Consider the following 49,066-nt stretch of genomic DNA (forward strand, 5'->3'; position numbering starts at 1 on the left):
GTAAGCTGGGGTTAACCCTTCGTCCCTAAACAGGAGGGGTGACATATGGATGTGTGTCACACCTCCCTAAACGGCTTCATGCCGACCTGGGCCGTATCGCGAAAGCCGTGCGGCCCGTTTCTTTGGTGCGCTGCAACAAGCCGCCTCTTGCGCGGTCATTGGAGCAGGCGTATCGGGCGCCGATGCAAGATATTTCCGGAAAAACCCTGATCGTTCTTTTGTCGGGCGGGCTCGATTCGATGGTGTGCGCGGGGCTCGCGCGCGAAGCGGGTGCGCGGATCGTCGCGCTGACGATCGACTATAACCAGCGCCACCGCGTCGAGCTGGAATCGGCGGCGCGCATTGCTGAAAGCATCGGCGCGGCCGAACATATCGTCCTACCGCTCGATCTGCGCCGTTTCGGCGGCTCGGCGCTGACCGCCGATATCGACGTGCCGAAGGATGGCATGAGCAGCGATGTTCCCATCACCTATGTCCCGGCGCGCAACCTGATCTTTCTGTCGCTGACGCTGGGGCTGGCCGAAGCGCGGCAGGCGCAGGACATTGTCATCGGCGTCAACGCGCTCGACTATTCGGGCTATCCCGACTGCCGTCCCGACTTCATCGCGGGTTTCGAGGACCTGGCACGGCTCGCGACGCGCGACGGCGACATTGGCGTCGCCTTCCGCATCCACGCGCCGCTGCAATATATGACCAAGGCCGACATCGCGGCCGAAGCGACGCGGCTGGGAATGGACGCGGGGATGAGCTGGTCCTGTTACGATCCGACCCCCGAGGGGCTGCATTGCGGCCTGTGCGACAGCTGCCGTTTGCGGAGCAAGGGCTTCGCTGACGCCGGGCTGGCAGACCCGACCCGTTACGCCGTGACGGCCTGATCGATGGCCTATGCCGTCAAAGAGATTTTCCTGACCCTGCAAGGCGAGGGCGCGCAGGCGGGTCGCCGCGCAGTCTTCTGCCGCTTCGCCGGGTGCAATTTGTGGACCGGGCGCGAGGTCGATCGCGCCAAGGCGGTGTGCAAATTCTGCGACACCGATTTCGTCGGCACCGACGGCACGCTCGGCGGCAAATATGCCGATGCCGCGGCACTGGCAGCGGTGATCGCCGAAAATTGGGGCGAGGGTTTCGACGACCGTTATGTCGTTCTGACCGGGGGCGAGCCGATGCTCCAGGTCGACGATGCGCTGATCGAGGCACTCCATCGCGAGGGCTTTACCGTCGCGATCGAATCCAACGGCACGCTCGCGGTCCCGCGCAGCATCGACTGGATCTGTATCAGTCCGAAGGCCGGAAGCGAGCTCGTGCAGTTGAGCGGCGACGAATTGAAGCTTGTTTGGCCGCAGCCCGGCAGCGACGTCGAACGGCTCGCGGGGCTCGATTTCGAGCATCGGCTGGTTCAGCCGCTCGACGATCCGAATGCCGCAGACAATGTTCAGCGCTGCATCGATCTCGTGATGGACGACCCGCGCTGGCGGCTGTCGTTACAGGCGCACAAGAGCCTAGGGTTGCGCTAGGCGCTATTCGGCCTTCTTGGCGGCAGGCTCGGTGACGGTTTTTGGGACGGCGGGGACTGCGACCGCATCGACGGTTGCGGTGTCAGCCACATTGTCGCCTTCCTCGGCGGTGGCATCCTTGGATTTCGTCGCGTCCTTTTTCGTTCCATCGTCGGGAACGCTGTTATCGACCGCAGTGCCGTCGCTTGCGGCGTTGTCGAGAATGATCATCGAATCGCTGATCGAGCCGGGCTGAACCTCGACAGCGTCGAGCTTGGCTGTCGACTTGCCAGCGGGTTCGCCGCCTCCGCAGGCCGCGAGCGAGAGAAGGAGGAGTGAAGAGAAAAGGGTGCGCGTCATGCGCCGTTCCTAATCCTTCGCTTGAAGCTTGTCGAGGAAGGCGGGCAGGGCATCCGTCAATGCGGCATCGACGTCGGCAAAACTTGCGGTTTTGCCTAACGCGGCAAGGCTGGTGACGGGGAATTCGGCGATTCCGCACGGAACAATGCCACCGAAATGCGCCATGTCGGGCGCGATGTTGAGCGAAAAGCCGTGCATCGTGACCCAGCGCTTCACGCGCACACCGATCGCACCGATCTTGGCCTCGCGACCGTACAGATCGTCGGTCCAGATGCCGATGCGGCCATCTGCGCGGCGGGCCGCGACTCCGAGCTGGGCCAGCGCGTCGATCACCCAGCCTTCGAGCGCGGAGACATAGGCACGCACGTCGCGGCCGCGTTTCGTGAGGTCGAACTGGACATAGCCGACCCGCTGGCCCGGGCCATGATAGGTATAACGCCCGCCGCGTCCCGCGTCATAAACGGGAAAGCGCGGATCGAGCAGTTCGGCGGGATCCGAACTCGTGCCCGCCGTATATAGCGGGGGGTGTTCGAGCAGCCAGATGCGTTCGCTGGCCTCGCCGGCGTAGATCGCGGCCGCGCGCGCTTCCATATCGGCGAGCGCGGCGGGGTAATCGGTCAGGCCCGGCGAAACGGTCCATTCGGGTTGCTGCAAACGGCTCATCGCGCCGCGTCCTGCCCGCCTGCGCGAACGAGTGCAAGAGGCGGGGCCTGAATCGACCCACAAGGCTGGACAACGGGGATCAAGCGCGTCAGGCTCCCGGGCACAACAATCAGGTGGAAATGGAGTATTGATGCCGAAATTCGATATGGGTGCAGCTTGGGACGACAGCAAGGTCTTGCTGCGTTCGCATAGCGCACTGACCGGCGCCATCGCCGCTGTTTTCCTGTTCCTGCCGACATTGGCAGTCGGCTGGTTCGGCCCGACGCCGATTGCCCCCGCCGACGGTGCGAGTTTGGAGCAGGTCATGGCGGCGTTTCGTGAAAATGCCGGACAGGCGGTCCCCTATCAGCTTCTGGTCAGCATTGTTTCCGCGATTGGTGGTGTAGGTATCCTGCGGTTATGGTTGTCGCGATCGGGCACCAGCGTCGGCGACGCGCTGCTCTTTGCGATCAAGATGATCCCGACGATGATCGCCGTCCAGCTGATCATGGGTGTTGCGCTGGGGCTTGGCGCATTGCTGCTCCTTGTGCCGGGCATCGCTGCGGGCGGCGGGGCGGTGTCCATGCTGCTCGTGCTGATCGGTCTGATCCTGCTTCTTGGTCTTAGCGCCTATTTCTGGGGCAGGCTTGCGGTGGTGTCGCCGGTGATCGCCGACCGCGAGGTGCGCAACCCGATCACCGCGCTTCAGACGGGCTGGGCGCTGACCAGGGACAATGGCTGGCGGATTTTCCTGTTCATGTTTCTGGTTGCTCTGGTGATCGTGGTTGTTGCGACGCTGGTCGGTGGGCTTGTCGGCGCTGTGGCGGGAACGGGCGACGGGATCGGACGCATGCTGACCGGGTTTGTCCAGGGCGTCGTCGCGGCCATCGGCGGCCTCATATCGGTGGCGATTGCCGCCGCGACCTATCGCCAACTGGCGGTCCGCGATGCCGAGAATGTTTTTGCATGAGTGCGGTGCAAACGCAGTCGGGCTGCTTCACAAGGGGGAAGTGACGATGAATCGGATTAGCATTGGTCAGGCGTGGTCCTGTGCGACCAGCTTTTTCGCGGGGCAGGGCCTCAATCATGCCATTGCCCTGATCGGAGTGGGGATCGTTATCCCCCTGATACTGCAATTCGCGCTTGGCGGCGGGGCGGCGATGACCGATCCGATGAGCTTTGTTACTGGTGGCGGAATGATGGCGATGGGCGCGATCGCGATCCTGATGAGCCTGGCCAACTATGTTCTCCAGACGGGCAGTTATTTCGCGTCGTGGCGGATCGGACTGGCCCAGGGCGCCGAACCACTCGGTTCAGCGTTGGGTTATGGTCTGATCGCCGCACTGCCGGTGCTGTTGCTCAGCGCCGTTGTGGTGATCATCTTCGCTGCGGTTGCGTTCCTGGTCTTTGGCAGCGCGCTCATGCCGATGATGATGGGCGAGCAGCCCAGCCAGGCCGCGATCGCTGGCACCGGCATGCTTCTTTTGCTCCTGATGCCGCTGTTCTTTCTGTTCATGATCTGGATTGCGGCGCGCTTCTGCTGCACGGGGCCGGTCATGGCCGATCAGCGGACATTCAACGTGTTGACCGGGCTCGGCGAATCATGGCGTATGACCGCGGCGTCGCAGTGGAAGATTGTCGGCTATTTCGTTTTGCTGGGTATCGCGCTCTTCGTCCTTGCCATGATCCTGATGATGATCGTCGGAGTGTCGATGTTCGCGGGCGGCGGTGTCCCCAGCGGCGGATCGATCATCGGCCTTGTCGTTGGCGCGTTGCTTCTGACCGTCCCGATGGCCTATTTGCAGGTCGGCGTGCCCGCGGGCATCTATCGCGCTTTGGGGCAAGGCAGCCAGGGCGATGTCTTCGCCTGATCCTGGTGTGTCGGAAAGAAAATAGGGCGCTCCGGCAACGGGGCGCCCTATTGCTGTCTCAGCTCCATTTGGCGAGCGGCGGCAAGCTCATCAGGATCGCGTCGATATTGCCGCCGGTCTTGAGTCCGAACAGCGTTCCGCGATCATAGACGAGGTTGAATTCGGCGTAGCGTCCGCGCCAGATGAGCTGTTCTTCGCGCTCCGCCCCGGTGAAGGGATGGTTCATCCTTCGCCGGACGATTTGCGGGAAAATGTCCAGAAATGCCTCGCCGACCCCCTGGGTGAACTGGAAACTGCGGTCGAACTCGGCGTCGTCGCCGGCTTCGAGATGGTCGTAGAAAATCCCGCCAACGCCCCGGTGAACCCCGCGATGCGGGATATAGAAATAGTCATCGGCCCATTTTGCATAGCGTTCATACACGTCGGGACCAAAGGGTGCGCAGGCCGCGCGCAGCCGCGCATGAAAGGCGTCCGTATCCTCGGCATAAGGAATCGGCGGGTTGAGATCGGCGCCGCCGCCGAACCAGCGCCTGGTCGTGACCAGGAAGCGCGTGTTCATATGCACCGCGGGCACATGCGGGTTCTTCATATGCGCGACGAGGCTGATGCCCGTCGCGAAAAAGCTGGGGTCATCGGCCGCGCCGTGAATCGATTGAGCGAAGTCGGGCGCGAACTGACCGCCGACGGTCGACACATTAACGCCGACCTTTTCAAAAACCTCTCCGGTCATCACGCCGCGTACGCCGCCGCCGCCCGCGCCGGGATCAAGCCCGTCGGCCTCGCGGTCCCACGGCGTATAGGCGAAGCGTGCATCGCTGCCGGCTTCGGTCTCGATCGCTTCGAATTCGGCGCAGATTCGGTCGCGCAGCGATTCGAACCAGGTGCGCGCCGTCTGTTGCTGGGAATCGAGCGAGATCATGCCGGAAAGCCTTTCGTCTGTCTGAGAGCTTCGGCGAGCGCGATGCCAGCCGCCACCGCGACATTCAAGGAGCGAAAGCCCGCCTGCATCGGAATTGCGACCCGCGCTGCCGCCGTATCATGGACATAAGGCGGGACGCCCGAGGATTCGGCACCGAGCAAAAGGACATCATGAGGCGTGAATACAAAGTCGGGCAGGGGAGTCGCGCCTGCGGTGGTCAACAGCACCGGGCGCAGATCTTCCGCCGTGATCGATGCATGAAAGCTGCGCCAGTCGGGGTGGCGGCGAACATTGGCGCGAACCGCATAGTCCATGCCCGCGCGCTTAAGGGCATGGTCGGAAAAGGGAAAGCCACAGGGCTCGATAATATGCGCGGGCACGCCGAAGCAGGCGGCGGTGCGCAATGTCGTGCCGACATTTCCTGCAATATCCGGCTGAAACAGGGCAATTTCCATGGAGATGCCATAGCCGTTGGGTTGGAAGGACGCGAGGGGTATCGCGGTCGTGTCGGCGTGCGGCGAAAAGAAGGGAAATTGCCTGTTGGCAAGCCCCGGATGTGCGGCTATCAGGCCCGCAATTCCCGGAGGGGCCGCCGGGACGCGTCGCTTTTGTGCGTGCGCAACACAGGCGGTCCGACTTTCCGAGAACTTTGTCAGTTCACCCATGCAAGGGCAGTCGAATGGCTAGTGAAACCGAACTCAATGCCGGCATCGAAGATGGCGTGCGGCGCCGGGACTTCATCAATATTGCGGCAGTGAGTTTCGCAGGTGTCGGTGCGGCGGCGGTTGTCCTGCCGCTCGTCAACCAGATGAACCCGTCGGCCGACGTGCTCGCGCTGTCGTCGACCGAAATCGACATTTCGGCGATCCAGCCGGGGCAGGCTATCAAGACCAGCTGGCGCAAGCAGCCGGTGTTCGTCCGCAACCTGGTGGCCAAGGAAATTGCCGAAGCCAAAGCTGTGGCGCTCGGCGATCTGCGCGATCCCGAAACGATCGATCAGCGCACCAAGCCGGGCAAGGAAAACTGGCTGATCACGCTGGGCGTTTGCACCCATTTGGGTTGCGTTCCCCTCGGTGCTGCCGAAGGTGAGAACCGCGGCGATTTCGGCGGTTATTTCTGCCCGTGCCACGGGTCGCACTATGACACCGCGGCCCGCATCCGTAAGGGGCCGGCGCCCAAGAATCTGGTCGTGCCGCCCTATGAATTTACCAGCGACACCGTCGTGACGATCGGCTGAGGAGCGAGATAAGATGAGCTTTCCCTGGGCCAAGCAATATCAGCCCCAGCATCCTTTGATGCAGTGGATTGACGAGAAGCTGCCAATGCCGCGTCTCGTCTACAACGCGATCGGTGCGGGCTACCCCGTTCCGCGCAACCTGAACTATTTCTGGAACTTCGGCGTTCTCGCCGGTGCCGCACTGGCGATCCAGATCATCACCGGTATCGTCCTGGCGATGCATTATGCCGCCAATGCGGGCGTCGCCTTCAATTCGGTCGAGCATATCATGCGCGACGTGAATGCCGGCTGGTTCATCCGCTATGCGCATATGAACGGCGCGAGCATGTTCTTCATCGTGGTCTATCTCCACATTTTCCGCGGCCTTTATTACGGTTCGTACAAGGCGCCGCGCGAAATGGTGTGGCTGCTCGGGGTGGTAATCTTCCTCCTCATGATGGCGACCGGTTTCATGGGCTATGTGCTTCCGTGGGGCCAGATGAGCTTCTGGGGCGCGCAGGTGATTACCGGCTTCTTCTCGGCGATTCCTGTCGTCGGCGAACCGATCCGCGAATGGCTTCTCGGCGGCTTCGTCCCCGATAATGCGACGCTCAACCGTTTCTTCTCGCTGCACTATTTGCTGCCGTTCGTGATCCTGGGTGTCGTCATCCTGCATATCTGGGCGCTGCACATTCCGGGCTCGAGCAATCCGACCGGTATCGAGGTGAAGGATGAGCAGGATACCGTCCCGTTCCATCCCTATTACACCGCGAAGGATGGTTTCGGACTGGGCATCTTCCTGCTGGTCTTCGTCGCGCTGACTTTCTTCAGCCCGAACATGCTGGGTCATGCCGACAACTATATTCCGGCGAACTCGCTGTCGACGCCGGCGCATATCGTTCCCGAATGGTATTTCCTGCCCTTCTACGCGATCCTGAAGGCCTTCACCTTCAACTTCCTGTGGATTGACGCGAAGCTGTGGGGCGTCATTGCGATGTTCGCTTCGATCGCCGTGCTGTTCTTCCTGCCCTGGCTTGACAGCTCGCCGATCAAGTCGTCGACCTATCGTCCGCTGTATCGCTGGTTCTTCTGGGCCCTCGTCGTCGACGTGCTGATCCTCGGGTTCTGTGGTATGCAGCCGGCCGAGCAGCCGTATGTGATCCTTAGCCAGCTCGGCGCGATCTACTATTTCGCTCACTTCCTGGTGATCCTTCCCATCGTTTCGCGGATCGAACGTCCGCTCCCGATGCCGAACTCGATCACCGAAGCGGTTCTCGCCAAACACGCCACCGACACCTCGTCGGCTTCGGCAACGGCCTGAGCGCCGGACTTTAATAGGAGCTGATACAGCCATGGTTCGTCCGCTCGGATTTCTCGTCGGTCTTGGTTTCATCACGGCACTGGTGTTCGCGATTTTCACGACGCCGTTGTCCAATGAACACAATGTCGCGCACGACTTTCACAAAGAGCCCAAGCCGCTGAAGCTTGCCAGTGACGGCCTCGCGCCGCACTGGGACAAGCAGCAGCTTCAGCGCGGGATGCAGGTGTACAAGGAAGTCTGCTCGGCCTGCCACAGCCTGCACCTCGTCGCTTTTCGCGATATCAAGGATCTGGGTTATACCGATGGTCAGGTGAAGACCTTTGCCAAGGGCTTCCAGGTTCCGTCGATCAACCCCGACACGGGTGAGCCGGCAACGCGTGATGGCCTGTCGTCGGATTATTTCCCGTCGCCCTATGCGAATGAAACTGCGGCGCGCGCTGCGAACAACAATGCGCTTCCGCCGGATCTTTCGCTGATCACCAAGGCGCGTGAAGGCGGCAAGGATTACATCTATTCGCTGCTGACCGGATTCCAGAATCCGCCAGCCAAGCTTCCGGCTGAACTCAAGCCGGGCACGGGGCTGCACTACAACCCCTATTTCGCCAACCTCAACCTCGCGATGGCGCCGCCGCTGACCAATGGTCAGGTGACCTACGCCGACGGTACGAAGGCGACTGTCGATCAGATGGCGAAGGATGTAACCGCATTTCTCGTCTGGACCGCAGAACCCAAGCTGGTGAAGCGTGTGCAGGTGGGTTGGGCAGCCTTCTTCTTCCTGCTGATCTTCACCGTGCTGACCTATTTGTCCTATCGGAACATCTGGGCTGACAAGAAGCATTGAGGCCCGGGAAGGGCGATTGTTCCAGATGATCGCCCTTCCGCCTCAACCGGACCTTGACCTCGCGTCGCTGGTCCGCACGATCCCGGACTTTCCCAAGCCGGGCATCCGGTTTCGCGATATCACCACATTGATCGGCGACGCGGTCGGCTTTGCCGAAAGCGTGCGCCGATTAAGTGCGTTGGCGGCAGTTCACCGCCCTGATGCCATCGTCGCGGTTGAGGCGCGCGGCTTTCTGTTCGGCGCCGCGATGGCGACCGCGATGGGGCTCGGCCTTGTTCCGGTCCGCAAGGCGGGCAAACTGCCCGGCGTTACGATTGGCGTGGACTATGAACTCGAATATGGCGTTGACCGGCTCGAACTGCACGAAGGTGCGATTCTGCCCGGTCACCGCGTCGTTCTCGTCGATGATCTGCTTGCAACCGGCGGGACGATCCTGGCGACGGCAGCGCTGATGCAGAGCGTCGGCGTGGAAGTCGCTGCAGCGCTGTTCGTCATCGACCTGCCCGATCTGGGCGGATCGCAGCGACTGGAGGCTGCGGGCCTCGTGTGTGAGACGCTGATTGCCTTTGAGGGCGACTAGCTGGCGGTGTCGACGGCTGGTGCGGGTGGTTTGGCACCCTTTATCAGCAACCAGAATCCCAATGTGACCTCGTAAATCAGCATCGGTAGCCACGCGATCCAGGTTGCTGCCGAAGACCAGTTCATCGGTCCGCCAAAAAGCCCGAATTGCTGAAGCGGGATCAATATCATCAGCAGAAGCGATGTGGCGAGACCGAGCCATGCGAGTGGCGCCGGCACCATCTGCCCGCGCAGGAGCAGCCAGGCGAAGGCCGTGCTGCCGACCGCGAAGAAGAAGATGCCCTCTCCGGCGCCTGCTTCGACAATACGACAAGCAAGGCCAAGCAGGGCGATTTCACGCCCGGCGCCGCGCGTTATGGCGTAGAGGGTTACTCCCAGAACTACGGCGGACAAGGCGGTGAACAAGCCGAGGGTTTCGGCGGCATGTGGCACCCGCGTCATCGCCATGCTGGCGATCCCCGCTGCGATATAGAAAAGGAACGCAAAGCCAGCGATCCGCGCATTTGTCATGAAAGCCACGCGCCATCCCCTTTGAGGCCGACGGTCGATGGCTCAAAGCGTACAGCAATCGGGAATGGCTCGCAATCGGAGCCCGGCGCGGGTGACGGGCAAAGAAAAAGCCCGCGCCGAAGCGCGGGCTATCGCCCCCGTGGCGAGCGGCTACTTCTTAGAAGGGGACCCAGTTCTGCTTCTTGCGGAACTTCATATAGCCGACGTTTGCGCCAAGGCGCGCGCCAACGCCGACGCGGATGGGGATCAGCACGACATCGCCACGGCGCAGGTAGCTCGCGTTGAAGCCGCCGATCAGATAGGCGGCGCCTTCGCCCGCCGGATAGCGCTTGTACAGATCCTCGCTGTCGAACAGATTATAGACGAGAACGAAGGTATTGCCGGCATTGGCTCCGGCGTCGAAGCCGATCGACGGTCCCGTCCAATAGGCGGGTAGATCGCCCTCGACCTTGTGGTGGAGCGTGCCCGAGCCATAGCGGACACCGACAACCAGTGCGCCGCCAGCCTCGCGCCCGACGATATAGGCGTTGGGTTCGCCCTGCTTCTTCAGAATATCTTCAATCAGGCCCGCGAGGCCCTGTGCACCCTTGCCGAACACGCCCTCGGCGGCGCCGATCAGATCGTCTTTTTTGTACGTCGTGCCCGGGGGAGCGGTGTTGGTCACGGCGGCGGAGTTCGTTCCCGAAACCGTAGCTGTATCGTTGGTGCCCACCACCTGACCATATTGTTCGTCGCCAGTGGCGAGGTCGCTGTTGATATCGCTCCCCGTCGAATCACCGCTTGCAGGTGGCGGGGCGGGCCTGTCGAGATCGGCGTCGATCGCCGCATTGGGGTCGACTTCCTGCATCTGCGCAGCGGCAGGCATCGGCGCCAGGGCAAGGCCGATTGCCGCAAAAGCCGTGATCGCAAAACTGCTGATCGTGTTCCGCATAATACCCCCAAAAATCGTACGGCGCGCGGCGCCGAAACCTGATCCAATCATGGCCTGATTTGGCGCTCGAGCAATGAACCGGCGATGACCCGAGTCGAAATTGCGCCGGAATGAATCATTTTCGCCGCCAAAGCGTCGATGGATGCAAAAAGGGCAATGTTTGGCGTTGCGGGGCGATGAAGTGCTGGCTATAGCGCCCGCCTAGGCCAGACTGTTGCTAGCGCGACAGGCCATGCGGAGGCGTGGGTGAGTGGCTGAAACCAACGGTTTGCTAAACCGTCGTACTGGTAAATCCGGTACCGAGGGTTCGAATCCCTCCGCCTCCGCCACTTTTCAATTCACACCAGTGCATAGCGGGCCACTGGCCTTGCCTTGCGCTGTTTTTGACCTCCCGACATCAATTGGCACTCATCCCGATCCTCATCGTTCATCACTGGCGTGTTGACAAAACATAGTTATCACTATGATATGTCGCTGTCGCAAAGATGTTCAGGGGGTGAGGACAGGGCGCGCGGGCAGGGCGCCGCGCATTGTTCTCGGCGGCCCTTCTCCATATGTCCAATTGGGTAGGTATCATGGCCAAGCCAGCACAGCCAAATTTTCCGCCGCATTTTCGCTGGGGGGTTTCGACGTCGGCCTATCAGATTGAAGGCGCCGTAGCCGAAGGGGGGCGAGGTCCATCGACTTGGGATGTCTTCTGCAATCAAGCGGGCCGAATCGCAGATGGATCGACCGGCGCGATCGCGACCGACCATTATCACCGCTATCCGGAAGATGTGGCGCTGATGAAGGCGCTTGGCGTAACCCACTACCGGTTTTCGATCGCCTGGCCGCGGATACAGCCCGGCGGACGCGGTGATCCCAATCCGGCGGGGCTCGAATTCTACGACCGGCTGGTTGATGAACTGTGCGCGGCGGGCATTGTCCCCGTTCCGACGCTTTTTCACTGGGACACGCCGCAGGCACTCGAAGATGAGGGCGGTTGGCTCAATCGCGATACGGCGTATCGATTTGCCGACTATGCGGCGATCGCCGGGGCCCGGCTGGCCGATCGCGTGGGCATGTGGATCACCATGAACGAACCGACAGTGGTGACGAGTTTCGCCTATGGCGTGGGCGCGCATGCCCCGGGGCGTACGCTGGGGTTGGGGGCGATGCCCGTGGCCCATCATCAATTGCTGGCGCACGGGCTTGCCTTGCAGGCGCTCCGCGCCGCCGGTGGGCGCGAGATCGGTATTGCGAACAACCAGGCGCCCGCCTGGCCGGCAAGCGGTGCCGCCGAAGACCAGGGCGCCGCTGCGCTTTATGAGACGATCTTCAACTGGCTGTTCTCGGACCCGCTGTTGCTGGGGCGTTATCCGGAAGGTTTTGAGGCCATGATGCCGGGGCCGGTCGAAGAGGATCTCAAGATCATCTCGGCACCGCTCGACTGGTATGGGCTCAACTACTATAATCCGGTGCGTGTCGGTGCGCCAACGGGCAAGGTTCGTTACGTCGACGGGGTGGAGATGCCATCCGACCTTCCGTTCGACTTGCCGGAAATCGACGGCTATCCGCGTACCGATTTCGACTGGCCCGTCGTACCGGACGGTTTGGGCGAAATCATCGGTTCGCTGCGCAGCCGCTATGGTGCGGCCCTGCCGCCGATTTACATCACCGAAAATGGCTGTTCCTACGCGGATGGTCCGAACGTGGCAGGGTGCGTGGAGGACCACCGCCGGATCGCCTATCTCGACGGGCATTTGCGCGCGTTGGGCAAGGCGATCGACGATGGCGCCGACGTGCGCGGCTATTTCGTCTGGTCGCTGCTCGACAATTTCGAATGGGCGGCGGGTTATGAGCAGCGTTTCGGGTTGGTCCATGTCGATTTTGACACCTTGATGCGGACCCCGAAGGATTCCTATTTCTGGTATCGGGATCTGATTCTTGCGCATTCGACCGCGCCCAGGTGATATCGGACCGTCAATCCGCTCCAGCGCCGGAGAAAAAGGGGCGAGTTGGATGGCCGTGGATTGGCGCGCTGTCGGGTGCCAATTTCGGGCTGTGGGTTGCCCTGTTCGGCCCCATTCAGCTTCTTCTCGGCCTGCAGGCCCAAGCGATCGCACCGGAAAACAAGGTGGCGGTCCTTGGAATTGTTTCGGCTGCGGGCGCGGCCTGTTCCATGATCTCGAATCCGCTTTTCGGGGCGCTGTCCGACCGGACCGTCTCGCGTTTCGGACGTCGGCTGCCCTGGGTGTTGTTTGGCGTCGTGGGAGGCGCGCTGAGCCTGGCCCTCCTCGCTACGGCGGATAGTCTCGCGGCTATGATCCTGGGGTGGTGCCTCGCCCAGATCGCGCTCAATGCGATGTTCGCGGCCCTGGTAGCCGCCGTGCCCGACCAGGTTCCCGTCGCCCAGCGCGGTGCCGTGGGAGCGTGGCTGGGTTTTGCGCAAATCGGGGGTGTCGTTGGCGGCGTTGCGGTTGCCGAGGCGGTGCTCCCGAGCATCGCTCTGGGCTATCTGGCCTGTGCCGCGGTTCTGGTCGTGACCGCTGCTCCCTATTTGCTGTTTCGCCGCGATATCATACTCGATCGCCGCCATCGCCCCGCTTTTTCCTGGCGGAGCTTTCTCTCGGGCTTCTGGATCGATCCGCGCAAACATCCCGATCTGGGATGGGCGTGGATTGCGCGTTTCACGTTCAACCTCGCCTATGCCGTCGGCACGCTCTATCTGCTCTATTATCTGGGCGACATCGTCCATCGTCCCAATCCGGCTGGGGACGTCGTCATCATGACAGCCGTCAATGTCGGGGCGATGATAGTCTTCATGATACCTGCCGGGATTTTGTCCGACAAGCTGGGGCGGCGCAGGATATTTGTCATTGTTGCCGGGCTGATCCTGGCATCGGGCATGGCCATGCTTGCGGCGAGTCCGGGCTGGAGCGGTGCGCTGATCGCGGCGGCGGTGATCGGGGCAGGCTTCGGCATCTATACATCGGCGGAATTCGCATTGATCACCCAGATTCTGCCGAGTGATGCCGATCGGGGGCGTGACCTTGGCGTGCTCAACGTCGCAAATTCACTGCCGCAGGTTCTGGCACCGGCCTTGGCGGGATTGGTCGTCAGCTATGCCGGATATCCGGTCCTGTATGCCTTGGCTGCCGTTGCAGCATTGAGCGGAGCCATTTTGATCCAGCGGATACGCGGCGTGTCATGACACAGGTTCTGGCGGTACGAATTTACAGTTGAGGGTGCTGGAAAGCCCTTCGATCAGATCAGAAGCGGCATGCCGTTCGCGGACGCCGATCCGTCGATCGTTAAAATGCCCAGGCATATGGCTTGAGTGATCAGATGCGCCCGGTTGCGAGCGTTCAGTTTAAGTCGCACATTCTCGATATGTCGTTCGACGGTTCGGGGAGCGATGCTGATTTCGATCGCGATCTCTTTTGCCGATTGTCCCATTGCGACAAGTTCTAATATTTGATGCTCACGAGCAGTAAGATGCGGCTCCGAAAAAAGTTGGTCCCGTTGCACAGCCATTCTCCCCTAGCGCTTATGGCGCGGACGAACAGCGACCCGTGGCATTTATCGACTTGGAATGCTCACACAATTGTATTTTGCGATCATTTTGTGGCGTTATCGCGACAGAATTGATCGCGGTGACCCATTTGCACGATCGCAAAAAATATCCTTAGCACATTATGAATCGAAAATGCGGTAAAATTCAACCTCTCTGCACCATCGGAAAACACCCACGTATTTTTCCTACGCTGATCGTGCACGCCAATTCCTACGCGTTTGACCGGATGGACTAAAATCGGTCCAGGCAACAAAGTCGCTCCATAAGGGGTCGCCGCAGAAGTCCAATTTCTGATTGGGGGAGACGTGGCGTGCAAGAGTTACGGGCCGGTTTGCGCCCTGGAGAGCACGGTCAAGAAACCGAGCTTCGGTTCCGCAAAGGCGAAATCATTTTCTTTCAGGGCGATCGCAGCGACTGCTGGTTCGAGGTCGTCTCGGGCATTGTCCGAACCTGCCGTTTCCACATCGACGGGCATCGCCAGCTGACTGGCTTTTTCTACAAGGGCGACGCTTTCGGAGTCGAATGCGGTCGGCGCGATGCCGCAGCCGAGGCGGTGACAAATGCCATTTTGAGTCGCCGTTTCGTTACCGCGAGTGAACTGGACTCATCGTGGCAGAACCATGCTCTCGAACGGGCGCTGGAGAGCGCAAACCAGTGTATTTTCCTGCTCGGCCGCCGGAATGCGAACGAGCGGGTCGCTGCCTTTCTGCTGATAGCGGCGGAGCGGCTTGAATCACCGGAAAGCGTCCCTCTGCCGATGACGCGAAGCGATATCGCCGACCATCTTGGGCTTACCATCCACACTGTCAGCCGCACGATTTCAGGCTTCGTTCGCCGCGGGCTGATCGAGTTGGACGGGCCGCAGATGTGCCGGATCATCGACGTCGAGGGCCTGCGCAGCGCCGCAGGCGAGGAGGTCGAGGCTGCGATCGACCGATTGCATACGGCTGGGCCGTCGAGCCTTGCTGTTCATCCCCGGGGAGAGAGATTATGACAAAGGGCTGGGCCACGCCGTTGCTGTTCCACAGCTGCACGGCCTTCGTCGGCTTGTCCACCTTGGTTGCCTCGGACCGTGCGGAAGCGGGTACGTTGCCGCCGCTGGAATGCCATTGCGGCAATCTGGCCTTTCTCGACGTTACCGCGTCGTGGAGTGGTGCGGCGTCGGTTTCGCCTGGCGGAGCAACGCCGGAAGCGCCGGCGGCCGTCGCGGTGGCCGTCGAGACAGGCCAGCAAAGGCAGATCATCGACGAGCAACGACAATTGATCGACAGGCAAAGCGCGATGATTGCCGAGCAGCGCAACCAGATCGAGAAGATGCAGCAGCACCTTGCCCAACAACAGGTGCAGATCGACAAGCTGAGCTTGCTGGCGCTCGCGGACCGGCCGCTCGATTCGATGCGCGGTGCCGGTCTGGCCCAGGGCATCGACCCGGTACTGCCGGGGCCGGGGTCCAGCACGGTTTCCTTACCCGACAGTCCGGTTGGTGAAGCGCCGCCACCGGAACCGGGGACCGAGCAGCGCGTGGCGGCGGTGCCGGAGGGGCAGGGGGTGCTTACGCCCGCTGGAAAGCTCGTTTTCGAGCCGTCGTTCGAATATACGCGGTCATCGACCAACCGCCTGGTGTTCCGCGGCATTGAACTGATTCCCGGTATTCAGATCGGCCTGATTGAGGCGACCGACGCTGACCGCGATACTGTCGTCGGTACGGCTTCGCTCCGATACGGCCTTACCGATCGGCTGGAGGTAGAGCTTCGCGCACCCTATCTCTACCGCAACGACCGGATCGAGGTGGCCCAGCAGCGCGATGAAGGCATTGTCCGGCAGATCGCGCTTCGCGAGCACGGGATTGGCGATGCCGAATTCGCGGTGCGCTATCAGTTCAACCGGCCAGTGGGACAAAAGCCGATCTTCATCGGGTCGCTGCGGGTCAAGTCTGATACGGGCAAAGGGCCGTTTGATATCGGCTATGATGAATTCGGCGTCGCGACCGGTCTTGCCACCGGATCGGGATTCTGGGCGGTTCAGCCCGGTCTCAACTTCCTGATGCCATCTGACCCGGCGGTGATTTACGGCGGGGTCGCCTATCTGTACCACATCCCCCGGAATGTGAACAAAATGGTCGGTGATGTGCTGGTCGGGCGGGTTGATCCGGGCGATGCAATCTCTGCCAACCTGGGCTTTGGCTTCGCGCTCAATCCTCGCTTTTCTTTCTCGCTGGGCTATCGTCATAACTATATATTCCCGACGAAATCCGAAATCGGCGATACCCGTCAAAAATCCAAATATCTCCATGTCGGCTCGCTGAACCTTGGCATGTCCTATCGCCTGTCACTGCGTGACGTACTGAACTTCGGATTTGAATTCGGGGTGACCGAGGACGCGCCCGATGTCAGCATCACGATACGGATGCCGTTCAGCTGATCATCGCTAAAGTCAGTTGTTGAGCGCGCCGAGAGAGCCGGCACTCACCGCACTGCCGATCGCGTCGCTGATCCGTGTCATGGCGAGAGCATTGCGAAAACCGTCATAGCCCGAGACGTCGAGTGTGGCGTCAACTTGCTGCGCCAGGTTCACGCTGCTGGCGGTGTTGATCAAGACGTTCTGGATCGCGTCGGTTGAGTGGATGAGTGCGGTCTGCCCGTTGTTGGCGAGGAATACCGATTCATCGCCAACGCGCATCTGGATGCCGCCACTGGTCAATATTCCGGCTTGAATATGCGATGCGTCGGCGGCTGTCAGCGAGGGCGAAACATAGCGATCGACTGTGGCGCCATTCGCGGTCCAGCTGACGATCGTGCGTAGCGCGAGCTGATCATTCACAAAGCTTCGGATGTCGGCGCCGAACGAGATCTGCATATCGTTCCATGAAAAGCCGCCGCGCTGGGTTGCAAGAACCTCATCGGAAACCGTTGCAGCCTCGAGGAGCGGGTCTTCGGCGGCGGCCTCGCTTGCGACCAACAAGAGCGGCGCGAAAGCAAGGATATGGAGGTTCCTGCGCATCATATTCCTCATTTCACCGTGCCAACACGGACATCGAGAAGGATTTGCGGCGTCAGCTGATATTTCGGGGGTAGATTGGTGGTGAGATCGCCGGCTGACACATGCAGCGCGCCATCTTCTTCCAGCGGCGCTTTGGACCAGGGGCCCCAGTCGCCGGCGAGGTTGAAGACGGGGCGGCGGTCGGCTCCGTCGACGATTGCCAGAAGGATGCCGTTCCAGTGCTTTTCGAAATCGCTGAGCGCATATTCGTTGAGGCCGAGGACCGAGTCGCCGGTCAGCACGCGATCGCCCTTCAGTCCTTTGATGACGACAAAATGCTTGAAGCCGTTGAGATCCAGAAGGGCGATGGTGGGGCGTTTCACGTCGCGCAACTGGTCGATGTTGATGCGAAAACCTTCGGCGCGATAGCCGCGCGACTTCAGGTAGTTTTTCATGTCGAGCATCGAGAAGCCAACCTTGCGGATCGCCTCGCGGTCGCCGACTTCCCACATCGCACGAAAGGGCGCCGTTTCCGATGTCGGCTGGCCATAGTGAAAGGTAAGGAGGGTTGCGATCGCCGCGGATCCGCAACTGAAGTCATAGCGTTGGCGCACGACGGAACGAAAGGGAATGTCCCACCAGGTCATCACCTGGACTGCATAGCTGCCGCCCGCTTCATTGTTGCCCAATCGGACTTCGGCGACCGCAGGCGGCGCCATCTGGGTGCACAGGGCACCGGCGATCAAGGCAAGAAGCGGTCGCATGCGGCGGTCAATTGGCGAGGTTGATGGTCAGATTCATACCGCTTTGCACGCTGACCTGCGCGCCCGTGTTGATCAGAAGATTGCCGACGCCATTGAAGTTGGACAGGGCGTTGTCGCTCAGCGTCACCGCGCCGGCCGCATAGTCGCCGTTCAGGATGTTGCCGCTCGTAATCGCGTTCAGCGTCTGATTGGTGATCACCAGCGTTTCGCCACCGCGGAGCGTGTCCAGTTCCTCGTTGGTCAACATGGGGGACTTGGGATCGCGTTGGGCTGCAGTCGTCGATGGAGGCGACGACATGCTATCTGCATCGACCATCGCAGTGTCCGACGGGGCGCCGGGCGCGGTGGTTTGCCCAAGCGCCGGTGCGGAAAGACTCGCCGCAGCGAAAGCTGCGGATAATATCAGATACTTCATGGCGAGGCGCTCCTGTAAGGCTCGCAAACAGGATGACCGGCCGCCCGGGTCGGGCGAACCGGCCATCTCCGGGGGGCTCAGTCTCCGCCGTCTCCGCCACCGTCAGCGGCTGCACAGCATTCGCCGAAGGACACAGTGCCCTGGGCTGCAATGTTGGTTGCCGCCTGGGTATTGGCATTGATGCCGGTGTTCCAGGCTGCGTTCATGATGCCCGCATAGGCGGCAAAGGCATTGCCGCGGATCGAGTTGTTGCCGCTGTTGTAGCCAACGGGGGTTTCGGACCCGTCTTCACCATCCAGATCGACGACTTCGTCGAGATATTTGTTGGTGTTGACCGCATTCAGGGATTGGCTGGCGATGACGAGATTGTTTCCGTTGCCGGACCCATTGCCGTCATTGTCCTGGTCATCATCCGAATAGCTGTCGGCTGCATTGTCTTGAACGAACAGGTCGATGAGATCATTCACAACGGTCGTGTCGCTATGGTTGCCCGACGCACCCGTGGTGGTGTTGTCATTGTCCTGATTCTGTTGCGCCAATGCCGGAACCCCGGCGACAGCGAGTGTCAGCGTCGACACCGCAAGCATGACTTTCCTGATCATGGTCTTCTCCTTCTTTCGCAAAGGGGGTAGCGCGCCATGCCGGAAGACATGCCTGTTGCGGATCCTCCCCAATTGTCCGCACCGATGCGAACAAGGCCATGATGGTCCGTGGTGCGCCGTCCCGCTTTGCGAATTGGCAATGCCGGTTGCGGAGAACTAACCAGACGGAATCGGTAGAGCGAGGCGTGGAGTACCGATTTCGGCGAGCGCGCGCCATCGCACCGGGAACCGATGGACCTGGTGCGATGACGGACCGGCGGAAGAGCGCGCGTGGTAGCGCGGTCAGGCGCGGCGTGGCGTTGCCGGAAACTCCCGCTCCATCCATGCCGTAAAGCGCTGGCAGGCGTCCTCGACCAGTTCGTTCGTCAGGGCATAGCTGAAACGGATGAAACGATGCCCGTTTTCCGGATCGAAATCGACGCCCGGCGCGGTCGCGAGGCCGGTGTCGGCGAGCAGCTTTTTGCAGAATGCGATGCTGTCGTCGGTCAAATGGGCGATCGATGCATAGACATAGAAAGCCCCGTCGGATGGGGCGACGTCGGTGATGCCGAGGCTTGTCAGCGCTTCGATCAACAGCACACGATTGCGGCGATAGACTTCGACCCGCGCGTCGAGTTCAGGCTCACAGTCGAATGCCGCCAAGGCCGCATGCTGACTGAGGGCGGGGGGCGAGAGGAAAAGATTGCCGACGCGCGCGCGCGCCGCGCTGACATAGGGCTTCGGGCAGACGAGCCAGCCGAGGCGCCAGCCGGGCATACCATAATATTTCGAGAAGCTGTTGATGACGAAGGCATCGGGATCGTAACTCAGCACCGAATGGGTTTCGATTCCGTAGCTGAGGCGATGATAGATTTCGTCCGAGATGATCTGGACACCGCGCTCTTTGCACGCCGCGACAATGTCCGCCAACTCGTTTGGCGGGATGATGGTGCCGGTCGGATTGGCCGGACTGGCGACGATCAGCCCGTCGGGGGCCTCCGTCGCATCGCGAATGTGGCGGGCGTTGATCTGGAAGCGATCCTCGGCGCCGCACGCAACCTCGACCGGTGTCATCGACAGCGCGCGCAGCGAATTGCGATAGGCGACATAGCCTGGCCGCGCGGTCATCACGCGGCTTCCGGGCCGAAAGACGGTGAGCAGTGCGAGGACGAGCGCGGGCGAGGCGCCGCAGGTCAGGATGATCTGTTCGGGGGCGACGTCGACGCCATATTGTTCGCGATAATGGCGGGCGATGCGCTCGCAGAGCGGCGCGCTTTCCCAATATCCCATCATGCTGGCGGGGTTGCCGAGCGCGTTGATCGTGGCGGCGACGGCGCCCTGTGGCGCGCCTGCTGACGGCTGGCCAAATTCCATATGGATGATCGATCCGCCGTCGCGACGCATCTTCTGCGCCAGTTGGCTGATCTCTATGGCGCGAAACGGGTCGATGTCGTCGGGAAGGCGGTTGTGCGTCATGGCGGCAATCAATGTCCAAATCGGGTAAGGGGGATGCTCCGCTCGTGCCGTCTCTGCCGGTTTAGTCAAGCCCGCGGCGATATTCAGGTGCCGTTGGGAAGCAGAAATGGCCGTGTACGGCAACGATAGGGGACACGGCGGTCCGTCGTTGAGGGAAGCCAAGCTCAGCTAAGGGCCGCAACAGTATCTCTACTTCTTTAGTAGAGTGACAGCGGGTATTCCCATTGGCTAGACAGGGGGCGCTCGAAACAGCTTAACAAGCCTCTATTCATCGCCCTCCGGCCCAAGGCAATCGACAAACTTTGATGACCAAAAAGGGACTCATTATCCGCCATGTGCCGCACGAAGGGATCGCGGGTTATCGCGAACCTGTTGAAGCGGCCGGATATCAACTCGACCGGGTTGATGTTGACGACCCTGCGTTCAGTGCGGTCGATCTTTGCGATCCGGACCTGTTGATCATGATGGGTGGGCCGATGGGAGTCTATGAGCAGCAGCAATATCCCTGGATATCGTGCCAGTTGCGTCGCCTCGCCCGGCGGCTCGAGGCGGGGCTGCCGACGCTCGGGGTGTGCTTTGGCGCGCAGATGATCGCGGCGGCGCTTGGCGCGCCGGTTTACGAGGGGCCGGTCAAGGAAGTCGGCTTTCACCCGCTGAGCTTCGTCGATCCGGCGTCTCCGCTTCGCCACCTCGACGGCGTTCCGCTTCTCCATTGGCATGGCGATACGTTCGACCTGCCGGATGGGGTGGAGTTGTTGGGCTCAAGCCAAGCCTATGCCCATCAGGCTTTTCGTCGCGGGCCGAACATCTTGGCGCTGCAGTTCCACGCCGAAATGGGGTGCGACCCGCGATTTGAGGAATGGGTTCGGCAATGGCCCGGCGCTTTGATCGAGGCGGGGCGCAGCGATGCCGCGATGCGGGCCGATCACGCTGCATTTGGTCCCGGGGCGGTTGCCGCGGGCCAGCGGATGATCGGGCAGTGGCTCGCCGAGTTGGATTGCTGAATATTATCGCGGTTCCATCCATGCCCGTACGGGCGCAACGGCCTTTTTCGGCGAAGATCAAGGGCAATAAAAAGCGTCGATAGTTGTTGTAATTGCGAATCGTTCTCGATAGTGCCCGCTGATCCTTCCAGCCCAGATTGTCCGCATGCACCAGATGACCTCCCCGCGACCTGCGACCAAGAAGAAGAGCAGCAAGAGCTTCTGGCTCAAACAGCTGCACACCTGGCACTGGATGAGTTCGGCGATCAGCCTGATCGGCCTGCTGCTGTTCGCGATCACCGGTTTCACGCTGAACCACGCCGCCGATATCGAAGGCACGCCAGTCATCACCCAGAAGGCGGCGCAGTTGTCGCCGCCGCTGCTGAAGCAGCTCGCCGCCGCCGTTCCGGCTGACGCAAAGGCACCGCTGCCCGCGCCGGTCGTCCAGTGGGTTGAGGCGAATTTTCCGGTGCGTGCGAGGGCAGAGGCCGAATGGTCGGCCGAAGAAGTCTATCTGGCGGCGCCGCGCCCCGGTGGCGACGCGTGGGTCGCGATCGACCTCGCGACCGGCGAGGCGAACGCCGAGATCACCAGCCGCGGATGGATTTCCTATCTCAACGATCTTCACAAGGGCCGCAATTCGGGCGGCGAGTGGAGCCTGTTCATCGACATTTTTGCGGGCGCCTGCCTGGTCTTTGCGATCACCGGCCTGTTCCTGCTGCAACTTCATTCGGCCAAGCGGAAAAGCACCTGGCCGCTCGTCGGCGCGGGGGTTGTCATTCCGGCAGTCATCGCCGTCATCTTCATTCATTAGGAGAATTTCGATGCAGCTTTCCTACAGCGCCCTCCTGATCGGCGGCTCCGCCGGTCTCGCGACGGCCCTTGCTACGCCTGCATTCGCGGCCGATCCCGGCGTCATGGATGTGACGGTCACCATCCCGCGGCTGAAGGTCGCCGAATATCACAAGCCGTATATCGCCTTCTGGGTCGAAAAGCCGGGCGCCACCGCCAAGACGGTTGCCGTCTGGTACGACCATGACATGAAGGCGAATGAAGGCACCAAATGGCTTCGTGACGTTCGCCAGTGGTGGCGCGCGTCGGGCCGGTCGCTGACCTTCCCCGCCAATGGCATCACCGGCGCGACCCGTGCACCCGGAACGCAGAAAATATCCTTTACGCGCGCCCAGCTCGGCGCGCTCGCGCCTGGCCAATACACGCTGCTCATTGAAGCGGCGCGCGAGGTCGGCGGCCGCGAAGTGTTGCGCATTCCCTTCACTTGGCCGGGCAAGGCAGGGGCAGGGGGACGCGCCGTAGGGACGACCGAGCTGGGGGCCGTTTCGGTCTCCTTCCGCTAAGGCAGAAAAAAGGACAGGATGATGAACAGGAAAATCTGGGGTTTCGCTGCGACCGTCGCACTGGCCGCGATCGCCGTCGTTCCGGCGAGCGCGCACCGGCAGTGGATGCTGCCGTCGTCGACCGTGCTATCGGGTGACGATGTCTGGGTGACCGTCGACGCCGCGGTATCGAACGACCTCTTCTATTTCGAGCATCAGCCGCTGCGCCTCGACGCGGTCAAGGCGTGGGCGCCCGACGGGACCGAAGCCGCGATCGAGAATAAGGCAACGGGCCGCTACCGCAGCACCTTCGACGTCCATCTGACGCAAAAGGGAACCTGGCGGATCGCGTCGGTCTCTGACGGGCTGATGGGCAGCTATGATCTGGGCGGCAAGACCGAACGCCTGCCGCGCGGGACGACCGCCGCCAATCTGGCGGAGCGTCTGCCTGCCGGCGCGACCAATGTGAAGACCGCGGAATCGAACAATCGCAACGAGATTTTCGTGACCGTCGGCGAGCCGACGACGACGCTGTTCAAGCCGACCGGCAAGGGCATCGAACTCGCACCGGTGACGCACCCCAATGATCTGATCGCGGGCGAAACCGCGAGCTTCCAGTTCCTGCTCGACGGCAAGCCGGCAGCGGGCCTGTCGGTGACGGTGATCCCGGGCGGCGTCCGTTATCGCAATGATCTGGGTGAGGTGAACCTCAAGACCGATGCCCAGGGCAAGGTCGATGTGAACTGGACCGAACCCGGCATGTATTGGGTCAACGTTACGACTCCGCAGGCCGAGCGCCCCGAAGGTGCGACGGGCGAGCCGCCGCTGCAGCGCCGCGCAAGTTATGTCACGACGCTGGAAGTGCTCGCGCCCTGACCGACCGCATATTGATCCCCCGCGCGTTGACGCCCGCGGCCTTTGCCGGGCGCGACGCCGGGGCGGCGATTGAAAGCTTCACTGGCGAGACCATGGGGACGAGCTGGTCGCTGCAGGCCGTGTGGCCGCCCGCGGGGGCCGCTGCGGCTGTGCAGGCGCGGTTCGACCGCGTTGTTGCGCAGATGAGCCAGTGGGAAGCGGGTTCGGACCTCTCGCGCTTCAACGGGGCGCCACCGAATATATGGCAGGCGATACCGGTCGAGTTCGCTACGGTGATCGACGCTGCGCTCGGTATATCGCAGGCCAGTGGTGGCGCATTCGATCCCTGCCTTGGCCGCCTAACGGAACAATGGGGTTTCGGTGCCGCTGGGCCCGTTGACCAGCTTCCTGCCGTCGCCGCCGGGCCGGCCAATCATTCGATCGACTATGACGCGCCCGAACGCCGGGTTCGCCGGACCGAAGACGCCGCGCTCGACCTGTCGGGCATCGCCAAGGGCTATGGTGTCGATTTGGCCGCCGAATGGTTGCTGGGCGCAGGCGTCCGCCATTTCCTGATCGAGGTTGGCGGCGAACTGCGCGGTGAGGGGATCAGGCCCGACGGCCAGCCCTGGTGGGTCGACACCGAAATGCCGCCATCGTCATCGCTCGCGCCCTATCGCATCGCGCTTCACGATCTGTCGGTTGCGACGTCAGGCAATTATCGGCGGGGTTTTGAGGTCGATGGCGTCCGGTATTCGCACAGTTTCGACCCGCGAACGGGACGTCCGGTCGTCCATAATGTGTCGTCGGTTACGGTGCTGCATCGCAGTTGCATGATGGCTGACGGCTGGGCGACCGCGCTGACCGTGCTTGGGTCGCAGGCGGCGATCGCGCTGGCTGACGAGCAGGCGCTGGCGGTGTGCGTGGTCGCGGGGCGGCGCGAATATCTGTCGCACGGCTGGCGTGCGATGCTGGCTTAGCTGTCGGCCCAGCGGCGCAGCAGATTATGGTAGAGACCGGTGAGTTCGATCACCGAGCGGTCGGTGCCGCCCAATTGGCCGGTCAGCCTTTGCACCGACTGGTCGAGGTCGAACAGCATCCGCCGCGCCCCGGCATCGCGCACCATCGACTGGAGCCAGAAAAAGGACGCGACCCGCGTGCCGCGCGTCACCGGGGTGACATGGTGCAGGCTGGACGAGGGATAGACGACCGCATGTCCGGCGGGGAGCTTGACCTGCTGCGGCCCATAATGATCCTCGATCACCAGCACGCCGCCATCATAGGCGTCGGGGTCTTCGAGGAAGACCGTGGCCGACAGGTCGCTGCGCAGGCGAAAATCGGACCCGCGCTGGATGCGGATTGCATTGTCGACATGGGTGCCAAAGGTCTGCCCTTCGCCGTAGCGATTGAACAGGGGCGGAAAGACTTTGAGCGGGAGCGCCGCCGCAAAAAAGAGGGGTGAGTTGCCCAGCGCGTCGAGAATGATTTTGCTGGCATCGCGCGCAGCGGCACTCCCCTCGGGAAGCTGCTCGTTCTGCTTCGCCAGCGCCGATTGCGCCCCCGATGTGGCGTTGCCGTCGATCCATTCCGCCGCATCGATGATGCCCCTGACGCGGGCAACGCCCTCGGCATCGAGCAAGTCGGGAACCGAAATCAGCATGATGAAGACGCGCCAGCGCTGCCCAGCGCCGTGACGCCTTCGGTCCGCAGCCGGTCCGTGTCCGATGCCGCCAGCCACGCCGCCGCCTTGGCCATGAAGGCCGGGGTCGCGCTTTCGCTGACGCGCGCCAGCCAATGCAGCGCGCCGTCGATATCGCCCGCGTCCGCGAGCATCCGCGCGTGGTTGAAGCGGGCACGAAAATCGCCTCCCTCGGCGGCTTGGCGGTAATGGTCGGCGGCGACGCCCAAGTCGCGATCGACCACCCAGCCATCTTCATAGAAGCTGCCGACGAAGTTGACAGCCTTGGCATTGCCCTGCGCCGCCGCTTGCCGGAGCAACGCCAGCGCCGCGGGCTTGTCCTCGGCCACGCCTTCGCCGAGCGCGAGGAGGGTCGCATAATTATATTGGGCCCAGTCGAGCCCCATGTCGGCGGCGATCCGGAACCATTCGGCGGCGCGCGCCTTGTCGATATCGACGCCCCAGCCCTGGTCATAGCAGCGGCCGATCATGTTGATCGCCATCGCATGCCCCTGTTCGGCAGCTTTGCCGAACCAGCCGATCGCCTTTTGCGGATCGCGCGCGACGCCGTCGCCGTCGAGCAGCATTTGACCCAGGGTCGCCTGCGCGTCGGCGAACCCCGCCTCCGCGGCGAGGCGGATCACGACGGGACGCTCGGCATGGCCGGGGGAAAGCAGCGCGGATATTTCATCCGCGCTCATCGCTTTCAGCCGGTCCATGTCGAGCGTCGTCATGGCCCGGCTTTAGTATTTGAAGTTCAGCGTCGCAATGGCCGAACGACCCGGTGCGATGCTGGCATAATGCGCGGTATAGGCCTGGTTGAAATAGACCTTGTTGGTCAGATTGTTGACGTTGACCGACAGATCGAGCTGATCGTTGATGACATAGCCAATCCGGGCGTCGAAGCGCCAATAGCCGGGGATGCTGCGGTACATCACCTTGGTCGCCGGATTGACGGTGACGACGCCTGCGGCAGTCTGGGTGGCCGAACGATTGTCCGAATATCCGCCAAAGACGCGACTGGTGTAGAAGGCGCCGCCGCCCAGCGTCAGGCCCTTGATCGGTTCAACATTGCTCCAGACGGTGAAGCTGTTCTTGGCGGTTTGCGGGAACCGTTTGCCATTGTTGACCGACGGAACCAGAACGGTTTTCGCGCCTTGTATCGTAGTGGTTACGCCGCCGACGGTTTCCGTAATCGCCGGGGCGGTCAGCGCGGTAAAGCCACCATCGACGATCTTTGCATCCAGATAGGAATAGCCGCCGAAGACGGTCCAGCCGGGAAGGATGGTTCCGTTGAAGCCGAGCTCGATGCCTTGAATCTTGCGTTCACCGATAAACTGGACAGTGTTATTCTCGCCGGTCACCCGGGCATTTTGCGTATCCGTCCGGAATGCTGCGGCGGTCAGCGACAGGCGCGATCCGAAGAGATCGGCTTTGGCGCCGAGTTCATAGGATTTGGTCTTCTCGACCTTGAGCGAGTTCAGCAGGTCAATCGCTGCAGGGGTGTTGGTCGTCCCAAGGCCATTCCCTTCCTGACCTTCGCCGAGGAGGCTGTTCGGCGGCGTCGCCGACGTGGCGTAGGATGCGTAGAGGCTGATGTTCGACGCAGGCTTGTAGATCAGGCCAGCCTGATAATTGACGATGTCATCCTTGCGGCTCAGCGAGAATGTGCTCGTCGCCGTTGCGGCCTGCCCGGGGGTCACGGTCGATTTGAAGCTGTCGAAACGGATGCCGAGGTTGACGATCAGCGTCTCGCCGATAGCCATTGAGTCGAACGCATAGACCGACTTGGTGGTCGAATCGTTGCGTGTCTCCTGAATTGGCAGCGTCTTGGTGATCGGGCCAATGGCGGCGTAATTGCCATCGACGTAATTCACCCACGGATCATTGGGGTTCGGATTGAACAGGCTGGTGCAGTTGAAGGTGGCGACCTGAACATTGTTGCAAGCTGCGGCGGCGACCGGGGTCGCTGCCACGGGCGTTGCGAAATTGCGGGTTGTGACGACGAACGTGCCGCGGCGCGCCTTTTCTGAAGACAGCTCGAGGCCGGTGGCAAAGCTGTGTTCGATGCCGCCCGTGTTGAACTTGCCAAACAGATCGGTCTGGTTGGTCATGCTCGAGGTATAGCCGTAACGCGTGTTGGCGCGGCGCCACACATAGCCGCCGCCGGCCGTGATGTTTGCGGGCGCGGATGCTGAGGCGTTACCGAAGACATTGCCCTGCTGATCGTCGGGCTGCGTGAAAATATAGGCCTGGTTCGAGTAATTGTAGCGCGATGTGTTCCGGAATTTGATGCCGTTGCCGAAGTCATGATCGAAACGCAGCGTTAGCTGATCGGTCTTGCTGTCGCGGAAGTCCCGGTTGACGAGGCCATAGAAGGTGCTGCGATCGACCGTCCCGGTTACGCCCCCGCGCGTAGTGACCTTGCCGATCAGCGGTTCGGAATAGACTTTGTCGCCCAGCGGCGCGTTCCCGATCGTGTAGAAATAGGGAATGCCGCTGTCGGGCATTTCGTCGGTGTCGAGATGATAATAGGAAGCCGTCAGTTTGGTCGGTCCGTCGACGCCAATGGTCAGCGACGGCGCGATGCCCCAACGTTTCTGGTAGATCGCGTCGCGGCCGGCGACATCCTGATCGTGCCACATGCCGTTGATGCGCAGCGCGACATTGCTGCCAATGACATAGTTCACGTCACCGGTGATGCGCTTGTAATTGTCGGTGCCGACCGTAACCGAGCCACCGACGAAATTCTCGTTGCGGGGCAGCTTTGAAACGATGTTCAGCGAACCGCCCGCGCTGCCGCGTCCACCGAGGGTCGAATCGGACCCGCGCACGACCTGAATTTGTTCGATCGCGAACACTTCGCGGCTCTGCGCGCCGATGTCCCGGACACCGTCGAGATAGGTGCTGCCCTGGCTGTCGAAACCGCGGATGAAGGGACGGTCGCCGAGCGGGTTTCCGCCCTCGGCCGCGCCGAAGGTGATGCCGGGGACGGTCCGCAGCGCTTCGACCAGCGTTGCCGATCCGGTTTCCTTGATCACCTGTTTGTCCACCACGACGATCGAGCGCGGGGTGTCGATCAGCGGGGCGACCGCCTTGGGGGTGTCAATCTGCACCTGTTGGCCGTTGACGATGATCGTCTCGCGTTCCTGATCCGCATCGGCCGACGCATCGGCGTCGATATCGGCCGCCATGGCGGGGGCGCTGATGATGCTCCCGACGCAGGACATGGCGAGGAATGTGGCGGACGTCGACTTTTTCACGGCTTTACCCCTTATTGCTTCGGAGGCGCCGCTATTGCGAATAGATTGCAGAGTCAATGTCTATTGCGAATTATTCGCATCGCTGTCACAAATCGTTGCGGGCATGGCCGCACTGGCTCTTGCGCGCCGGCGTGCAGCGCGGAATTTTCCTCAGCGCCGCCGTTCGAGCCACCAGCTTTGCCGCCAGCCATATTGGCTGGCGATCGCGTCGCCCGCGGCATTGGTCGCGGGTTTGAAACGGAAGCGTTCCTCGATCAGGCGGCAGGTGGTGGCGTCGAGCGAGGCGTCGCCGCTCGATCGCGTGACGCGGCACCCGCTGACGCGGCCGGTCGGCTGGATCGTGAAGCGCGTCTCGACCTCGCCGCCAATCTTCGCCTGACTCGCATCGCGCGGATAGTCGCGGTCGGTGATGGTGCCGCTGCGCCAGGCCGCTTTCGATCCGCCCCCAGTGCCGCTGCCCGCACCGCCCGCGCCGGTGCCGTCACCGCGCCCACCTGCGCCCGATCCCGGCCCAGGGTTGGGAGTTGCGCCCGCCGAGGCGTCATTGCCGGTGCCGGGGCGCGGGGCGGCTGCGATCGGGGGCGGGGTGACGGGAGGCAGCTTGGGCGTGGGGGCGACGACTTGCGCCGCCTTGGCATGCTTGTTCGCCACCGACGCCTTGCCGCTGGCTTTTTCGGCAACGGCTTTCTGTGGCACCGGCTCTTCGCGCGGCGGGACGGGTACAGGGATGGCGATGGCGCTGATCGCCTCGCTCGCCTTGCGCACGACATCGAGGTCGAGGCCGCTGGCGAGCCCCGCGCCGACCGCGATCACTGCAAGCAATGCCGCGCTGGCCGACAGGGCGCGCTGCTGTGGAGAAATCTGCCCCGTATAGGCCATGGCGTCGCCCCAACCTTCGCGCGCGAGCTGCGTGCGATCAGGCCACCTGCTTAAAGGAATTCGTCTAGCGTGGACATGAACCTGTCGAACTGGTCGTGGTGCAGCCAGTGGCCGGCGTTTTCAAACTCGATCACCTTCGCATTGTTGAAATGCTTGAGGCGACCATCTCGCTCCGGATTCGATGCCCAGCTGTCGGCGCCATAGAGCAAGAGGGTGGGGCAGGTGATCGCCGACCACAGCGCGGCGATTGCGTCGTGCGGCACGTCGAACGCGGGCCAGACGTTCAGATAATTGTCGAACTTCCAGCTCCAGCTGCCATCCTCGTTGCGGCTGATCCCGTGGATCGTCAGGTGGCGTGCCTGTTCGGCGGTCAGATAGGCGTTCTCGCCCATCATCCGCGCCAGCGCATCGTCGAGCGTGGCGTAGCGGCGCGGCGAGCGCCCCGCCGCCTGGCGCTTGTCGTCGATCCACTTGCGAAAATGTTCGGCGAAGGGCTTGGTCGCGCGTTCGGCCATCACCTTCGGCGAGGCGCCCAGCCCTTCGATCGCAACCAGCTTGCGGACATTTTCGGGATAGAGGCCGGTGTAGCGCAGCGCGATATTGCCGCCCATCGAATGGGCGACAATCGCCACCGGGCCAAGGTCGAGCTGGTGGATCAGTTGCGCGAGGTCATAGACGAAGCCGTCCATGGGGTAGTTGCCGTCGGGCGACCAGGCGCTGTCGCCGTGGCCGCGCAGGTCGGGCGCGATGACATGATAACGGTCGCGCAGCTTTTCGGCGACCCAGTCCCAGTTGCGGCAATGGTCGCGACCACCGTGGACGAGCAGGAGTGGCGGCGCGCCGCGATTGCCCCAATCGACATAGTGGAGCTTCAGCCGCTGTGAGATGAAACTGTTCGACGTCGGTCCACTACTTGCCATCACATCGTCCTTGCTGTCTGTTCCAGTTTCAAAAGGCGACTGATCCCGATCCGTCAACCCCGCATTGTGGTTGGCGCGGGCAGATCGCAGCGAAGGAGAGGAACGGCATGACGACATTTCGGGACAATCTGCTGGCAGGCAAGACGGCGTTCGTCGCCGGAGGAACGAGCGGGATCAATCTGGGGATTGCCAAGCGATTCGCCGAACTGGGTGCGATGGTCGCGGTCGCGGGGCGCGATCCCGACAAGGCGGCGCGCGCTGCGGCCGAAATCGGTGCGGGTGCGATCGGCCTGTCGGCCGACGTTCGCGACTATGATGCGATTCGCGGGGCGATGGAAACGGTCGCCGACAAGCTGGGGCCGATGGACATCGTGATTTCGGGGGCCGCGGGCAATTTCCTCGCGCCCGCGCTCGGCATGTCGGCCAACGCGTTTCGGACCGTCGTCGACATCGACCTCAACGGCACCTTCAATGTGTTTCGCGGTTGTCACGACCTGCTCAATCGCCCCGGTGCGTCGTTGATCGCGATCACGGCGGGGCAGGCGGTCAACGCCTCGGCGCTGCAGGCGCATGCCTGCGCCGCCAAGGCCGGGATCAATCAGCTGATTCGCGTCCTCGCGCTCGAATGGGGGCCCGAGGTGCGCGTGAACGGCATTTCGCCGGGGCCGATCGCCGATACCGAAGGCATGGCACGCCTCGCGCCCGATGCCGCAACACGCCAGGCGCATTATGATCGTATCGCGATGAAGCGCTGGGGCAAGATTTCCGAGGTGGCCGAATCGGCGGTGTTCCTGTGCTCACCCGCGGCGGGTTATATCACCGGCACGATTCTCGATTGCGATGGCGGGTCGCAGGTCGGCGATGCATCGCGCGGCGACGTCGCACGCGGAATGGCCTGATCTGAAAGCAAAAACGCCGCCGAACCTTCAGGTCGGCGGCGTTTTTAATGGTGGGCGTGGCAAGGATTGAACTTGCGACCCCTGCGATGTCAACACAGTGCTCTACCACTGAGCTACACGCCCATCCCTTGGGGTGACGCGGCCACTACTCACCTCGATGCGGCTTGGCAACCCCTTCGCGTGCAGAGATGATTTTATTGTTGGCTCGACCGGTCGGCGCGGCCGAACATATTGTCGACTTCGCGCACCAGATCCTTGAGGTGAAAGGGCTTGGAGAGCAGCTTGGCTTGCGGCACATTTTCCTCGGCGCGCAGCGAAACCGCGGCAAAGCCGGTAATGAACATCACCTGCGTCTGCGGTGCGACCTTCGCGCTGTATTGTGCGAGCTCGATCCCGTCCATTTCGGGCATGACGATATCCGACAGCAAAAGGTCGAAGGTTCCCGAATCGATATAAGGTACAGCGGCGGTGCCGCGATCGACCGCGGTGACATGATATCCGGCGCTGGTTAGCGCCCGCGCGAGATATTCGCGCATCACATCATCATCTTCGGCCAGCAAAATGCGAATCATGCTGAAATATGTCCCCTGGTCCCGCGGCGATGCCGCGTCTGGTGCATCCGCACCCTTGCAACGAAGCTGCTGTCTTAGCGCGAGAGATTTAACAAATAGCCATGAGGCTGGATTCGCGGCGGGTTATTTGCCACCCATGAGCGATGCCGCGCCACACCATCCCGCTCGCCGCCATTTCTGTCAACCGGCCCGCAGTGAGCAGCCCGGTCGTCGTGTCGGTGCCGCACGCGGGGCGCGTCTATCCGCCGGAGATTCTTGCCGCAGCGCGCGTACCGCAGCCGATGCTCGAACGGCTGGAGGATAGCTGGTGCGACCGGATCGCTGCCGATGCGCAGGATGCTGGGGCGGTTGTCGTCGAGGCGCTGTGGGCGCGCGCGGTCGCCGATTGCAATCGCGGGGAAGGGCAGATGGCGCCGGGCGAGGTCGATCCATCGTTGCGCCAGGAATTTTCCGCGCCGGGGCGCAAGGAGCGTGCGGGGCTGGGGATCGTGCCGACGCGGCTCGCCGATTGCGGACCTTTGTGGAAAAGACCAATCGACGCGGCGGGGCTGCATTGGCGGCTCGAATCGTTGCATCGGCCCTATCATGCCGCTCTTACCGGCGAACTCGCAGCGGCGCGCGACCGGCATGGTCATGCGATCCTGATCGACTTGCACAGCATGCCGCCGATTCCCGCGGGACAGCCCGGACATGGCGCGCGGATCGTCGTCGGCGACCGGTTCGGTTGCAGTTCGGCCGACTGGCTTGTCGATCTGGTGATGAAGGCGGCGCAGCGACTGAACGTCCCGGTGACGCGCAACCTGCCCTATGCCGGCGGGCATATCGTTCGCACCCATGGGCAACCCGATCAGGGGACGCACGCCGTGCAGATTGAAATCGACCGCAGCCTGTATCTTGCACCCGACCGCACGGTCGATGTGGCGCGTATGGCCGGGCTGACGCAATGGTTTGGCGAACTGGTGGCTGATGCCGGACGGGCTGAACCGGGCCGCGACGCGCTGCCGCAAGCAGCGGAATAGCTGCGCCACATAAAAAACCACCTCGCGCACGAGGCACGAGGTGGCCAGGGTCCAGGGAGGACGCACCCGCGTCCGGAGACGGGGCACTCGCCGCGATGGAAAGGGGGAAACCACGGCGGCGTAGCACCAATCTAGGATGGGATGCGTCGCGATACAAGAGGCAGCGCAAATTCTCGCCTCATTGAGTATTTATCCGCCGAGGCGCATCAGGATATTCTCGAACGGAAGGTCATCGTCATCCTTCGGGCGCCGCGATATTTCGCAGAAGCCGAGCTGGCGATAGAAGGTGCAGGCCTGCACATTGTCGGCGTAAACTTCCAGCACAAGCTGGCCTTTCAACGCCAGCGCATGGTCGATCAACTGTCGGCCAATGCCGTGGCCCTGTGCCGACGGGTCGACAAACAGCCCGCCAACGAAGGTGTCAAGCAAGCCGGCAAAGCCGACGGGCCGGCCATCGATGCAGGCGACCCAAGTTTCGGCTTTTTCCAGATAAATGTCTTCGATGAGCTTGCGCTGTTCGCGCAGGCGCGCCTGGCCAAGGAAGTCATGCGCTTCCAGTGAGGCCCGATACCAGATTGCCGACAGCAATTTCTTGTCCGCAGCCGAATAGGCCCGGATCGTCACGTCATTTTTGTCCATGAGTTTTCCACGAATATGCAATGCACAGAAAGAATTCCGGCGTGTGAGCCGGTCCGTTGTCCGCTTGAGCGGTGGCGATTCAGTTGCTGCGCATCAAACTCCGTGATGAGGTGTCATGCCCGCGATGTGCGACCGTTATTCGGGCGCGACATGGAACGGGAAAGAAACTGGTCGGGGCGAGAGGATATGAACCTCCTACCCCTGTCTCCCGAAATCGCCAATCCTCCGCGTTCGCACGCAGTTTTGTGCATCGGCGTGTTCCGTTGGGGCCTTTCATAGCGTCTGTTTGCGATTCGTCCAGAATTCAGGTTCATGCGGCATGAAGGCAGGCGGCGGAGCATGGTATCGCCTGACAGGTGGTGCTCCCTCTGATCAAGAACGATCTCAATCGTCGCAGGTCATTTGTATTACTTTAGAGTCAAATTGACATCTGGCCGGCAGCAGGGCAAATCGGTTTCGAGCGGTCATTGCCGTGTAAATGCCCAGAACGGTAGCGAGCCTCAAACAAACTGACCCCGCTTCGGCGGGGTTTTTCTTGAGACTCTCCAATGACAGCTTTGGTGGCGGATGGGGCGAGCGTTCATTTGGCCGCGCGGTGTGATGTCACCGCTTCCGGTCGAGCGGAAGGGCGCATGATGCCTGGCGGTATAAGGCCCACCGCCGTGACCTTCAAGCGCCACCAAATCCCGTCAGTTCAGGGCTCGCACTGGCCCGCGATCGTCGATGAAAGCAAAGCCCTTGCTGCAGGGCGATTCACCGGAATGGAGCCGGAGCCCCGGCTTGTCACCGGAGGCGCTACCGTTTGCAAATGTAGCGATTGCAAAGGAAAGAATTGGTCGGGGAGAGAGGATTCGAACCTCCGGCCCCTGCCTCCCGAAGACAGTGCTCTACCAGGCTGAGCTACTCCCCGACCGTTCTTTGCACCGGCGGGCCGGTGCGAAGGCAGGGCGGTCCTCTAGACGCGCCTTTCAGGAACTTCAAGCGGCAATCATCGCCTATGCGAGAATTGACGTTTCTACATGAGTTGTGCCTGCCGAAAGCTGAAATGGCCTGCGTCGACGAAGATCAGATGATCGGTCAGCTCGATGTCGAGAAAGCGCAGGAATTGGGCCGTTTCGTGGGTGCAGCGGATGTCAGCGTTGCTGGGCCACGCTGCGCCGGACGGATGATTATGCGCCATCAGGACAGTTGCGACACCTCGCCTCAGTAAACCCTGCCAACAGCGCGGCGGGATGCTGCAGCGGCCGATACCGTCGCCGTCGGCGTGCTCCAGCGCGACGAGCCGGTCATATATGTCGAATCCGGCGAGGAGCAACGCTTCGTCTTCGGAGGGGAAGCAGGGGCGCAGCAATTGCCGCACGATGTCATCCTCGGCTTTGCGCGGCACGAAGCCCGCGGCGGCATAGGGAGTTGGCATTTCGCCGGCGGATGCGAACAGGGTCATCGTGGCGCGAGCATGCGCGCCGGGGCAGGTCGCGCCAATTGCCGACTGGCCCGTATCGGACAGGAGTTGCTATCCCCCCTTTGGCGCACTTGTCGCGCCGCTGCGCGCGGCCTAGCAAAGAACTGCCAAACCGGGAGCGAATCTTGTCCGAATCCATCCACTATGAATTGCAATATCTCGACCTGATGCGCCGCATCTGGGTGGAGGGCGATGAACGCGTCGATCGCACCGGCGTTGGTACGCGGTCGCTGTTCGGTGAGACGATGCGATTCTCGTTGAAGGACGATGCGATCCCGCTGCTGACCACGAAGCGCGTCTATTGGAAGACCGCGCTGCGCGAGATGCTGTGGTTCCTGACCGGCAACACCAATATCCGTCCACTGATCGCGCAGGGGGTGCGGATCTGGACCGACTGGCCGCTCGAGCGTTTTCGCCGCGAGACGGGTGAGGGCATCGATGCGGCGGAATTTGAGGCGCGAATCCTGGCTGACGACGCATTCGCTGCGGCGTGGGGCGACCTGGGGCCTGTCTATGGCCATCAATGGGTAAATTGGCCGCGCTACGAAGCCGCAGGCGAGGGGCTGTTTCGCCGTATGGCGGAGGGGCACAACCAGATTTCCGCCCTGATCACATCGCTGCGCAACAATCCGGGGTCGCGGCGGCATATCTTCACAGGCTGGAATGTCGCCGATCTCGACCGCATGGCGTTGCCGCCGTGTCACATGACCTATCAATTCCATGTTCGCAGCGATGGCGGGCTGTCGTGCATGTTGTTCCAGCGGTCGTGCGATCTGGGGCTTGGTTTTGCCTTCAACGTTTTCGAGGCGGCGTTGCTGACGCGGATGATCGCGCAGCAGTGCGATTTGCACGCGCATGAGCTGGTGTGGACCGGCGGCGATGTGCATCTTTATCTCAACCACGCCGAATTGGTCGAACAGCAGTTGTCGCGGGTGCCCGAAGGCGCCCCGAAGCTGCGCATCCTCAATCGGCCGGCGAGCATTTTCGATTATAAATTCGAGGATTTCGGCGTCGAATCCTATGCGCCGCAGGCGCATATCGCGGCGCCGGTCGCGGTCTGACGCGGGCATTGCAATGATCTGGCGACGGTAATAATATGTCGCCACATTGAAATATAACTAGACGGTGCGTGATTCGCGCCGGGAGGGATTTAGGCATGCCCGACACCGATCGACGCCCGGCGAGCAACCTGCCGCCGTTGTCGCTTCACATTCCCGAACCGCGCTATCGGCCCGGTGATACCCCCGATTTCGGCGATATTGTCGTGCCGGCGGTCGAGGCGACTCCGCGCCCCGGCGAAGACACGAAGCCCGATGCGATGCGCGACCTGTGCTACGGCCTCGTCCGCGTGCTCGATTTCGACGGGCAGGCGAAGGGGCAGTGGGATCCGAAGCTCTCGCCCGAGCGGCTGCGCGTTATGCTGCGTTACATGATGCTGGTGCGCGCGTTCGACGACCGCATGTTCCGCGCCCAGCGGCAGGGCAAGACCAGCTTCTACATGAAGTGCACCGGCGAAGAGGCAACGTCGGTCGCGTCGACGCTGGCGCTCGACCGCGGCGACATGTGCTTTCCCAGCTATCGCCAGCAGGGCATTTTGATCGCGCGCGATTATCCGCTGATCCAGATGATGAACCAGATTTACTCGAATCGCGGTGACCATCTGCTCGGGCGGCAGTTGCCGATCATGTATTCGGCACCCGAACATGGCTTTTTCAGCGTGTCGGGCAACCTCGCGACGCAATATCCGCAGGCGGTGGGCTGGGCGATGGCGTCGGCGTCAAAGGGCGACAGCCGGATCGCGACCGTTTGGTGCGGCGAGGGGTCGTCGGCCGAGGGCGACTTCCACTCGGCGCTGACCTTTGCGACCGTCTATAACGCGCCGGTGATCTTCAACGTCGTCAACAATCAGTGGGCGATCTCCAGCTTCTCGGGCTTTGCCGGCGGCGAGCGGACGACCTTCGCGGCACGCGCGGTGGGTTATGGCATCGCCGGGCTGCGTATCGACGGCAATGATCCGCTTGCGGTCTATGCCGCGACGCAATGGGCGGCGGATCGGGCGCGGACGAACAACGGCCCGACCCTGATCGAGCATTTCACCTATCGCAGCGAAGGGCATAGCACGTCGGACGATCCGACCGCGTATCGTCCCGCCGAAGAGCCGACGATCTGGCCGTTCGGCGATCCGATCGCCCGGCTGCGCCAGCATCTCGAAACGCTTGGCGAATGGGATGGCGAGCGGCACGAGGCGCTGCGTGGCGAACTCGAGGACCTAGTCAAGACGACGCAGAAGCAGTCGGAAAAGCTCGGCATACTGGGTCACGGCATGCACCAGCCCTTTGAAACCATGTTCCAGGACGTATTCGAGGAGATGCCTTGGCACCTTGTCGAGCAGAGCAAGCAGATGCTGGCAGAGCAAGAGGCCAAGTTCGGCCCCGGTTGGAAGCCCGAATGATGAGCAGCGAAACCAAGACGATGAACATGATCGAGGCGATCAACAGCGCGATGGACGTCATGCTGGCGCGCGACGACAAGGTCGTGGTGATGGGCGAGGATGTCGGCTTTTTCGGCGGCGTCTTTCGCGCCACCGCGGGCTTGCAGAAAAAACATGGCAAGACGCGGGTATTCGATACGCCGATCAACGAATGCGGCATCATCGGCGTCGCGGTCGGCATGGGTGCCTACGGCCTGCGCCCGGTTCCCGAAATCCAGTTCGCCGACTATATCTATCCCGGGCTCGACCAGCTGGTCAGCGAGGCGGCGCGCCTGCGCTATCGATCGGCGAACGACTATATCTGCCCGATGACGGTACGCACGCCGTTCGGCGGCGGCATTTTCGGCGGCCAGACGCACAGCCAGTCGCCCGAAAGCATCATGACGCATATCTGCGGCGTCAAGACGGTGATCCCGTCGAACCCCTATGATGCCAAGGGTCTGTTGATTGCGGCGATCGAGGACAATGATCCCGTCGTCTTCCTCGAGCCCAAACGCATCTATAACGGCCCGTTCAGCGGCTATTACGACCGTCCGGTCGAGCCTTGGTCGAAGCATGATGCGAGCGCGGTGCCCGAGGGGCATTATCGCATCGAACTCGGCAAGGCAGCGACGATCCGCGAAGGCGAGGCGGTGACCGTGCTGGTCTATGGCACGATGGTCCATGTCGCGAAGACGATCATCGACGAACTCGAGATCGATGCCGAGATCATCGACCTGCGCACATTGGTGCCGCTCGATATCGAGGCGATCGAGACGTCGGTGAAGAAAACCGGCCGCTGCCTGATTATCCATGAAGCGACGCGCACCTCGGGCTTCGGCGCCGAACTTGCGGCGCTGGTGCAGGAACGCTGCTTCTATCATCTCGAGGCGCCGGTCGAGCGCGTGACCGGGTTTGACACACCCTATCCGCATAGCCTCGAATGGGCCTATTTCCCCGGGCCGGTCCGCATTGCGACCGCGCTGAACAAGATTTTGAAGGACTGACGTCATGGCCCGCTATTCATTCCGTCTGCCCGACATCGGCGAAGGCATCGCCGAGGCCGAGATCGTCGCATGGCACGTCAAGATCGGCGAGCGCGTCGAAGAGGACGCACAGCTTGCCGACATGATGACCGACAAGGCGACCGTCGAAATGGAATCGCCGGTGTCGGGGATTGTCGTCGAACTGGCGGGCGAGGTCGGCGATCTGATCCCGATCGGCTCCACGCTCGCGGTGATCGAGACCGATGGCGACGACAGCGATGATGAGGTGCCGCCGGCCGATACGCCGGTCGAACAGGAAATCGTCGCGGAGACGCCGGGGGCCGAGGAAATCGCTGTCGCCGAGGTTGCGACCCCGGCACCGGTCGCGGCTCCCGCACCGACGCCTGCTCCTGCACCCGTGCCGGTCGTAGCGACCGATCATGGCCGCGCTGTCCTCGCATCGCCCGCGGTCCGCGCGCGTGCGAAGGATCTGGGCGTCGATCTGGGTCAGGTCCACGCCGAGGGCGACCGCATCCGCCATGCCGATCTCGACGCCTTCCTGCGCTACAGCGGCGGACAGGGCTATCATGCCCCTGGTGCATCGCGCGCCCGCGCCGACGAGCCGATCAAGGTCATCGGGATGCGCCGCAAGATCGCCGAGAATATGGCGGCGTCGAAGCGCGCGATCCCGCACTTCACCTATGTCGACGAAATGGACGTCACCGCGCTCGAAGAGATGCGCGCCGATTTGAACGCCAACCGTGGCGGGCGTCCGAAGCTGACGATGCTGCCCTTCCTGATCGTCGCGATCTGCCGGACCATCCCGCAATTCCCGATGATCAACGCGCGCTACGACGACGAAGCGGGTATCGTGACGCGCCATGGTGCGGTGCATCTCGGCATGGCGACGCAGACCGATGCCGGGCTGATGGTCCCGGTGATCCGCGACGCGCAGGATATGAATGTCTGGCAGCTCGCGAGCGAAATCGGGCGGCTTGCCGAAGCCGCGCGTACCGGCAAGGCGAAGGTCGACGAATTGTCGGGATCGACGCTGACGATCACCTCGCTGGGGCCGCTCGGCGGGATTGCGACGACCCCGGTGATCAACCGGCCTGAAGTGGCGATCATCGGTCCGAACAAGATCGTCGAGCGTCCGGTGTTTGACGGCGACGAGATTCGCCGCGCCAAGCTGATGAACCTGTCGATCAGCTGCGACCACCGCGTCGTCGATGGCTGGGATGCCGCGAGCTATGTCCAGGCATTGAAGAAGTTGGTCGAAACGCCGGTTCTGCTGTTCGCTGATTGAGCTAACCCAAACCCGTTCGTGTCGAGCGAAGTCGAGACACCCCGAAGGCGCGCGCTGACGAGGGGCATCTCGACTTCGCTCGATGCGAACGGTTTTTTGGGCCAGTTACAGCCCCAGTCCCGCAAAGCTCGTCTGGTCGAACTTCAGCTTGAAGGTCACATAGGCGCCCGAGCGCGAATAACGCGCTTCCTCGAAATCGCGGTCGTGGAAGCCCGCGAAATTGTAGCCGAAGCTGATGTTCGCATTCTTCATCGGCGCCAGCGTCAGCGTCGGGCCGCCCGCCCAGCTGACGGTATCGGCGTCGGTGCCAACCCGAACGGTACCCGACGCGCCGACATCGACATGCTCGCCAAGGTTGAAGCGGAAGTCCGCGCCGATCAGGTTCGACCAGCCCTTGATGTCGTCGGCGCCGAAACGGTCGAAATTATAGCGTGTGCCCCAGAAGACTCCGATTTCGGCGCGTTCATACCAGCCATCGCCGTTACCGATTCCACGTTCGCCGAGCGGGCTCCAGTTGACCGACAGGCTGTTGAGCAGGCGGCGGCTCGTGGCATCGCCGTCGATCGTCAGCGATGGACCACCGATCGGGCCGGCCTGACCCGCGATCGCGCCGCGGACTTTATCCGAACGAAATTCGCTCTTGTTGAGCCATGATATGCGCGACGCCGCAGGGCGGTGCGCCCAGCTCATTTCGAACTGGAAGACCTCGGTGGTCGGCGTGGTGCCGTTGCCGCTCGCCTTGGCATAGGTGAAGAGCGCGCCGAGCGCGCGGCCTTCGCCGAGTTGGCGGAGCCCGCCGAGGGTCAGGCCGGCGCGATTGGCGAGCTCGCCATCGCGATATTCCGCGCGGCCGGTGAGGGTCCAGCGATCGGCGCGGTATGTGGCGCCGGTGCTGATCGCGAGAAAGTCCTCGGTCAGCGTGCCATTGCCTCCGAGGAAGCCGCCCGATGCCACCGGATGGTCAGGGTTGAGGATATCCTTGGCGCGAACGCCGCCGAGGGTGCGGTTGCCGTCGACCGAGATATCGACCGACCAGCGCGCGCCGAGCCGCAGCGATTGCGACAGGCCGTAAGCGGCGAAGCTGCGCGGGCCATATTCGCCGATATCCTGCTGGTTAGCGGTCGCGAGCAGCCGCGCGCCGGCCCACGGCGACAGGTCGAAGCCGAGCCGCGCGGTGCGCGCCCTGATCGTGTCGCCGTCGGCAATCTCGTAGCTGCCGACCAGATTGACGTCGCGGGTGATCGCGTAGCGTGCGCCGAGGCGGTGGCGGGTCGGGAAATCGACGTTCGCATCCCTGCCGCCCAAGGCGAATTCGGTCTGCGCGTCGAGTTCGAGGCGCTTGTTCATCAGCCGCTGGGTCGCGCCAAGCTGGACGATGTTCGATGTGTTGCGGGTGCCGTCGCTCAGCCGGTCGTCGGCGTGGGTCAGCCCGGCGCGCGCGACGGTGGAGCCATTGTCATATTCGACGAGAGCGCGTGCGGCGCGGCGGCGGGCATTGGTGTCGAGATAATCTTCCTGCCACGCGCTGCCGGTCAGCGACAGCTTGCGCGTCGCGCGCAGCCGCGCGTCGAAGCCGAATTTGCGCGTGCCATCCTCGCCGCGATTAAGCTGTCCAGCGCCAAAGCCGGCCTCGCGCTCGCGGACATAGGCGAGGAAGTCGGCGTTGCTGCTGTGATGCTCGGCCTCGACCAGCCAGGCTTTCGCGGTTCCGGCGGAGGCCGTGCTGCCGTTGGCGGCTTTGGCGTCGCTCACCGCGAGTTCGGCGCGAACCTCGGTGTCTATGTTCGGGCGATAGCGTGCATCAATGCCGCCGAGGTTGGTTTTGGCATTGCCATCCTCGTCGTGGATGAAGGTCGCGCCGACGCGGAGTTTCTCGTCGGTCGATTGATAGCTGACGCGGCCGCCGGCGTTGAGCACGCGTTGGCCGACGCCGTCGACCTCATATTCGGCTACGATGAACTGCGGGTCGAGGTTCGACGAGCGGCTGAGCACGGGTTCGCGGAAACGTAGCGTGCCCGACAGATAGTCGATGTCATAATCGACGTGGCGCGACAGGCTGACGCTTTCGATAATGCGCTCGCTGTGCAACCGGTCGCGCGTTTCGATGACGATCCGCTCGCTGTTCGGCAGAATGTCCTTGGCGCCGAGCTGATATGGGCCGGTCAGGCCATTGCCCTGAATCTCGTCGCGGCGGAAACGATAGGGCGTGTCGGCGGCGAAGGCGGTCGCGGCGAGATTGCGGCCGCGATACTCGGCCTTGCCGCCGTTCAGCGCACGCTGATAGCGGGCGAGCTGCGGTTCCGAAATACCGGTCTCGATATCGCCGAACATCGCGTAAAATTGTGGACGTTCGAGGCGCAGATAGAGTTTGCGCACCGATGCGGCGTCATAGCGCGTCTCGTTGCGGTCGGCGTAAATGGTGTAATAGGCGCGCGGGTCGATCACGCCGCCGAACCGCGTGTCATCCTTGTCCTTGTCGCTGTCATAGGCCAGCGTCATCAGCCATTTGCCCTGAACGCGGCCCTTGGCATAGAGCGCGAGGCGCGCGTCGGCGTTGAGATCGTCCAGTGTCTCCGCCACCGGTTCCATCCGGTCGTCGAGGGTGTTGTATCCGAGCGTCCCCGCGGCAAAGCCGACGACGGTCCACGGCCGATTGCCCGGATCGAGCCAGGTTTCGATCGTCTGCTTGCGCTCGACCTTGTCGTCGCGGAAGCTGAAGTCCATCGCCAGCGTCCCCGAGGCGGTCGTCGGTTCGAGTTCGATCATCGCGATGCCGTCGTCGCCGTCGATCTTCCAGATCGGCTGCGCGCGTTCGAGGCCCGCGAGTTGGCGTGCCTGCTGCGCATCGGCTTCGACCGCGGGATAATAGGGCGCGGGGACGCTGAAATCGCCGGTCAGGCCGTGCCGCACCGGCTTGCCGTCGCGGTCGGTCAGGCGCACCGCGATCACCGGACGCGTCACGCCATCGGCGATCAGCACCGACTTTTCGCGAACCAGCGTCGCGCGCATCGGGGTGATCGAATAATGAACCGGCCGTTCGAGCGTCTCGACCGTGGCGCCGTTCGCATCCTTCACGACGGCGACAAGACGGTTTTCGCCCTCGCGAATTTCGATGCCGCGCCACAGGCTGACCGCCGCGGCGCCGTCGGCCGATTTGCGCGTGCCTTCGAAGCTCAGATCGTCGACGGGCTTGCCGTTGATCGTCAGCGTCACCGTCTGGCCGGGCAGATGCTTGATCGCGGCGCGGACCGACTTGGCGCGGGGATTATGGTCGGGAGCGGGGAAGAGCCAGCCGATGCCCGGCGTTTCGCCCGCCAGCCAGTCGCGATTGGCGCCCGCAGCGTCGGGATCGCTCAGCACCGGCGCTGCCGCGATTGCGATGGTTTTGGGCGCGTCGCGCGGGGCGCTGGCCTGGACGCGGAAGTCTGCGCGTTTGAGGGCGCCGCCGCGGCCCTCGACGAAGCGCGAGATTGCGCTGCCCGCGCTCTGTGTTCCGCGCGTGCAGTCGATCGCCTCGCGGTCGAGCGGCAGGGTTGACGGATCGATCTGCACGACGTGCAGTCCGGGACGGACGCCTTCGAAATGATAGCGGCCATCGATGTCGGTGACGGTGTAGCTGCCGTCCTGCAGCATCACGCGCACCCCGGCGACACCCTCGGCCTTGCCCGGATCGACGCTGCAACCGCCGTCGGTGATGCGACCGATGATCGTCATCCGGTCGCCGAGCTGGTCGCGCTTGATCGCGATGGTCGCCTCGGCGACATTGCTCGTCGATCCGCGATTGTCGGTCGCGGTGGCACGGTTGAGCGCATTGCCCGGCTGCGCCGACACAATGACTTCGGCGAGATAGGTGAGTAGGATCGATCGCGACGGGGTGACACCGGGCAGGGTGACGGCGAACTCGCGGCCGTTGGCGGCGACATCGGCTGTGACACGGACGCCGTTGGCGCGCACGGTGTCGGCGCGCAGGCGCATGCCTGCAGGCAGTATATCGCGCACGGTGACGGCGCCGGTGGTGCGGCGGGCGTCGCGGTTCCCGACCTCGATGCGATATTGGATTACATCGCCGGGCACCGCTATCTGGGTCGAGGTCGTCTTGCTGAGGACCAGCGGCAGGCCCGCCTGGTCAACCGGAATGTCGACGCGGACGGGGGCAGGGCTGTCGAGCGTAAAAATATGGCCATAGCTTGCGTTGGTGATCGTAAAGGGCAGGCCATCGTCGGGTCGGCGCAGGCCCGAAAGATCGCCGGGGCTCGATTTCGACGGTGCGGTGAAGGGCGACGGCGGCTCGACGACAAGGCGGTAGATGCCTGGCGCGACGAAGGGAAAGCGATAGTCGCCCGCCGGGAAGTTGTAGGTTGTGCCGCCTGCATCGGTGACGCTCTGCCCGGTGATCATGCTCGCGGGATAGGCTGAGGTGCCGTCGTCGCCGAAGACCTGCGCGGGCTGCCCCGTCGCCGCGTCAACAATCGTCACGCGGCTTCCCGCGGCCGGGGCGCCGTCGCCGCTGTCGAAGACGATGCCGAACGGATCGACGAGGAAGTCGATCGTCGCGAGCGCGACGAGGCTGGCGTTCACCTGATCGGCGACCTTCAGCGTCAGCGGCGCGCCGGGGTTGACCGACAGGCGGCAATCGCCCGCCACGACCGCGGGGGGAACGCCGATCGTGTTGATGATGCCGACGAACTCGCCGCTGTTCGGCGCGGTTTCGGTGAGGGTGATCTGTTCGCGGTCGCCATTTTCGAGTTCGAGGACGACGGGCAGAGTGTCGCGCTGCTGCGGATCGACATTGGCCGACGCGAGCTTGACCTCCACAACAAGCATTTCTCCGGCGCGAAAGCTGTTGCTGCTTTGAAGCGAAGCGGGATTGGTGGGCATGCCGGTATAGACGCCGCCAAGCTGGATCAGCCCGCCGCCGCGCCCGGTGCCGCCGGCAATGCCGCACGGTGTCGGAGCGAGCGGTACCATTTTGTCACCGCCCCGGTCGGTGATCCGGTAGGTGGTGATCGTCGGCGTTTCGGACGGCCGATTTTTCACCGTCACATCGACGCGATTCGACAGCGTTTCCGCGCCGTCGTTGCCCTGAATCCAGTGCGCCGACGCCGTGTTGGAGATCACCTGCGCGTGCGCCGGGGTTGCCGCAGGCAGCATCGCTGCCGCAACCAGGGCGGTCGCGAGGGCCAAGAGTTTTTGGGTGTTGCGCATGGCAAGCCCCGAAGGGGGCAGAGGTGGCGGGCTGTTCAGCCCGCGCCCGCTGCCCCCTTCGGCACGCCGATCAGTTGACGAGGGCCTGGAAGATCAGCGTGCGCGCAGCGCCCGCGGCGATCGTCGCAATCGTCCCCGACACGATGGGCGCGGCATAACTGCCCCCCGTCGCCCCGTCGGCGTTACAGGTGCCGCTGGTGACGGTCCCGTTCAGCCGGATCGATCCCGCGACGAAGGCAAGTTGCCCCGGTACGCTGTCGTTGATCGCGACCGCGGTCGCATCGGCGCCCCCGGCGGCGTTCGCCACCGCGATGCAATATTCGACCGTCGCGCCTGGGATGAGTTTCGGGTTGGTCGTGCCGTTGAACGGGTCCGAAACGACCCGGCTCGATTTGGTGACGGTCAGCGTCGCCGTCTTGACCGTATAGTCGTCGGCGTCGCTGTGTGAGGCGTCGCGGTTGGCGTCGTTGACGCCGACGCCATCGGCAAAGACCGTATCCTTGCCCGCGGTGTTGGCGCCTGCGGTTTGAGCGACGGCAGCGCCCTGCGTTCCCGCCGTGCCGCCTTCGAGCGCGGTGGCGCGAAGCTGGATGCCTGCGACCGCCCCGGTGGGAAGGCCCGCGGGAATGTCGGCGACGACGAACAGCCGGATCGGCGTATCGGTGGTGAGTTCGTCGATATAGGTGACGAGTGCGTCGCCGACGTCATAGCTGCCCACCGTGCCGGTCGCCGCGTCGCGATAAATGCGGACATTGGTCGCGTTGAAGCTGTCGGCGCCGCCATGTTTTGCCGCGCCGCTGGTGATCTGCGAAGCGGTGAGCAGGAAGTCGAGGACCTCGTTCGAGCTGTTGGTCAGCTGGAAGGTCGTCACCGCACTGGTCTGGCCGGGCGAAACTTCGGTTGTTGCATTGCCGACTTCTTCGACGAGCAAATTGATCTTGCGGTCGACGACGAAGCTGTTCGAGGCGCTTTGCTGCCCCTGGGCGATGCCGCCGACCTGATAGTCGACGGTTGCGGTATTGGTGATCGATGTGCCTGCGGTCGTCCCATTGGCGAATGCCGGGGTCGCGACGATGCTTGCGCATGCCGCCATACCGAGGCCCATATAGTTCAGCATGCTGGTCATAGCTGAGCTCCTGGACTGGAATTGGCTGCCTGATCCCCACCGCCGGCAGCCGTTAAGCGGCTTGTTTTACAGAGCTATTTTACGACCCCCCGGAACATGAGCTTGCCGGTTCCCCCTACCGGGATCGGTTTCTGGAACGCCCAGCGGACGTGCGTGACGTCGGCGGGCTGCGCAGCGCGGCGGGTGCCGTCGGCCATCGCAACGGTCAGGTCGGCAAGCAGTCCCCACTGCTTGCCGCCGTCGACCGAGACGAGCGATTGCGTGTTTCCCGCGTCGGCAAAGCGAACCGCCGACGGCATCGGATTGGTGATCACGAATTTGTCGGCGGGCTGGGCGCCGGCATTCCGGTAGTTGAGCACGAAGACGAGGCGGTCGCCCGGAACGACAACTTTCGGTTCTTCGAGCAGGACGCGCTGCTTGCCGCTCGCGTCGGTGGAGACGCGTTCGACGAACACGCTGTTGTTGAGCGCGACCTGGTTGGCAGCGAGGGCCTGACCGGGCAGCAGCGCGACCAAACAGAAGACAAGGGCGGTACGCATGGACATCTCCATCATTGGATTGTGGTTCGGAAGGTGACGGTGCGGGTCTGGCCGCCGGCAACGCTGCCGAGCGCGACATTTATCCGCGTGCCGTTGTAATCGCCCGCGTCGGCGTCGGCCGCGTCGGACAGTGCAGCGCCGCCGAGTGTGATCGAGCCGGGGGCGTAGATTGTATCTGCGGGAATATTGTCGATGATCGCGAGGCCGCTGACCGATCCGCTCCCCGCGACGGTTGCGACGATGCTATAGGTGATCGTCGCGCCGGGGACCGGATCGGTCGTTCCAAGCGCGTTGGTCACGGTCGCCGATTTGACGAGGGTCACTGTCGCTGCATTGACGATGAAGGCGCCGTCATCATCTGCATCGGCGCCGGTTGAGCCGACCACCGCATCGCCGCCGCCTTCGCCCTGACCGGCGAAGCTGCGCCCGGGCGTGCCGGTGCCCGTCTTCGCCGCAGCGACAAGGCTGACGATGCCACGATTGCCGTCGACGACGGTACCCGGCGTCGTCGCGATGACGAAAACCGTGATCGCGGTCTCGGGCTGGAGCAGCGGGTCGCCGGTGCCGGGTACATAAAGCGTGTCGACATTGGCATCGAACACGTTGTCGCCGTTGGCGTCGATATAGATCTGGGTGACGACGGGGTCATAATTGTCGCCGCCGGCGTTGGCGACCGTGCTCAGCACGAAATTTTCGGCGCCGTTGCCGGTGTTGGTCACACGGAAACTCAGAACCTGACTCGTCGCGCCCGGCGGCGTTGGAACATCGGTCGGGTTGTTCGACGCGACGGTGACGTCGAGCAATTCGTCAACGAGCAGGTCGACACGGTTCGAATCGACCGTTTGCGGGCCGCCTCCGGCGTCGAAGGTTGCGGTGGCGGTGTTGCTGATCGTCGTCCCTGCACGCGTGGCCGGCGGCGTCGATTGTGCCTGAGCCTGCGCTGGCAGCGCGAGCGCGGCGAGCAGGCCGATAAACGAACAAGAGGGAAGAAGCCGATGATGCTTCGCGCCCCCCACAGGCGCTTTCATCATGATGTGATACTCCGATAGCTGGTCCTTGAAGCCTGCAATCGGAGAAAAAGGGTAATTTCCGGTTAAGGACGTGGAGGAAATTGCTGGTTCTGCTCCAAAGAGGGACAAGGGCCGACACGGGCTCGCCTCAAATCGACCTGCTGGTGCGACGGATAAAGCTCGCGTAGGATGCACAAAATTGCGCAGGAGAAGGACGGGGTGGCAGAGGATAGGGGCACGAAGGAAGCGCGCACGCCGCGTACCAATCCCCTGCATCAGATCGAGATCGACGATTTTCGCCGCGATCGCCTGCTCGCGGCGCTGGCGTTACTATTTGGTGCGGCTTTCTGCCTGGGGCTGCCCTTTGCGTTGCAGGCGGGCGCGGAGTTTTTCCTGCCGCTGACGGCCGCGATCGTCATCGCCATCGCGCTGGTGCCGCTCCTTGAATGGCTCGAACGGCGCGGAGTGCCGTCGGGGTTGGCGTCCTTCCTCTCGCTCACCACCTTCCTGATGCTGGTCAATGCAGCGCTGGCGATCATCGTCGTCCCGGCGACCGGCTGGTTTGCGCGGCTTCCCGAATCGATTCCGCGGATTCAAAGCAATCTCGCACCGCTGATCGATTTTTATTCGACGCTGCAGCGGTTCATCGATCGGTCGCTGACGTCGGTGGCGAGCGGGACCGAGGCGACGGCACAGGCGGTGGCCGCGACGGCGCCTACGTCGGTCTTCGACTATTTCATCTCGGCGGCGCCAGCGGCGGCGATCCAGCTTTTCTTTGCGGTGCTGGTGATCTTTTTCTTCCTCGCCGGCTGGACGCGGCTCCGCAAAGGCACGATTCGCCGCCGCGGCAGCTTTGACGGCGCGATGCAGACCGCGCGGGTGATCCAGAATGTCGTCGATGCAACCGCCGACTATCTGGCGACGATCACGATGATCAACGCGATCCTTGGATTGGCCGTCGCGCTGATGCTGTGGGCGCTGGGTATGCCGTCGCCCTTCATGTGGGGCGGCATCGTGTCGCTGTGCAATTTTGTGCCCTATCTGGGGCCGATCGTCGCCGCGGTGCTGTTGGGGCTGGGCGGGCTCATGACGTTCGATGCCGTCGGCATCGCACTATTGCCTGCGATCATCTTCATCGGCGTCCATACGGTCGAGGCGAATCTGATCACGCCATTGGTGCTCGGAAAGCGTCTGACGATCAATCCGCTGCTGATTCTCGTGTCATTGAGCTTCTGGGGCTGGGTGTGGGGAGCCCCGGGAGCTTTGCTGGCGGTTCCGCTGCTGTTAATTTTGCAGACCGTTTTGCAGTCGACCGGGACGCCGGACTTGGGAGGCTTCCTGTTCGAACGGGGCACGCTGACCGCCGTTGACGAGATGCGCGATCGCTTAAATCGCACCAAGTCTGAAAGCGACGGTTGACAGGTCGGGGCAGGGGCCATATTGGCGCGGCTCCCAAGCGCAAGCGGGTGT

Annotated in this window: 48 protein-coding genes and 3 tRNA genes; 25 read left to right on the plus strand and 26 right to left on the minus strand. The window is 62.8% G+C overall.

The annotated features are described in order from the left end of the window. Positions 1-158: 158 nt before the first annotated feature. Both queC and queE read left to right on the plus strand, forming a co-directional pair. Complete coding sequence (gene queC / locus AC1RRJ_RS06250; RefSeq protein ID WP_493121778.1) at positions 159-875, plus strand: 7-cyano-7-deazaguanine synthase QueC; 717 nt, start codon at positions 159-161, stop codon at positions 873-875. A gap of 3 nt (positions 876-878) precedes the next feature. Beyond that, a complete protein-coding gene (queE, locus tag AC1RRJ_RS06255) occupies positions 879-1,511 on the plus strand; it encodes a 7-carboxy-7-deazaguanine synthase (protein WP_493120900.1) in 633 nt (210 codons plus the stop codon). Positions 1,512-1,514: 3 nt separating this feature from the next. On the opposite strand, the gene AC1RRJ_RS06260 is transcribed toward queE, so the two are convergent. After that, complete coding sequence (locus AC1RRJ_RS06260) at positions 1,515-1,850, minus strand: hypothetical protein (protein WP_493120901.1); 336 nt, start codon at positions 1,848-1,850, stop codon at positions 1,515-1,517. Between the two features lie 9 nt (positions 1,851-1,859). Then, the gene (gene lipB / locus AC1RRJ_RS06265) at positions 1,860-2,513 is read right to left on the minus strand and encodes a lipoyl(octanoyl) transferase LipB (RefSeq protein WP_493120902.1); all 654 of its coding nucleotides are present in this window, start codon (positions 2,511-2,513) and stop codon (positions 1,860-1,862) included. Positions 2,514-2,643: 130 nt separating this feature from the next. Between lipB and AC1RRJ_RS06270 the strand changes: the two genes are divergently transcribed. Together AC1RRJ_RS06270 and AC1RRJ_RS06275 are read left to right on the plus strand one after the other, a co-directional pair. Continuing rightward, positions 2,644-3,462: a hypothetical protein gene (locus tag AC1RRJ_RS06270; protein ID WP_493120903.1), complete on the plus strand. Its 819-nt coding sequence runs from the start codon at positions 2,644-2,646 to the stop codon at positions 3,460-3,462. 46 nt (positions 3,463-3,508) lie between these two features. Then, entirely contained in the window at positions 3,509-4,363 is an 855-nt protein-coding gene (locus tag AC1RRJ_RS06275) for a hypothetical protein (RefSeq protein WP_493120904.1), read from the plus strand. A gap of 58 nt (positions 4,364-4,421) precedes the next feature. On the opposite strand, the gene hemF is transcribed toward AC1RRJ_RS06275, so the two are convergent. Both hemF and AC1RRJ_RS06285 read right to left on the minus strand, forming a co-directional pair. Continuing rightward, the gene (gene hemF, locus AC1RRJ_RS06280; protein ID WP_493120905.1) at positions 4,422-5,282 is read right to left on the minus strand and encodes an oxygen-dependent coproporphyrinogen oxidase; all 861 of its coding nucleotides are present in this window, start codon (positions 5,280-5,282) and stop codon (positions 4,422-4,424) included. Continuing rightward, complete coding sequence (locus AC1RRJ_RS06285) at positions 5,279-5,737, minus strand: tRNA (cytidine(34)-2'-O)-methyltransferase (RefSeq protein ID WP_493120906.1); 459 nt, start codon at positions 5,735-5,737, stop codon at positions 5,279-5,281. The genes hemF and AC1RRJ_RS06285 overlap by 4 nt, the downstream gene beginning before the upstream one ends. A 224-nt stretch (positions 5,738-5,961) precedes the next feature. Here AC1RRJ_RS06285 and petA point away from each other — a divergent pair, with 224 nt between their 5' ends. From petA to AC1RRJ_RS06305, 4 genes are read left to right on the plus strand one after another with little or no spacing between them, the layout of a single operon-like run. Beyond that, positions 5,962-6,519 carry a ubiquinol-cytochrome c reductase iron-sulfur subunit gene (petA, locus tag AC1RRJ_RS06290; protein ID WP_493120907.1) on the plus strand — a complete coding sequence of 186 codons (558 nt, stop codon included), beginning with the start codon at positions 5,962-5,964 and terminating at the stop codon, positions 6,517-6,519. 13 nt (positions 6,520-6,532) lie between these two features. Then, positions 6,533-7,819: a cytochrome b gene (locus AC1RRJ_RS06295; protein ID WP_493120908.1), complete on the plus strand. Its 1,287-nt coding sequence runs from the start codon at positions 6,533-6,535 to the stop codon at positions 7,817-7,819. 31 nt (positions 7,820-7,850) lie between these two features. Further along, on the plus strand, positions 7,851-8,660 hold the full coding sequence (locus AC1RRJ_RS06300) for a cytochrome c1 (RefSeq protein ID WP_493120909.1): 810 nt from the start codon (positions 7,851-7,853) through the stop codon (positions 8,658-8,660). 25 nt (positions 8,661-8,685) lie between these two features. Then, positions 8,686-9,240: an adenine phosphoribosyltransferase gene (locus AC1RRJ_RS06305; protein ID WP_493120910.1), complete on the plus strand. Its 555-nt coding sequence runs from the start codon at positions 8,686-8,688 to the stop codon at positions 9,238-9,240. Here the strand turns inward: AC1RRJ_RS06305 and AC1RRJ_RS06310 are convergent. Next, positions 9,237-9,749, minus strand: a complete 513-nt coding sequence (locus AC1RRJ_RS06310; RefSeq protein ID WP_493121781.1) for a DUF4386 family protein — start codon at positions 9,747-9,749, stop codon at positions 9,237-9,239. The two genes, AC1RRJ_RS06305 and AC1RRJ_RS06310, sit on opposite strands and share 4 nt — an antisense overlap. Before the next feature lie 157 nt (positions 9,750-9,906). Next, positions 9,907-10,680, minus strand: coding sequence for a DUF1134 domain-containing protein (locus AC1RRJ_RS06315; RefSeq protein ID WP_493120911.1), 774 nt, complete (start codon positions 10,678-10,680; stop codon positions 9,907-9,909). Between the two features lie 236 nt (positions 10,681-10,916). On the opposite strand from AC1RRJ_RS06315, the gene AC1RRJ_RS06320 reads away from it, so the two are divergent. From AC1RRJ_RS06320 to AC1RRJ_RS06330, 3 genes are all read left to right on the plus strand, one after another. Next, positions 10,917-11,009, plus strand: a tRNA-Ser gene (locus AC1RRJ_RS06320). Positions 11,010-11,255: 246 nt separating this feature from the next. Further along, positions 11,256-12,632 carry a GH1 family beta-glucosidase gene (locus AC1RRJ_RS06325; RefSeq protein WP_493120912.1) on the plus strand — a complete coding sequence of 459 codons (1,377 nt, stop codon included), beginning with the start codon at positions 11,256-11,258 and terminating at the stop codon, positions 12,630-12,632. Positions 12,633-12,796: 164 nt separating this feature from the next. Next, complete coding sequence (locus AC1RRJ_RS06330; RefSeq protein WP_493120913.1) at positions 12,797-13,873, plus strand: MFS transporter; 1,077 nt, start codon at positions 12,797-12,799, stop codon at positions 13,871-13,873. A 53-nt stretch (positions 13,874-13,926) separates the two neighbouring features. Here AC1RRJ_RS06330 and AC1RRJ_RS06335 read toward each other — a convergent pair whose 3' ends face one another. After that, complete coding sequence (locus tag AC1RRJ_RS06335) at positions 13,927-14,196, minus strand: LuxR C-terminal-related transcriptional regulator (RefSeq protein ID WP_493120914.1); 270 nt, start codon at positions 14,194-14,196, stop codon at positions 13,927-13,929. Between the two features lie 350 nt (positions 14,197-14,546). On the opposite strand from AC1RRJ_RS06335, the gene AC1RRJ_RS06340 reads away from it, so the two are divergent. Together AC1RRJ_RS06340 and AC1RRJ_RS06345 are read left to right on the plus strand one after the other, a co-directional pair. Further along, entirely contained in the window at positions 14,547-15,230 is a 684-nt protein-coding gene (locus AC1RRJ_RS06340; RefSeq protein ID WP_493120915.1) for a helix-turn-helix domain-containing protein, read from the plus strand. Continuing rightward, positions 15,227-16,657 (plus strand): hypothetical protein, encoded by a 1,431-nt coding sequence (locus AC1RRJ_RS06345; RefSeq protein WP_493120916.1) that lies wholly within the window; start codon positions 15,227-15,229, stop codon positions 16,655-16,657. The genes AC1RRJ_RS06340 and AC1RRJ_RS06345 overlap by 4 nt, the downstream gene beginning before the upstream one ends. A gap of 12 nt (positions 16,658-16,669) precedes the next feature. Here AC1RRJ_RS06345 and AC1RRJ_RS06350 read toward each other — a convergent pair whose 3' ends face one another. From AC1RRJ_RS06350 to AC1RRJ_RS06370, 5 genes are all read right to left on the minus strand, one after another. Next, positions 16,670-17,239 (minus strand): hypothetical protein, encoded by a 570-nt coding sequence (locus AC1RRJ_RS06350; protein ID WP_493120917.1) that lies wholly within the window; start codon positions 17,237-17,239, stop codon positions 16,670-16,672. A 5-nt stretch (positions 17,240-17,244) separates the two neighbouring features. After that, positions 17,245-17,979, minus strand: a complete 735-nt coding sequence (locus AC1RRJ_RS06355) for a C39 family peptidase (protein WP_493120918.1) — start codon at positions 17,977-17,979, stop codon at positions 17,245-17,247. A gap of 7 nt (positions 17,980-17,986) precedes the next feature. Then, positions 17,987-18,226: a hypothetical protein gene (locus tag AC1RRJ_RS06360; RefSeq protein WP_493120919.1), complete on the minus strand. Its 240-nt coding sequence runs from the start codon at positions 18,224-18,226 to the stop codon at positions 17,987-17,989. Between the two features lie 245 nt (positions 18,227-18,471). Next, a complete protein-coding gene (locus AC1RRJ_RS06365) occupies positions 18,472-18,996 on the minus strand; it encodes a hypothetical protein (protein ID WP_493120920.1) in 525 nt (174 codons plus the stop codon). Positions 18,997-19,278: 282 nt separating this feature from the next. Then, entirely contained in the window at positions 19,279-20,451 is a 1,173-nt protein-coding gene (locus tag AC1RRJ_RS06370; RefSeq protein ID WP_493120921.1) for an aminotransferase class I/II-fold pyridoxal phosphate-dependent enzyme, read from the minus strand. A gap of 305 nt (positions 20,452-20,756) precedes the next feature. Here AC1RRJ_RS06370 and AC1RRJ_RS06375 point away from each other — a divergent pair, with 305 nt between their 5' ends. From AC1RRJ_RS06375 to AC1RRJ_RS06395, 5 genes are all read left to right on the plus strand, one after another. Beyond that, positions 20,757-21,455 carry a glutamine amidotransferase gene (locus tag AC1RRJ_RS06375; RefSeq protein WP_493120922.1) on the plus strand — a complete coding sequence of 233 codons (699 nt, stop codon included), beginning with the start codon at positions 20,757-20,759 and terminating at the stop codon, positions 21,453-21,455. A 145-nt stretch (positions 21,456-21,600) separates the two neighbouring features. Next, positions 21,601-22,248, plus strand: coding sequence for a PepSY-associated TM helix domain-containing protein (locus AC1RRJ_RS06380; RefSeq protein ID WP_493120923.1), 648 nt, complete (start codon positions 21,601-21,603; stop codon positions 22,246-22,248). A gap of 10 nt (positions 22,249-22,258) precedes the next feature. Then, positions 22,259-22,789, plus strand: coding sequence for a DUF2271 domain-containing protein (locus AC1RRJ_RS06385; protein WP_493120924.1), 531 nt, complete (start codon positions 22,259-22,261; stop codon positions 22,787-22,789). Positions 22,790-22,810: 21 nt separating this feature from the next. Beyond that, the gene (locus AC1RRJ_RS06390; protein ID WP_493121783.1) at positions 22,811-23,644 is read left to right on the plus strand and encodes a DUF4198 domain-containing protein; all 834 of its coding nucleotides are present in this window, start codon (positions 22,811-22,813) and stop codon (positions 23,642-23,644) included. A 26-nt stretch (positions 23,645-23,670) separates the two neighbouring features. Continuing rightward, entirely contained in the window at positions 23,671-24,603 is a 933-nt protein-coding gene (locus tag AC1RRJ_RS06395) for an FAD:protein FMN transferase (protein ID WP_493120925.1), read from the plus strand. On the opposite strand, the gene AC1RRJ_RS06400 is transcribed toward AC1RRJ_RS06395, so the two are convergent. From AC1RRJ_RS06400 to AC1RRJ_RS06420, 5 genes are all read right to left on the minus strand, one after another. Continuing rightward, positions 24,600-25,283 carry a Fe2+-dependent dioxygenase gene (locus tag AC1RRJ_RS06400; protein WP_493120926.1) on the minus strand — a complete coding sequence of 228 codons (684 nt, stop codon included), beginning with the start codon at positions 25,281-25,283 and terminating at the stop codon, positions 24,600-24,602. The two genes, AC1RRJ_RS06395 and AC1RRJ_RS06400, sit on opposite strands and share 4 nt — an antisense overlap. Beyond that, a complete protein-coding gene (locus AC1RRJ_RS06405) occupies positions 25,277-26,035 on the minus strand; it encodes a tetratricopeptide repeat protein (protein WP_493120927.1) in 759 nt (252 codons plus the stop codon). The genes AC1RRJ_RS06400 and AC1RRJ_RS06405 overlap by 7 nt, the downstream gene beginning before the upstream one ends. Positions 26,036-26,044: 9 nt before the next feature. Next, entirely contained in the window at positions 26,045-28,564 is a 2,520-nt protein-coding gene (locus tag AC1RRJ_RS06410) for a TonB-dependent receptor (protein ID WP_493120928.1), read from the minus strand. A gap of 150 nt (positions 28,565-28,714) precedes the next feature. Then, the gene (locus tag AC1RRJ_RS06415) at positions 28,715-29,443 is read right to left on the minus strand and encodes an energy transducer TonB (protein ID WP_493120929.1); all 729 of its coding nucleotides are present in this window, start codon (positions 29,441-29,443) and stop codon (positions 28,715-28,717) included. 50 nt (positions 29,444-29,493) lie between these two features. Continuing rightward, positions 29,494-30,363 carry an alpha/beta fold hydrolase gene (locus AC1RRJ_RS06420; protein ID WP_493120930.1) on the minus strand — a complete coding sequence of 290 codons (870 nt, stop codon included), beginning with the start codon at positions 30,361-30,363 and terminating at the stop codon, positions 29,494-29,496. 107 nt (positions 30,364-30,470) lie between these two features. Between AC1RRJ_RS06420 and AC1RRJ_RS06425 the strand changes: the two genes are divergently transcribed. Continuing rightward, positions 30,471-31,262, plus strand: a complete 792-nt coding sequence (locus AC1RRJ_RS06425; RefSeq protein ID WP_493120931.1) for an SDR family oxidoreductase — start codon at positions 30,471-30,473, stop codon at positions 31,260-31,262. A gap of 48 nt (positions 31,263-31,310) precedes the next feature. Here AC1RRJ_RS06425 and AC1RRJ_RS06430 read toward each other — a convergent pair. Next, positions 31,311-31,385 (minus strand) — tRNA-Val (locus AC1RRJ_RS06430). A 71-nt stretch (positions 31,386-31,456) separates the two neighbouring features. After that, entirely contained in the window at positions 31,457-31,834 is a 378-nt protein-coding gene (gene cpdR / locus AC1RRJ_RS06435) for a cell cycle two-component system response regulator CpdR (protein ID WP_493120932.1), read from the minus strand. A gap of 143 nt (positions 31,835-31,977) precedes the next feature. Between cpdR and AC1RRJ_RS06440 the strand changes: the two genes are divergently transcribed. Further along, positions 31,978-32,853 (plus strand): N-formylglutamate amidohydrolase, encoded by an 876-nt coding sequence (locus tag AC1RRJ_RS06440; protein ID WP_493120933.1) that lies wholly within the window; start codon positions 31,978-31,980, stop codon positions 32,851-32,853. A gap of 189 nt (positions 32,854-33,042) precedes the next feature. Here AC1RRJ_RS06440 and AC1RRJ_RS06445 read toward each other — a convergent pair whose 3' ends face one another. From AC1RRJ_RS06445 to AC1RRJ_RS06455, 3 genes are all read right to left on the minus strand, one after another. After that, positions 33,043-33,492 (minus strand): GNAT family N-acetyltransferase, encoded by a 450-nt coding sequence (locus AC1RRJ_RS06445; protein WP_493120934.1) that lies wholly within the window; start codon positions 33,490-33,492, stop codon positions 33,043-33,045. Between the two features lie 833 nt (positions 33,493-34,325). Beyond that, positions 34,326-34,402, minus strand: a tRNA-Pro gene (locus AC1RRJ_RS06450). A gap of 105 nt (positions 34,403-34,507) precedes the next feature. Continuing rightward, complete coding sequence (locus AC1RRJ_RS06455) at positions 34,508-34,936, minus strand: JAB domain-containing protein (protein WP_493120935.1); 429 nt, start codon at positions 34,934-34,936, stop codon at positions 34,508-34,510. A 143-nt stretch (positions 34,937-35,079) separates the two neighbouring features. Between AC1RRJ_RS06455 and thyA the strand changes: the two genes are divergently transcribed. The 4 genes from thyA to AC1RRJ_RS06475 all read left to right on the plus strand — a co-directional run bounded on the left by thyA (position 35,080) and on the right by AC1RRJ_RS06475 (position 39,716). Next, positions 35,080-36,015, plus strand: a complete 936-nt coding sequence (gene thyA / locus AC1RRJ_RS06460; protein ID WP_493120936.1) for a thymidylate synthase — start codon at positions 35,080-35,082, stop codon at positions 36,013-36,015. A gap of 95 nt (positions 36,016-36,110) precedes the next feature. Continuing rightward, positions 36,111-37,406: a 3-methyl-2-oxobutanoate dehydrogenase (2-methylpropanoyl-transferring) subunit alpha gene (locus AC1RRJ_RS06465; protein WP_493120937.1), complete on the plus strand. Its 1,296-nt coding sequence runs from the start codon at positions 36,111-36,113 to the stop codon at positions 37,404-37,406. A gap of 20 nt (positions 37,407-37,426) precedes the next feature. Continuing rightward, positions 37,427-38,431, plus strand: a complete 1,005-nt coding sequence (locus AC1RRJ_RS06470) for an alpha-ketoacid dehydrogenase subunit beta (protein ID WP_493121785.1) — start codon at positions 37,427-37,429, stop codon at positions 38,429-38,431. A 4-nt stretch (positions 38,432-38,435) separates the two neighbouring features. Further along, positions 38,436-39,716, plus strand: a complete 1,281-nt coding sequence (locus tag AC1RRJ_RS06475; protein ID WP_493120938.1) for a dihydrolipoamide acetyltransferase family protein — start codon at positions 38,436-38,438, stop codon at positions 39,714-39,716. A 105-nt stretch (positions 39,717-39,821) separates the two neighbouring features. Here AC1RRJ_RS06475 and AC1RRJ_RS06480 read toward each other — a convergent pair whose 3' ends face one another. From AC1RRJ_RS06480 to AC1RRJ_RS06495, 4 genes are all read right to left on the minus strand, one after another. Beyond that, the gene (locus tag AC1RRJ_RS06480; protein ID WP_493120939.1) at positions 39,822-44,900 is read right to left on the minus strand and encodes a hypothetical protein; all 5,079 of its coding nucleotides are present in this window, start codon (positions 44,898-44,900) and stop codon (positions 39,822-39,824) included. Positions 44,901-44,991: 91 nt separating this feature from the next. Next, positions 44,992-46,047, minus strand: a complete 1,056-nt coding sequence (locus AC1RRJ_RS06485; RefSeq protein ID WP_493120940.1) for a hypothetical protein — start codon at positions 46,045-46,047, stop codon at positions 44,992-44,994. A 74-nt stretch (positions 46,048-46,121) separates the two neighbouring features. After that, positions 46,122-46,586, minus strand: coding sequence for a hypothetical protein (locus AC1RRJ_RS06490; protein ID WP_493120941.1), 465 nt, complete (start codon positions 46,584-46,586; stop codon positions 46,122-46,124). 11 nt (positions 46,587-46,597) lie between these two features. After that, positions 46,598-47,617, minus strand: coding sequence for a hypothetical protein (locus AC1RRJ_RS06495; protein ID WP_493120942.1), 1,020 nt, complete (start codon positions 47,615-47,617; stop codon positions 46,598-46,600). Positions 47,618-47,785: 168 nt separating this feature from the next. On the opposite strand from AC1RRJ_RS06495, the gene AC1RRJ_RS06500 reads away from it, so the two are divergent. Further along, a complete protein-coding gene (locus AC1RRJ_RS06500; protein WP_493120943.1) occupies positions 47,786-49,015 on the plus strand; it encodes an AI-2E family transporter in 1,230 nt (409 codons plus the stop codon). Positions 49,016-49,066: the final 51 nt, after the last annotated feature.

Source organism: Sphingopyxis sp. GW821-FHT12C06 (assembly GCF_058807415.1).

What these genes read in the sequence shown, in the direction of transcription:
- queE (WP_493120900.1), top strand. Translation starts at nt 879, where the DNA reads ATGGCCTATGCCGTCAAAGAGATTTTCCTGACCCTGCAAGGCGAGGGC.
- AC1RRJ_RS06260 (WP_493120901.1), bottom strand. Translation starts at nt 1,850, where the DNA reads ATGACGCGCACCCTTTTCTCTTCACTCCTCCTTCTCTCGCTCGCGGCC.
- lipB (WP_493120902.1), bottom strand. Translation starts at nt 2,513, where the DNA reads ATGAGCCGTTTGCAGCAACCCGAATGGACCGTTTCGCCGGGCCTGACC.
- AC1RRJ_RS06270 (WP_493120903.1), top strand. Translation starts at nt 2,644, where the DNA reads ATGCCGAAATTCGATATGGGTGCAGCTTGGGACGACAGCAAGGTCTTG.
- AC1RRJ_RS06275 (WP_493120904.1), top strand. Translation starts at nt 3,509, where the DNA reads ATGAATCGGATTAGCATTGGTCAGGCGTGGTCCTGTGCGACCAGCTTT.
- hemF (WP_493120905.1), bottom strand. Translation starts at nt 5,282, where the DNA reads ATGATCTCGCTCGATTCCCAGCAACAGACGGCGCGCACCTGGTTCGAA.
- AC1RRJ_RS06285 (WP_493120906.1), bottom strand. Translation starts at nt 5,737, where the DNA reads ATGGAAATTGCCCTGTTTCAGCCGGATATTGCAGGAAATGTCGGCACG.
- petA (WP_493120907.1), top strand. Translation starts at nt 5,962, where the DNA reads ATGGCTAGTGAAACCGAACTCAATGCCGGCATCGAAGATGGCGTGCGG.
- AC1RRJ_RS06295 (WP_493120908.1), top strand. Translation starts at nt 6,533, where the DNA reads ATGAGCTTTCCCTGGGCCAAGCAATATCAGCCCCAGCATCCTTTGATG.
- AC1RRJ_RS06300 (WP_493120909.1), top strand. Translation starts at nt 7,851, where the DNA reads ATGGTTCGTCCGCTCGGATTTCTCGTCGGTCTTGGTTTCATCACGGCA.
- AC1RRJ_RS06305 (WP_493120910.1), top strand. Translation starts at nt 8,686, where the DNA reads ATGATCGCCCTTCCGCCTCAACCGGACCTTGACCTCGCGTCGCTGGTC.
- AC1RRJ_RS06310 (WP_493121781.1), bottom strand. Translation starts at nt 9,749, where the DNA reads ATGACAAATGCGCGGATCGCTGGCTTTGCGTTCCTTTTCTATATCGCA.
- AC1RRJ_RS06315 (WP_493120911.1), bottom strand. Translation starts at nt 10,680, where the DNA reads ATGCGGAACACGATCAGCAGTTTTGCGATCACGGCTTTTGCGGCAATC.
- AC1RRJ_RS06325 (WP_493120912.1), top strand. Translation starts at nt 11,256, where the DNA reads ATGGCCAAGCCAGCACAGCCAAATTTTCCGCCGCATTTTCGCTGGGGG.
- AC1RRJ_RS06335 (WP_493120914.1), bottom strand. Translation starts at nt 14,196, where the DNA reads ATGGCTGTGCAACGGGACCAACTTTTTTCGGAGCCGCATCTTACTGCT.
- AC1RRJ_RS06345 (WP_493120916.1), top strand. Translation starts at nt 15,227, where the DNA reads ATGACAAAGGGCTGGGCCACGCCGTTGCTGTTCCACAGCTGCACGGCC.
- AC1RRJ_RS06350 (WP_493120917.1), bottom strand. Translation starts at nt 17,239, where the DNA reads ATGATGCGCAGGAACCTCCATATCCTTGCTTTCGCGCCGCTCTTGTTG.
- AC1RRJ_RS06355 (WP_493120918.1), bottom strand. Translation starts at nt 17,979, where the DNA reads ATGCGACCGCTTCTTGCCTTGATCGCCGGTGCCCTGTGCACCCAGATG.
- AC1RRJ_RS06360 (WP_493120919.1), bottom strand. Translation starts at nt 18,226, where the DNA reads ATGTTGACCAACGAGGAACTGGACACGCTCCGCGGTGGCGAAACGCTG.
- AC1RRJ_RS06365 (WP_493120920.1), bottom strand. Translation starts at nt 18,996, where the DNA reads ATGATCAGGAAAGTCATGCTTGCGGTGTCGACGCTGACACTCGCTGTC.
- AC1RRJ_RS06370 (WP_493120921.1), bottom strand. Translation starts at nt 20,451, where the DNA reads ATGACGCACAACCGCCTTCCCGACGACATCGACCCGTTTCGCGCCATA.
- AC1RRJ_RS06375 (WP_493120922.1), top strand. Translation starts at nt 20,757, where the DNA reads ATGACCAAAAAGGGACTCATTATCCGCCATGTGCCGCACGAAGGGATC.
- AC1RRJ_RS06380 (WP_493120923.1), top strand. Translation starts at nt 21,601, where the DNA reads ATGCACCAGATGACCTCCCCGCGACCTGCGACCAAGAAGAAGAGCAGC.
- AC1RRJ_RS06385 (WP_493120924.1), top strand. Translation starts at nt 22,259, where the DNA reads ATGCAGCTTTCCTACAGCGCCCTCCTGATCGGCGGCTCCGCCGGTCTC.
- AC1RRJ_RS06390 (WP_493121783.1), top strand. Translation starts at nt 22,811, where the DNA reads ATGAACAGGAAAATCTGGGGTTTCGCTGCGACCGTCGCACTGGCCGCG.
- AC1RRJ_RS06400 (WP_493120926.1), bottom strand. Translation starts at nt 25,283, where the DNA reads ATGCTGATTTCGGTTCCCGACTTGCTCGATGCCGAGGGCGTTGCCCGC.
- AC1RRJ_RS06405 (WP_493120927.1), bottom strand. Translation starts at nt 26,035, where the DNA reads ATGACGACGCTCGACATGGACCGGCTGAAAGCGATGAGCGCGGATGAA.
- AC1RRJ_RS06415 (WP_493120929.1), bottom strand. Translation starts at nt 29,443, where the DNA reads ATGGCCTATACGGGGCAGATTTCTCCACAGCAGCGCGCCCTGTCGGCC.
- AC1RRJ_RS06420 (WP_493120930.1), bottom strand. Translation starts at nt 30,363, where the DNA reads ATGGCAAGTAGTGGACCGACGTCGAACAGTTTCATCTCACAGCGGCTG.
- AC1RRJ_RS06425 (WP_493120931.1), top strand. Translation starts at nt 30,471, where the DNA reads ATGACGACATTTCGGGACAATCTGCTGGCAGGCAAGACGGCGTTCGTC.
- cpdR (WP_493120932.1), bottom strand. Translation starts at nt 31,834, where the DNA reads ATGATTCGCATTTTGCTGGCCGAAGATGATGATGTGATGCGCGAATAT.
- AC1RRJ_RS06440 (WP_493120933.1), top strand. Translation starts at nt 31,978, where the DNA reads ATGCCGCGCCACACCATCCCGCTCGCCGCCATTTCTGTCAACCGGCCC.
- AC1RRJ_RS06445 (WP_493120934.1), bottom strand. Translation starts at nt 33,492, where the DNA reads ATGGACAAAAATGACGTGACGATCCGGGCCTATTCGGCTGCGGACAAG.
- AC1RRJ_RS06455 (WP_493120935.1), bottom strand. Translation starts at nt 34,936, where the DNA reads ATGACCCTGTTCGCATCCGCCGGCGAAATGCCAACTCCCTATGCCGCC.
- AC1RRJ_RS06465 (WP_493120937.1), top strand. Translation starts at nt 36,111, where the DNA reads ATGCCCGACACCGATCGACGCCCGGCGAGCAACCTGCCGCCGTTGTCG.
- AC1RRJ_RS06470 (WP_493121785.1), top strand. Translation starts at nt 37,427, where the DNA reads ATGAACATGATCGAGGCGATCAACAGCGCGATGGACGTCATGCTGGCG.
- AC1RRJ_RS06475 (WP_493120938.1), top strand. Translation starts at nt 38,436, where the DNA reads ATGGCCCGCTATTCATTCCGTCTGCCCGACATCGGCGAAGGCATCGCC.
- AC1RRJ_RS06485 (WP_493120940.1), bottom strand. Translation starts at nt 46,047, where the DNA reads ATGACCAGCATGCTGAACTATATGGGCCTCGGTATGGCGGCATGCGCA.
- AC1RRJ_RS06490 (WP_493120941.1), bottom strand. Translation starts at nt 46,586, where the DNA reads ATGCGTACCGCCCTTGTCTTCTGTTTGGTCGCGCTGCTGCCCGGTCAG.
- AC1RRJ_RS06495 (WP_493120942.1), bottom strand. Translation starts at nt 47,617, where the DNA reads ATGATGAAAGCGCCTGTGGGGGGCGCGAAGCATCATCGGCTTCTTCCC.
- AC1RRJ_RS06500 (WP_493120943.1), top strand. Translation starts at nt 47,786, where the DNA reads ATGCACAAAATTGCGCAGGAGAAGGACGGGGTGGCAGAGGATAGGGGC.